This window comes from Lachnoanaerobaculum sp. Marseille-Q4761 (genome assembly GCF_017565785.1).
Taxonomy (GTDB): Bacteria; Bacillota; Clostridia; order Lachnospirales; family Lachnospiraceae; genus Lachnoanaerobaculum.
In genome coordinates this window covers 1,435,851-1,493,521 of record NZ_JAGEKB010000001.1, presented here as the reverse complement: position 1 = coordinate 1,493,521, position 57,671 = coordinate 1,435,851, and the positions used below count along the sequence as shown (strand labels likewise).

General features: G+C 36.0%; 52 protein-coding genes (2 of these 52 cut by a window edge). 3 read left to right on the top strand and 49 right to left on the bottom strand.

The genetic code is table 11. From position 1 onward, the window contains the following. The 41 genes from J4O15_RS06860 to uvrB all read right to left on the bottom strand — a co-directional run. On the bottom strand, window positions 1-83 hold the start of the coding sequence (locus J4O15_RS06860) for a hypothetical protein (RefSeq protein ID WP_208100171.1). Its footprint begins 376 nt before the window's first position; only the first 83 of its 459 coding nucleotides appear in the window; its start codon is at window positions 81-83; its stop codon lies off the left edge, out of view. A 99-nt stretch (window positions 84-182) separates the two neighbouring features. Continuing rightward, entirely contained in the window at window positions 183-755 is a 573-nt protein-coding gene (locus J4O15_RS06855; protein ID WP_208100170.1) for a DUF5104 domain-containing protein, read from the bottom strand. A 172-nt stretch (window positions 756-927) separates the two neighbouring features. Beyond that, window positions 928-1,509 (bottom strand): DUF5104 domain-containing protein, encoded by a 582-nt coding sequence (locus J4O15_RS06850; RefSeq protein WP_009220107.1) that lies wholly within the window; start codon window positions 1,507-1,509, stop codon window positions 928-930. Next, on the bottom strand, window positions 1,506-1,634 hold the full coding sequence (locus J4O15_RS16160) for a hypothetical protein (protein WP_279545590.1): 129 nt from the start codon (window positions 1,632-1,634) through the stop codon (window positions 1,506-1,508). Before J4O15_RS16160 ends, J4O15_RS06850 begins: the two co-directional genes overlap by 4 nt. 51 nt (window positions 1,635-1,685) lie before the next feature. Continuing rightward, window positions 1,686-1,811 (bottom strand): hypothetical protein, encoded by a 126-nt coding sequence (locus tag J4O15_RS16155; protein ID WP_279545588.1) that lies wholly within the window; start codon window positions 1,809-1,811, stop codon window positions 1,686-1,688. Window positions 1,812-1,829: 18 nt separating this feature from the next. Continuing rightward, window positions 1,830-2,402, bottom strand: coding sequence for a DUF5104 domain-containing protein (locus J4O15_RS06840; RefSeq protein ID WP_208100169.1), 573 nt, complete (start codon window positions 2,400-2,402; stop codon window positions 1,830-1,832). An 81-nt stretch (window positions 2,403-2,483) separates the two neighbouring features. Beyond that, the gene (locus tag J4O15_RS06835; RefSeq protein ID WP_208100280.1) at window positions 2,484-3,068 is read right to left on the bottom strand and encodes a DUF5104 domain-containing protein; all 585 of its coding nucleotides are present in this window, start codon (window positions 3,066-3,068) and stop codon (window positions 2,484-2,486) included. After that, on the bottom strand, window positions 3,068-3,253 hold the full coding sequence (locus J4O15_RS06830) for a hypothetical protein (RefSeq protein WP_208100168.1): 186 nt from the start codon (window positions 3,251-3,253) through the stop codon (window positions 3,068-3,070). Before J4O15_RS06830 ends, J4O15_RS06835 begins: the two co-directional genes overlap by 1 nt. A gap of 42 nt (window positions 3,254-3,295) precedes the next feature. Continuing rightward, window positions 3,296-4,666, bottom strand: a complete 1,371-nt coding sequence (locus tag J4O15_RS06825; RefSeq protein ID WP_208100167.1) for a hypothetical protein — start codon at window positions 4,664-4,666, stop codon at window positions 3,296-3,298. Window positions 4,667-4,691: 25 nt separating this feature from the next. Beyond that, on the bottom strand, window positions 4,692-5,129 hold the full coding sequence (locus tag J4O15_RS06820; RefSeq protein WP_208100166.1) for a hypothetical protein: 438 nt from the start codon (window positions 5,127-5,129) through the stop codon (window positions 4,692-4,694). A gap of 155 nt (window positions 5,130-5,284) precedes the next feature. Next, on the bottom strand, window positions 5,285-6,826 hold the full coding sequence (tnpC, locus tag J4O15_RS06815) for an IS66 family transposase (protein WP_208100165.1): 1,542 nt from the start codon (window positions 6,824-6,826) through the stop codon (window positions 5,285-5,287). A 90-nt stretch (window positions 6,827-6,916) separates the two neighbouring features. Then, window positions 6,917-7,318, bottom strand: a complete 402-nt coding sequence (gene tnpB / locus J4O15_RS06810) for an IS66 family insertion sequence element accessory protein TnpB (RefSeq protein ID WP_009219909.1) — start codon at window positions 7,316-7,318, stop codon at window positions 6,917-6,919. Next, entirely contained in the window at window positions 7,267-7,626 is a 360-nt protein-coding gene (tnpA, locus tag J4O15_RS06805) for an IS66 family insertion sequence element accessory protein TnpA (RefSeq protein ID WP_009219910.1), read from the bottom strand. Before tnpA ends, tnpB begins: the two co-directional genes overlap by 52 nt. 265 nt (window positions 7,627-7,891) lie before the next feature. After that, a complete protein-coding gene (locus J4O15_RS06800; protein WP_208100164.1) occupies window positions 7,892-8,473 on the bottom strand; it encodes a DUF5104 domain-containing protein in 582 nt (193 codons plus the stop codon). Beyond that, complete coding sequence (locus tag J4O15_RS06795; RefSeq protein ID WP_208100163.1) at window positions 8,470-8,775, bottom strand: hypothetical protein; 306 nt, start codon at window positions 8,773-8,775, stop codon at window positions 8,470-8,472. The genes J4O15_RS06800 and J4O15_RS06795 overlap by 4 nt, the downstream gene beginning before the upstream one ends. Before the next feature lie 17 nt (window positions 8,776-8,792). Then, the gene (locus J4O15_RS06790) at window positions 8,793-9,365 is read right to left on the bottom strand and encodes a DUF5104 domain-containing protein (protein ID WP_208100162.1); all 573 of its coding nucleotides are present in this window, start codon (window positions 9,363-9,365) and stop codon (window positions 8,793-8,795) included. Continuing rightward, window positions 9,365-14,752, bottom strand: coding sequence for a DUF6531 domain-containing protein (locus J4O15_RS06785; RefSeq protein WP_208100161.1), 5,388 nt, complete (start codon window positions 14,750-14,752; stop codon window positions 9,365-9,367). The genes J4O15_RS06790 and J4O15_RS06785 overlap by 1 nt, the downstream gene beginning before the upstream one ends. Before the next feature lie 9 nt (window positions 14,753-14,761). Next, a complete protein-coding gene (locus tag J4O15_RS06780) occupies window positions 14,762-15,085 on the bottom strand; it encodes a hypothetical protein (RefSeq protein ID WP_208100160.1) in 324 nt (107 codons plus the stop codon). A 24-nt stretch (window positions 15,086-15,109) separates the two neighbouring features. Beyond that, window positions 15,110-19,384 (bottom strand): type VII secretion protein EssC, encoded by a 4,275-nt coding sequence (gene essC / locus J4O15_RS06775; RefSeq protein ID WP_208100159.1) that lies wholly within the window; start codon window positions 19,382-19,384, stop codon window positions 15,110-15,112. Then, the gene (locus J4O15_RS06770) at window positions 19,381-20,469 is read right to left on the bottom strand and encodes a type VII secretion protein EssB/YukC (RefSeq protein ID WP_208100158.1); all 1,089 of its coding nucleotides are present in this window, start codon (window positions 20,467-20,469) and stop codon (window positions 19,381-19,383) included. Before J4O15_RS06770 ends, essC begins: the two co-directional genes overlap by 4 nt. 1 nt (window position 20,470) lies before the next feature. Beyond that, window positions 20,471-20,695: a hypothetical protein gene (locus J4O15_RS06765; protein WP_208100157.1), complete on the bottom strand. Its 225-nt coding sequence runs from the start codon at window positions 20,693-20,695 to the stop codon at window positions 20,471-20,473. Then, window positions 20,685-21,074, bottom strand: a complete 390-nt coding sequence (locus tag J4O15_RS06760) for a hypothetical protein (RefSeq protein ID WP_208100156.1) — start codon at window positions 21,072-21,074, stop codon at window positions 20,685-20,687. Before J4O15_RS06760 ends, J4O15_RS06765 begins: the two co-directional genes overlap by 11 nt. Window positions 21,075-21,325: 251 nt before the next feature. Beyond that, window positions 21,326-21,616: a WXG100 family type VII secretion target gene (locus tag J4O15_RS06755; protein ID WP_007595772.1), complete on the bottom strand. Its 291-nt coding sequence runs from the start codon at window positions 21,614-21,616 to the stop codon at window positions 21,326-21,328. Between the two features lie 171 nt (window positions 21,617-21,787). Continuing rightward, window positions 21,788-23,905 (bottom strand): hypothetical protein, encoded by a 2,118-nt coding sequence (locus tag J4O15_RS06750; protein WP_208100155.1) that lies wholly within the window; start codon window positions 23,903-23,905, stop codon window positions 21,788-21,790. A gap of 48 nt (window positions 23,906-23,953) precedes the next feature. Next, window positions 23,954-24,265, bottom strand: coding sequence for a hypothetical protein (locus J4O15_RS06745; protein ID WP_208100154.1), 312 nt, complete (start codon window positions 24,263-24,265; stop codon window positions 23,954-23,956). Between the two features lie 2 nt (window positions 24,266-24,267). Further along, window positions 24,268-24,570 carry a WXG100 family type VII secretion target gene (locus tag J4O15_RS06740; protein ID WP_208100153.1) on the bottom strand — a complete coding sequence of 101 codons (303 nt, stop codon included), beginning with the start codon at window positions 24,568-24,570 and terminating at the stop codon, window positions 24,268-24,270. Between the two features lie 11 nt (window positions 24,571-24,581). After that, window positions 24,582-24,911, bottom strand: coding sequence for a hypothetical protein (locus J4O15_RS06735; protein ID WP_243761974.1), 330 nt, complete (start codon window positions 24,909-24,911; stop codon window positions 24,582-24,584). Between the two features lies 1 nt (window position 24,912). Beyond that, window positions 24,913-26,691, bottom strand: a complete 1,779-nt coding sequence (locus J4O15_RS06730; protein WP_208100151.1) for an Mbeg1-like protein — start codon at window positions 26,689-26,691, stop codon at window positions 24,913-24,915. After that, the gene (locus J4O15_RS06725; RefSeq protein WP_208100150.1) at window positions 26,681-27,430 is read right to left on the bottom strand and encodes a hypothetical protein; all 750 of its coding nucleotides are present in this window, start codon (window positions 27,428-27,430) and stop codon (window positions 26,681-26,683) included. Before J4O15_RS06725 ends, J4O15_RS06730 begins: the two co-directional genes overlap by 11 nt. A gap of 101 nt (window positions 27,431-27,531) precedes the next feature. Then, window positions 27,532-27,822: a WXG100 family type VII secretion target gene (locus tag J4O15_RS06720; RefSeq protein WP_007595772.1), complete on the bottom strand. Its 291-nt coding sequence runs from the start codon at window positions 27,820-27,822 to the stop codon at window positions 27,532-27,534. A gap of 222 nt (window positions 27,823-28,044) precedes the next feature. Continuing rightward, the gene (locus J4O15_RS06715; protein WP_243761973.1) at window positions 28,045-28,500 is read right to left on the bottom strand and encodes a hypothetical protein; all 456 of its coding nucleotides are present in this window, start codon (window positions 28,498-28,500) and stop codon (window positions 28,045-28,047) included. After that, the gene (locus J4O15_RS06710) at window positions 28,490-29,236 is read right to left on the bottom strand and encodes a hypothetical protein (RefSeq protein ID WP_208100149.1); all 747 of its coding nucleotides are present in this window, start codon (window positions 29,234-29,236) and stop codon (window positions 28,490-28,492) included. Before J4O15_RS06710 ends, J4O15_RS06715 begins: the two co-directional genes overlap by 11 nt. Before the next feature lie 98 nt (window positions 29,237-29,334). Next, window positions 29,335-29,865, bottom strand: coding sequence for a hypothetical protein (locus J4O15_RS06705; protein ID WP_208100148.1), 531 nt, complete (start codon window positions 29,863-29,865; stop codon window positions 29,335-29,337). 82 nt (window positions 29,866-29,947) lie between these two features. Next, entirely contained in the window at window positions 29,948-31,414 is a 1,467-nt protein-coding gene (locus J4O15_RS06700) for a Y-family DNA polymerase (RefSeq protein ID WP_208100147.1), read from the bottom strand. A 1-nt stretch (window position 31,415) separates the two neighbouring features. After that, the gene (locus tag J4O15_RS06695) at window positions 31,416-31,958 is read right to left on the bottom strand and encodes a prolyl-tRNA synthetase associated domain-containing protein (RefSeq protein WP_208100146.1); all 543 of its coding nucleotides are present in this window, start codon (window positions 31,956-31,958) and stop codon (window positions 31,416-31,418) included. A 21-nt stretch (window positions 31,959-31,979) separates the two neighbouring features. Continuing rightward, entirely contained in the window at window positions 31,980-32,723 is a 744-nt protein-coding gene (gene yaaA / locus J4O15_RS06690; RefSeq protein WP_009220090.1) for a peroxide stress protein YaaA, read from the bottom strand. Next, entirely contained in the window at window positions 32,720-33,175 is a 456-nt protein-coding gene (gene bcp, locus J4O15_RS06685; RefSeq protein WP_009220089.1) for a thioredoxin-dependent thiol peroxidase, read from the bottom strand. Before bcp ends, yaaA begins: the two co-directional genes overlap by 4 nt. Before the next feature lie 12 nt (window positions 33,176-33,187). After that, complete coding sequence (gene xylB / locus J4O15_RS06680) at window positions 33,188-34,654, bottom strand: xylulokinase (protein ID WP_208100145.1); 1,467 nt, start codon at window positions 34,652-34,654, stop codon at window positions 33,188-33,190. A 150-nt stretch (window positions 34,655-34,804) separates the two neighbouring features. Next, a complete protein-coding gene (locus J4O15_RS06675) occupies window positions 34,805-35,233 on the bottom strand; it encodes a threonine/serine exporter family protein (protein WP_208100144.1) in 429 nt (142 codons plus the stop codon). A 7-nt stretch (window positions 35,234-35,240) separates the two neighbouring features. Next, a complete protein-coding gene (locus tag J4O15_RS06670; protein WP_009220086.1) occupies window positions 35,241-36,014 on the bottom strand; it encodes a threonine/serine ThrE exporter family protein in 774 nt (257 codons plus the stop codon). 32 nt (window positions 36,015-36,046) lie between these two features. Then, complete coding sequence (gene uvrB, locus J4O15_RS06665) at window positions 36,047-38,014, bottom strand: excinuclease ABC subunit UvrB (protein WP_208100143.1); 1,968 nt, start codon at window positions 38,012-38,014, stop codon at window positions 36,047-36,049. 413 nt (window positions 38,015-38,427) lie between these two features. On the opposite strand from uvrB, the gene J4O15_RS06660 reads away from it, so the two are divergent. The 3 genes from J4O15_RS06660 to J4O15_RS06650 all read left to right on the top strand — a co-directional run bounded on the left by J4O15_RS06660 (window position 38,428) and on the right by J4O15_RS06650 (window position 42,413). Continuing rightward, a complete protein-coding gene (locus tag J4O15_RS06660) occupies window positions 38,428-39,708 on the top strand; it encodes an L-cysteine desulfidase family protein (protein WP_208100142.1) in 1,281 nt (426 codons plus the stop codon). Window positions 39,709-39,728: 20 nt separating this feature from the next. After that, the gene (locus J4O15_RS06655) at window positions 39,729-40,955 is read left to right on the top strand and encodes a dicarboxylate/amino acid:cation symporter (protein ID WP_208100141.1); all 1,227 of its coding nucleotides are present in this window, start codon (window positions 39,729-39,731) and stop codon (window positions 40,953-40,955) included. A 225-nt stretch (window positions 40,956-41,180) separates the two neighbouring features. Continuing rightward, window positions 41,181-42,413, top strand: a complete 1,233-nt coding sequence (locus J4O15_RS06650; protein WP_208100140.1) for a HEAT repeat domain-containing protein — start codon at window positions 41,181-41,183, stop codon at window positions 42,411-42,413. 107 nt (window positions 42,414-42,520) lie between these two features. On the opposite strand, the gene J4O15_RS06645 is transcribed toward J4O15_RS06650, so the two are convergent. The 8 genes from J4O15_RS06645 to J4O15_RS16150 form a co-directional block, all read right to left on the bottom strand. Further along, the gene (locus J4O15_RS06645) at window positions 42,521-43,384 is read right to left on the bottom strand and encodes a DMT family transporter (RefSeq protein WP_208100139.1); all 864 of its coding nucleotides are present in this window, start codon (window positions 43,382-43,384) and stop codon (window positions 42,521-42,523) included. Next, entirely contained in the window at window positions 43,377-44,777 is a 1,401-nt protein-coding gene (locus J4O15_RS06640) for an MATE family efflux transporter (RefSeq protein WP_208100138.1), read from the bottom strand. The genes J4O15_RS06645 and J4O15_RS06640 overlap by 8 nt, the downstream gene beginning before the upstream one ends. A gap of 19 nt (window positions 44,778-44,796) precedes the next feature. Further along, a complete protein-coding gene (locus J4O15_RS06635; RefSeq protein WP_009220078.1) occupies window positions 44,797-45,522 on the bottom strand; it encodes a phosphatase in 726 nt (241 codons plus the stop codon). 1 nt (window position 45,523) lies between these two features. Further along, window positions 45,524-45,748, bottom strand: coding sequence for a hypothetical protein (locus tag J4O15_RS06630; protein ID WP_208100137.1), 225 nt, complete (start codon window positions 45,746-45,748; stop codon window positions 45,524-45,526). Between the two features lie 77 nt (window positions 45,749-45,825). Next, on the bottom strand, window positions 45,826-46,770 hold the full coding sequence (gene tsf, locus J4O15_RS06625) for a translation elongation factor Ts (RefSeq protein WP_208100136.1): 945 nt from the start codon (window positions 46,768-46,770) through the stop codon (window positions 45,826-45,828). 89 nt (window positions 46,771-46,859) lie between these two features. Then, a complete protein-coding gene (gene rpsB / locus J4O15_RS06620; RefSeq protein WP_208100135.1) occupies window positions 46,860-47,636 on the bottom strand; it encodes a 30S ribosomal protein S2 in 777 nt (258 codons plus the stop codon). A 275-nt stretch (window positions 47,637-47,911) separates the two neighbouring features. Next, the gene (locus J4O15_RS06615; RefSeq protein ID WP_208100134.1) at window positions 47,912-52,465 is read right to left on the bottom strand and encodes an FIVAR domain-containing protein; all 4,554 of its coding nucleotides are present in this window, start codon (window positions 52,463-52,465) and stop codon (window positions 47,912-47,914) included. Window positions 52,466-52,551: 86 nt separating this feature from the next. Next, window positions 52,552-57,671, bottom strand: the 3' portion of a protein-coding gene (locus J4O15_RS16150) for an InlB B-repeat-containing protein (protein WP_208100133.1). 1,162 nt of this gene lie beyond the right edge of the window; the window shows 5,120 of its 6,282 coding nt (coding positions 1,163-6,282); its start codon lies off the right edge, out of view; its stop codon occupies window positions 52,552-52,554.

Below are 57,671 nucleotides of genomic sequence, written 5' to 3'. Positions count from 1 at the left end.
TCCTTAAAAAAAGCTATTCTGCTCACCACAATCATACATATTATTGTAAATATTCCCAAGTAAAATGATAATGTATAATTCATTTCCATATTTCCTTTCCGTTAAACTTCTCTTGCAGACTTACCATATTATTTGTGTATTAAGAGGACTCTATACTTTTACTTATTGAAAGATTATAATCATTAGTGACCAAATGCATAAATATCATACCCATCTTTCTCTTTATCTACACCATCTGTACTGAAATACCCATAATCTATAGCAAATATAGATATCCCAATATTATTTTCATGAAAATCATCTACAGGTACTATTACCATAGCAATCTTTAAGCTTGGTCTATGTACTTCTCCCTCCTTAGGGTCTGCAAACTCTATAGTGGTATTAGCATATACCTCTTTATAGATTTTACCCCTATCAGCTCTTGATTGATAATTGTTATCTTCATTAAGCTTATACCTTATTATGGAAGACGGCCATGTTTCATTTTCTCTAATAATTCTATCTATCTGTTCATCAAAATGGTCTATCTTACTCCTTGCATGCTCAGGAAATAAACTCGCTAAGAGTTCTCTATCATTAGTATTAAATGCTTCGACTATCTTTTCTATATACTTATTTACCACTTTTGCTTCACCATATATATAATTATCTTTTTTACCGGAGTCATGTATATATCTTACAGTTTCAACTACTGATGTACATCCTGTAAGCAAACTTAATATTAAAATCCCCATTAAAACTTTAATTTTCATCAGTTTTTATTTCCTCCTTTCCACATTTTATTAAAGTCAACCATTCATACCGTTATTAAATTCTTAAAATATATTTCAATCCTTTATTTAAACTATATATCTGATATTACTTAACATATTATTTCTATATTAACAGAACTCCTATGTCTTTTTCATAGGAGTTCTAAAATACCTACCTGCTGCTTTCTGTGGTCATAACCTCATCAGGATCTACGTAGTCAGCCCAAAACGGATTATCCACCCACAGATAATATCCTCTGTTGCTGTCATCCATAGTAATCTGCCAAATCTCAGGTGAATACATCATAGAGCTGATACCTATCTCATCAGGATCCTCATCATCCTTGGCAACAACCTGAAGGTACATAAAATCTATATTACCACCATCTGTCTTTACAACATAATAAGTCTCAATCCTTTTTATTCCCTTTTCTTTGTCTTCTGTGACTACTGGAAAATTTCTGTCATACTTGACACTCTTTGACTTTCCCTTATACCTCTTTAGCAGTAATGCAATCTTAAAGTCCATATCCTCTATGCTCTCTCTCGCATTCTTTGAGAACAGTGCTTTCAATTCATCAGCATTTTGATTATCCAACGCAGCAATCACTTTATCTTTATATTCTTTCTCCTCAAGCGGCTGCTTATCATTTTTTGTAATCTCACTCTTTGCACCGTCCACTGTATTTTTAACACTTGAGCAAGCTGATATTAAAAAGACTGATGCAATAATAAGGAATATTATTTTCTTCATACTTTTACATGCTCCTTACTTTGTATTTGATTTGAAAGATTGATATCATTATGATCAATAGCTTCCTTCGCAACTGCAATCTCATTTCCAAGATTATCTAACTCATTGTATCCTAAATCTAACAATATTTTCAAATACCAGCATATATATTTAAAACTGTCTCCACTTCTTCCAATTCAGTAGTCATCAACATCCATCATAATATTCACAAGATCCTCTCTAATAGACTGCATTCTTTTCTTAAATCTACCATAATTATCAACTTTCTTTATCATTTCAGTAATATTTGACCTAATCTCCATCAAATTTCCCTCCTATAATCATCGTCCAAATGCATATATATCATACCCATCTTTTTCTTTATCTACATTTTCCTTATTAAAACCTTCATACCCCATTGCAAGTATAGAAATTCCAACATTATTCTCGTGAAAATCATCTACAGGTACTATTACCATAGCAATCTTTAAGCTTGGTCTATGTACTTCTCCCTCCTTAGGGTCTGCAAACTCTATAGTAGTATTAGCATATACCTCTTTATAGATTTTACCCCTATCAGCTCTTGATTGATAATTGTTATCTTCATTAAGCTTATACCTTATTATGGAAGACGGCCATGTTTCATTTTCTCTGATAATTCTATCTATCTGTTCATCAAAATTGTCTATCTTACTCCTTGCATGCTCCGGAAAGAGGCTTGCTAACAACTCCCTATCATTAGCATTAAATGCTTTTACTATCTTTTCTATATACTCATTTGCCACTTTTGCATCACCGTATATATAATTATCTATTTTATCAAAGTTATATATATATCTTGCAGCCTTAACCACCGAGGTACATCCTGTAAGCAAACTTAATATTAAAATGCTTATCAATATTTTAATTTTCATTAATTTTTGTTTCCTCCTTCCCACTTAATTACAGCATCACGATATACAAAATCAAGGCACCAGTTATCATTTATCTTACCTCTATGCCTCATATCCAAATGCGTAAATATCATATCCATCTTTTTCTAAATCTAATTTATCACTTAAAAAATGTAAATTTAAACTATCTATGGCAAATTTTGATATTCCAACATTATTCTCATGAAAATCATCAACCGGTCTAATCAGCATATAAATCTGTATCGGAAAATTATACTCTCCACCATCATCTGCAAATTCTATAGTTGTTGATGCATACACCTTCTTTTGAAGTTTTCCTTTATCTGAAGTTGATTCATAGTCGTTATCTTCATCTAATTTAAATCGTATAATTTTGCCTGAAAACTTATTACTATTATAACCCCTAAATATATTATCTATCTTTTCGTCAAAATTATCTATCTTACTCCTTGCATACTCCGGAAACAAACTTATCAGAAGTTCTCTATCATTCGTATCTAGTGCTTTTACAACTTTTTCTATATACTCATTTGCCACTATTGCATCGCCATATATATAATTATCTATTTTATCAGAGTCATGCAAAGATCTTGCAATATTTACTACCGATGTACATCCTGTAAGCAAACATACTACTAAAAATGCGACAAAAACTTTGAATTTTATCAATTTTTATTTCCACCTTTCCATTTCATTATTGCATTGCGATGCACAAAATCAAGACACCAATTATCATTTATCTTATCTATATTCGTATCATCAAATTCTGCTGTATGTACAAACTGTTTCCACATAATCCTTTCCTCATCAAAGTCAACCATACCTACCATTATTGCCGATATTTTCCGCATCAAAAAGTCATAATATATTCAGCCATACTTGCGCCTTCTACATTAATCTTCTCTTGTTAACGGTTCTTCCCCACTCAAGTCTAATGTAATACAGTTAATATCAACATCATACTCTTCACCTAAAACTTCATAACATCTATATCGCATATTAAATATTTCAACTAATCTTTCACCGAAATTTTCTTCAGTAATAGGATTGTTTTCATCATATCCCACCTCATTTGCAAACTCACCAAAATATCCGCCTTTTGAAAAATTTGTATTAAAATTCCTTATAGCGTCCTTTGTATAATTTACATCTACAGGCCTATGGCGAGTCAATATTTTATATGTTGGGTAAACAGCATAAGCTGTTCCCTCAATTAAATGCATATCCGTATCATATACAACTGTATATGTGGCACAAAGTTCGAAAATATCAGAAGTCGATTCTAAATGATGAAGTCGTCTAATAAATGTCAGTGTCGACAAATATTTCAGTGAAATATGATCTGTTACATCTCGATCGTCCAGGCTTCCAATCATTACACCATATATACGCATATTTAAATTCTTATACCTGCCATATACATTTACATTTCCAAACTTTATAAATGCTTTATACATTGTATAATACAATGAAATATCTCTACTATCACCCTTAACTACCCTTATAATATATTTCTTATTATCTCCGGTATGTGATTTTGCCATTATAAGATTATTATCAAATTGTCCTATACTTGAAAATATTTGAAACAGCTGTATCATATTGTGGTAGTATCTTATATCTGTATCTCTCCGGTCTTCATCCACTATTTTATCTATACCCTCCATATAATCAACCGTATATTTGCTTAAAATTTCAAACGCTTTAATAATCTCTTCTACTTTTTCATTTTTTCTATACAGCTTATCTCCGATATCAATATATCTTTTATAACCAAGTACTCCAAAATCTCTGTCAAAACAATACCCTAATACAGTATTCAATAATTCTGTACCATTATATAAATCGTTTGTCAGACTTCCGGCTATTATAAGGTATTCCATCCTTGTTTTCTTATCATTGCCTAAATCATGTACAAGAATATTTTCTATGACCTGCTTTTCACCTTGTTCATCATATATCTTTTCAAGCTCATTTAGCCTTGACTCACATTCACTATCATCCTTTGCATAATAACTTGCTACTTCCCAAATATCTTTTACATCGCAATCTTTTGGAATCTCTACTAAACTTTCAAGCTCATCTATCTTGCGGTATTTGTTTTCATCCCAATTATATCTTGCACCTTTCCATATTATTTGGTTTGCTATCACATTATAATTGGAAATAAATACCTCATACATACCGGTCAATACATTTACTATACATACAACAAGTATCAGCACTAAAGTAAGCCTTATCCTATTTTTGTACTTTAACTTCATACAAATCACTCCTTTATACTGTAAATCAGTCTATAAATACTCTTGCATTTGAGCATGCCGCTTTTACATCACTATTTATCTTCAGATGATATAACTGTACTCTTCTCAAGTTCTTAAAATTTTTCACAAAATGCCAATTTTCAAGTATTTTCTCTTCCTCATTATCACCCATATATGTGAGTATTATAGTTTCAACATTCTTAAAATGTCGCAAATCAGTGATATCTTTCACATGATAGTCTTTAAAATTTATAGACAGAAAGTTCATTTTCCTCAAAGACCTTTCCCAAATAATACCCCTTATAGGCTTTTCTCGTCTTTTTGCCAAAGACATACGGTCTTTACCCATAGTATCTCTCACAGCTCTCAAAAATTCTTCGTCCTTAAAAAATGCTATTCTTTCCATTAAAAATAAAAGAATAATTATTAATATGCCTAAATAAAATGTTATTGTATAGTCCATATTTCATTTTCCTTCCTGTTTAAAATCACGTGCATTTCAGTCATTATTATATGTTTATTTGTAAGCGCACAATAACATGATGCCTTGTATTCCATCAAAATCCATATGATAATAATATAAAATAAAAGTGCTCAAAATTAAAAGAGCACTTTAAGTTATAGTTTACACTCTTCCTGCACATCCATTGACCAGGGCATTAAATCTTCCAAAAGATCAGTATCAGACTGCCACTCAGTATCAGGCATGTACATGAGGAGATATTCCAGATATGTGTAGGCATTCAATCCATTTGCCTTTGCTGTTTCTACAATACTATAAACAATAGCACTTGCAGACGCGCCTTTTGAGGTGTCTGAAAATAGCCAATTCTTACGACCTACCGTAAATGGACGAATTGCATTTTCAGCAGTATTATTTGAAATAGCACATCTTCCATCAAGTAAATAATTCTCAAGATATGGGCGTTGATTCTTTGCATAGATGATTGCTTTTCCAAGGGCTGAACCTTTCAAAGCTGTTATAGAATCAATCCAACTCCAAAAAGCCTCAAGAACAGGTTTTTCCAGTTCCGGACGCTTATAATATCTTTCTTTGTATGTTAAGTTTTTTAGGCTGTCTTCAATATAAAACAACCTATTACAATAATCCCTTCCGATCTCTGCATGAGTAAGAGGTGCATCCTTTACTTTTTGAGAAGGAATTGCTTCTATAAACTTTCTCCTAAGATGTGCCCAGCATCCGCACCTGGTTATATCAGAAAGTTTATTGTAACCGGAATAACCATCACAATGAACATATCCCCTAAAATCTTTGAGAAATTTCACCGCATGATCACCATTTCTTGAAGGCTGATAGTCATAAATGATAATGGATGGTTTGCCATCATTTCCTGTTTTATATAGCCACATATAAGACTTTGCCTGCGGTGCTTTGCCTTCTTCTTTAAGCACCTGTACCGGGGTTTCATCACAGTGTAGGATATCACGCTCCAACAATCTTTTATGCAGATATTCCACTATTGGTTTTAGATAATCCTCACTACAACGGATTATCCAGTTTGCCATAGTTGAACGTGTTAAAGATATTCCCAATTGCTCCCAGTCTTTTTCCTGTCGATAAAGTGGCATACCATTTACATACTTTTTATACATAACATTGGCTACTGAACTTGGAGAAGCCAATGAATGATTCATAAGTGATGAAGGAGTATGTGCCTTCACTATATAAGGATGAGTTGTGTGTTTACATTTTGGGCATTCGTAAACCAACTGAATGTAACGAACAATTCTAAGTTTTGCAGGAATATACTCTAATTCTTCTCTTACTACCTTTTTACCAAGAACTTTAAGCTTTGTATTACACTGTTCACAGTATTGATCTTCCTCAACAAGACTACATAATACTTCACGAACAGGCAGATCTTTTAGAAGCTCATCCCTTTTTGTTTTGCAATTTTTACGTCTATAGCCTTTAACAGCTGTTTCAATTGGCTCAGATACTCTTGCATCTGCCTCCAGTTCTGCCTCATTGAATAAAGAAAGTTGACCTTCAAACTGCTTTTTAGAAGTCTTCTCACTTGAAGAAGCAAACTTCTCCTTTCGAAGCAATGAAAGCATTTCAGTAAGGTTTTTTATTTGATTTTGAAGGTCTTTTATGATGTTTTCAAGGTGCTCTATATAGGCATCTTTATTTTGCATTTTTGTATATTCCTTACTATTTTGATGATATAATTATACTACAAAAAGTGACACACATCCAGTGAAAATAAGGCTATATAACGATTTCATTTAGCAGAAAGCTCCCTTTTTAGCAGGAAGGATTGATGACTTTTGCTCAATTGCAAGTCCCTCCATCAGCCAGCGAAATTGTTGCCATGAAATTACTTTTAAATCACTTTCATTGCGTGGCCAGCGAAAACTGCCATTCTCCAAACGCTTATATAGCAGTACAAAGCCATCTTTTTCCCAAAGTAGTGCTTTTATGCGATTGCATCTTTTTCCGCAAAAAAGGAACAATGCTGATTGAAAAGGGTCCATTTTAAACTGCTGTAAAATTATAGCGGCAAGTCCGTCAATAGATTTTCGCATATCTGTATATCCACAGGCTATATAGATATTTTTAGCAACACTGATATCGCCTAACATACGCTTTTGAGTGCTGACAACACTGTTTGTATGGTTTGCAGACATGTTCCTTCATAAATTTCGACAGTAGCATTTTGTAAATGAATAATAACTCCGGCATTTGTAGACGGTAAAGGTGAAGTGATTTCTATCTTTTTGAAAGTTGTAGGATTTTCCAAAGATTCTGAGGGGATAGAAATAGTCTCACATAACTGCTCACGAAGACGCTTTAAGTTTCTGTAATATGTTTGCTCACATATACCATTTACTTTACACCAGGCTGCTACAGTCATTTTACTGGACTGACAGTCATTAATAAGTGCTTTCCATTGCTCTTGTTTTAAATGCCTTTTTACTTTTGTTACTTGATCCATAATTACCTCCGACTTGCATTACTATACAGTACTATACTTCACTATAACTAAATAGTACTATACACTTGTTGGTAACTATTATCTCATTATTTATAACTGAATATAAGGCATTATATTATAAGGCGCTTACGTTTATTTTATAAATATTTTTAACATATTTCAATGTTTTTATTAAAAATCAGGTATCGAATATTACCTGCCACATTATTTTTATATATTAAAAGAACCCCTATGCCTTTTCACATAGGGGTTCTAAACAATAATATTACTTTTCACTTTCTGTGGTCATAACCTCATATGGCTGTACAAAGTCAGCCCAAAGCGGATTATCTACCCAAAGATAATGTCCTCTATTGCTGTCATCCATGGTAATCTGCCAAATCTCAGGTGAATACATCATAGAGCTGATACCTATCTCATCAGGATCCTCATCATCCTTGGCAACAACCTGAAGGTACATAAAATCTATATTACCACCATCTGTCTTTACAACATAATAAGTCTCAATCCTTTTTATTCCCTTTTCTTTGTCTTCTGTGACTACCGGAAAATTTCTGTCATACTTGACACTCTTTGACTTTCCCTTGTACCTCTTTAGCAATAATGCAATCTTAAAGTCCATATCTTCGATGCTCTCTCTTGCATTCTTTGAAAACAGTACCTTCAAGTCATCAGCATTTTGATTATCCAACGCAGCAATCACTTTGTCTTTATATTCTTTCTCCTCAGGCGGCTGATTATCATTTTTGGTAACCTCACTCTTTACATCGCTCTCTGTATTTTTGACAATTGTACAGGCAGACAATATAAGTACTGATGCCATTATAAAAAACACTATTTTTTTCATTCTTTTAAATACTCCTTACTTTGTATCTGATTTGAAATATTATAGTCGTTATTATATATATATTTCTTTGACTCAGTAACTTCCTTTCGTAATCTAACCAATTCTTCATATCCTGTGTCCAGCAAAATCTTTAAATACCAGCAAATATATTTAAAACTATCTCCACTTCTTCCACTCCAGTAGTCATCAATATCTGTTATAATATTTACTAAATCTTCCCTACTTGTATTTAATCTATGCTTAAATACATCATAATTATTCTCTGCATTTGCCATGCCTGCAATATTTGATTTAATTTCCATGTTTTTATCTCCTATCATTAGTGTCCAAATGCATATATATCATATCCATCTTTTTCCTTATCTACATCATCTTTATTAAACTCTCCCTCTTCAATTGCAAATATGGATATTCCCACATTATTTTCATTGAAATCATCTACAGTAACAATTTCCATTCCAATGTATAAATTAGATTTTTTATATTCATTCTCTTTTGGATTTGCAAATTCTATGGTAGTATTAGCATATATAACTCTTTGCCTCTTTCCTCTGTCAGAACTTGATTGATAATTGTTATCTTCATTAAGCTTATATCTTATTATAGAACCAGGCCACATTTCATTCTCTCTAATAATATAGTCTATCTTTTCATCAAAACGATCAATCTTACTCCTTGCGTGCTCCGGAAATAAGCTTGCTAAAAGTTCCCTATCATTAGTATTTAAAGCCTTTACTATCTTTTCTATATATTCATTTGCCACTTTTGCATCACCGTATATATAATTATCTATTTTATCAAAGTCATATATATATCTTGCAGTCTTAACTACCGAGGTACATCCCGTAAGCAAACTTAATATTAAAATGCTTATCAATATTTTAATTTTCATTAATTTTTGTTTCCTCCTTCCCACTTAATTACAGCATTACGATGTACAAAATCAAGGCACCAGTTATCATTTATCTTATCTACATTAGGATCATCAAATTCTGCTGTATGTACAAACTGTTTCCACATAATCCTTTCCTCATCAAAGTCAACCATACCTACCATTATAAGATCTTCAGCAATAATATCTTGAAATTCCTTTGCAGGATTAAAGCTTGTAATCCACCACTGGTACTGATCATATGCATCCCAATCCGATACTAATGTTCCGTCTTTCTGAGTCAGGTTCATGTACATCTTCAAATGACTTTTTGTATAACAATTTACATGCCAGTTATTTCCTTTATATATACCTATTTCACTACCGGCACCAAAATTGAAATAGTCTCCCTTCCACATCCAAAGTGTAAATGTATCATCTCCACTTCCAAACTTAAATTTACCCCTATTCATAGATGTAAAAGAATCAAATGCAAAATCATACAAATCGTTATATCCCCACAGTCTTTGCCAGCAATTACTTATTGTATGAATCAGCCCTTTATCATCTCTATAAAAATCAAAGCAATTAAGTAAAATATCAATTCCACCATCTGCCGTTATTTCATTCATAAAATCACTTACTCCTGTGACTTCACTAATATTTCTTAGCCCATTAACTACACCATGAGCTGCTGATGATATACCTTCTTTAATAACATTTGGCACTACATTATTCCAAAGTATATTACCAATATTTGCAACCACATCTACCACAGGCTCCGGCATCAGATTAACAATCAACATAGCTTCCAATATATGTCCAAAATGTGCTGTACATAGGTTGTAAAATAAAAGACGCTTTACAATATCTCCTGCAGTATCTAAAGCTAAATAAAGTGCATTTGCAGCCGGTGATTCTCCTGTACTGTCCACAAATATCAGTGGTGAGTTATAGCAGTAAGTATACTCGTTTTGGGTAAATCCATATCTTATATCTCCCTTGATTTTATCCTTTCCAAGAAATCTTCCAAGGTTTTCATCGTACATTCTTGTAGCTGAAAGATAGTTTCCGCTTATATCATCTACCATGAGACCGGCAAATCCGAAGTTCTTTGGTTTACTTCCAAGCACTTCTCCAAACTCTGAGTACTCAAAAAGCTCATCCCCGTCAAGTATTACACTTCCAAGCTCATCACATATGATATTGGTGCTATTATCATCCTCCACCTCTGATATCAGTTGAATATCCCATACAAAACTTCTCTCATTTCCATCAGTATTTTGCCATAGTATATTATCAGTCTTTTTTCTGATATCAATTACATAGCTTGTAGTATGCGACTCATTTCCATCAGTCTCTGTCTTACCGATTCTGTGACCAAGTCCATCATATTCATATGTAACAATGTTTTTGCCGGATATGACACTGATAAGTTGTCCCAATCCGTTGTACTTGTACTCTGCTTCAAGCTTATCACCCGCAAACTTCTTGATAAGATTTCCTCTCTTGTCATACTCATACCTTTTTTGAATCAAACTGTTATTCTTAGATATAAGCTCTTCTACAAGTTTTCCACCCTTATAGATGTAGTTTGTAGTGACCACTTTTTCTTCAGTATAATCTACTTTAGCAGTTCTGTTTCCAAAGATATCATAGCTGTATTCTCTTAGCATTTTACCGTTCAATTCAACTTTTGTGATTCTTCCAACCTCATCATAAGAATAATTGTAAACCTTTACTCTGCCATTCTTATTGATACTTATACCTGTCTTATTTCCAACCAAGTCATAAGTATAGGTATATTCTATATTAACATTTTTATCACTGCTATATGTTATTTTTGTCGGACTTCCAATATCATTGTACTCATAGCATGTTTTGCTTCCGTCTCTATACTCTCTTGATGCAAGTCTGCCCAAACTGTTATAAGTCAACTTGATATGTTCATTGCCTGAAACGGTTTCTATAAGTCTACCTCTGTTATCATAGTTATAGCTAACCTTTTTACCGTCAGGATATACTATAGCCACAGTTCTTCCAAACTTATCATATTCATAAGTAATACTATGTCCCCTTGTAGTTAAAGCCTTTTTCACCAAGCCTTTATTATCTCTTTCAAAGCTCATAGTTCCAAAGCTTCCTGATACAGCTTTCAAAAATCTATTGCTATCGTACTCATAGTCTATATAATTTCCGTCAGAACATTTCATCGAAGTTAAAAGTCCGGCTTCATTGTACTTTAGCTCTGTTTTAAAACCGTCTTCATCAATATTTTTCACCACTTGTCCAAGACTGTTGTAATCCATAGTTTTATAAGTGCTGTCGGCATTTTCTATTTTAAATATTCTACCCATATTGTTTCTATGATAGCTTCTTGTCAGGCAGTCTTTTTCATTATCTTTTTTGTACTGTCTTATTCCTACGAGATTGTACATTTTGTCATAACTGTACTCACTTACCAGCCCGTCACCGTCGACCACTTTTTCAAGAATATTTCCTACACCATATTTAAAATAGTTTGTATTTCCGATACTGTCTTTAATCGAGGTTATATTTCCTTCACTATCATAGCTATAGGTATTTTCTCTACCGGTATCAGTCCTTATTCCGGATACTCTTCCTAATTCATCATAGTCATAATAGATCTTATTTTCCGTATTGCCCAACAGTCGACTTTCTTCTGTAGGTCTTCCAAGCTTATCATAAGTATATATGTATTTTACATCATCACCTAAAATAACAGCCTTTAATCTGCCGTTCTGATTATATTCATAGCCTAATACATTACCATATATATCAGTATACTCCGATACCCTGTTCATCGAATCATATACAAAGCTCTCACTTACAGTCTCATCTAAAATTTGCTTTGAAACCCTTCCATATTCATCATATTCATATCTGATACTTCCGCTTGGCAGTACTATCTCAATCAGTCTGTCTCCCTCATAAACAAAATCAGACTTCACTCCGTCAGAAAATTCCTTGCTTATACATCTATTTAGCTTATCATATTTATAACTTTCACTTAGACCGGTTGGATAAGTAACACTGACAATATTTCTATTTTCATCATAGGAAAAGCTCTTCATACTTCCATCCGGAGCTGTTATTTTTGTTATATTGCCCCTTTTGTCATATTCAAATTTTCCCACTCCGTCGGCTCTATTTATCTGAGATATTCTTCTAATATTATCATATACGTACTCTGTGGTATTTCTGTTTTTATCTTTTAACCTTACCGGTAAATTTATATTATTGTACTCTACTTCATAGGTTTTCCCGTCAAAATCCTTTAATTCCGACACCTGCCTGTTGGCTGTATACTTATAGGTTCTCTTCTCTCCAAAAGAATTGGTTACCTCTGTGATATCTCCAAGCTCGTTATACTTATAGAATCTCTTTTCTCCATTACTACTTTCAATGCTTACAACTCGATTCAACTCATCATATTTATATCCAACCATTTTAACTGTATCATTTGCAATCTCTGTTACATTTCCACTAGTATCATAGCTTATATTCATAACACTTTTATCCGGAGCTGTTATCTTTAAAGGTCTTGAGTTCTCATTGTAGACGATCTCAAATCTCTCATTCGATGCACTAAATATCTCTACAGGATTTCCCTTTACATCATTGAATTGCTTTAGCCTTTCTTCACCGTTTACTTTTATACCGTTTAAATGCCCTACACCGTCATAGGATAAATCCACTATTATATTCTCCGGCAATTCTACTTTTATAAGCTTTTTATCTGAATTATATTCATATATTGTTTTATTTCCTTTTCGATCTATGTCAAATATACATAGTCCGTCTTTATCAAACTCACGGAGACTGCTGACTCCATTTTCTGTTATTTTTACGGTACGATATCCCTCATCATGGTAATAAACAATTTCCGACTCTCCATTGTTAAATGTTACGCTGTTTTTATCATATTTAAATGCAAGTTCCACTCCGTCAGCAAATCGCTGTGAAGTTATCCTTCCTGCTTTATCATATTTGTTTTCCAGAGTTACCTTACCCTCATAATCAGTAAGCTTAGTTATAAATCCGTTTTCATACTCAAATAAAATACTCCTACCCAATTCATTCTTTATACAGGATAAATTGTCATCCTTGTATAATAAATTTACGCTTCTTCCATTGCCGTCGCAAACTCTGACTACTTTATTATCATCATACAGATATTCAATATACTCATTTGAATTACTTCTTTTACTGATAAGCCTTTCTCCATCATAAGCATAGGTAACAGTGTTTCCTTTTCCATCATCTGTTTCTACCAGCTTGCCTTCTATATCAAAGATATGCTTATCTCCTTCAAAGATTTTAAGTTCATACCTGTTTCCAAGTTTTCTGAGTGTATCTCTATTTTCATTGATATTAATATAGCTTCCGGTTTTATCCTTTATGAATACTTCTCTTCTTCCGTCAGAATATGTTATTTTGGCTTTTGATTCAGTTATATCCATCCTCATGTCAACATCAGAATAAAAGCCTACTCCAAGACTTGCATTATTTCTATCTATCGAATTATATGTAATATTAAATGCAATAGGGGATAAACCTTTTTGAGATAAAAATTCTCCTGAATATACATAGTTACCTGTAGACATATTGATGGGATCTCCACCATATGCACATAATGTAATCTTTTCACCATTTACAGTAAGAATAAGATTACCGGCCTTCTTTTCATATTCATAGTCTTTAAGCCCTTTTGCACCGAGCAGTGATACTATTTGTAAAAGATTATCCGCCTTTAAGTTCTCCCAAGGTGCAGGGCCTTTTATTTTACTGATAGAAGCTGAGATGCTTTCTTCAAAACAGTCCACATAAGACTCATAATCTTCCAAAGCCGATATAAGTCCGTTTAACTTGTCCACTCTGTCATCAATATCAGCTTTTACACTGCTGATATCACCACATACATCTAAATTACTAAAATCAAGTATTGCCAGTTTTTCATCCACAGCTTCAAGTGTATTCTTATATGAATAGTACTCTCCTATCGCATGTTTTATTTGTGTTTTCAGTGATTCTATACAATTATTTCTGCGTACCACATTATCGCTTATCCCAAATGAAGACAATCCGCCAAGTACTCCTTCAAGTCTTATAGCCCTATTATCTATATCACCGGCACCCGGCATTGCCTGAGACTCGATAATATTTATCAATTCTTTCATACTTTCATTATAGCAATTCAAGTTATTGCTCCATGCATCTGAATTTGCCCTAAATTGATTAGCTCCCTCTCCGGTCCAGTAATTTCCCAGCAATTCTGTATACTCAGATTTTACATCATTACCAAGTATTCCCAAATCTTCACTTATTTTCTTTAACTTATTTAGGACTTCCTGTAGCTTAGCCCTCTTTATTTCAAAATTTTCCATATATCCCTCCTAATCCTCATCTCTATGATGATAATCATAGTCCTCATCTATCATATCTTCCAATTCATCATTCAAATATTCTTCTTCATCTCTTAGCCGATCAATAATATTTGATGTATGCATCTCTATCTCTTTATGCATCTGAATTTCAGTTTCTGTAATACTGCCAATATTATAAGGTGTCATATACATAAAATTGTCTTTTGCTACACCTAAGAGGTCACTTTTTATAGTCGAGTCTATTCCCCTCAAACCCTCCATTTTTATAATTGCACCTCTAATCCTTCTAATATCCGTTCTACATCTTCTAATGTCTCCACATCTACAGTCCATATTTCTCCCTTCACCACAATAATTTTAAATTAAAGGTATTCTTACCTTTTTAATATCTCCACCTTTGAATACAAAACCGGTTCCTATAACAAACTTGTAATTTCTGATTACAGGCATACGAATAAACGACTGCTCATCAGGTATTCCAAGTACCACACCGGAATTTATATCCTTCAATTTCTTTGTCAAATCATCAAACCCACGAAGTTCATTTGGAGTCACAGCTTCAACTATGGAAATACCATAGTCCAGTAACTTCGGAATAAGTTTTTCCAAGTCGGACCTTATGTCTTTACACAGGTTGATAAATCTTTCTATATCGTCTATCACTATCACTACCTGTGTAAGTTCCATACAAAACTCTCTTAAACTCTTATCATGCTTCACTCTTTCATACTCATTTACTCTTAGGTTTACCTCATCCTCAAGTAGCTTATAAAATATACCTGCATCAGCTTCATTATTGAAGTAAAATTTAGCCATATCCTTATACTCTCTACCAAGTTCACTTCCAACACTATCACAAATATATACCTCAGCTTCTTTCAACTGTTCCAAGATAAGTTTAAGTACATTAGTCTTTCCTGTACCCTCCTTACCTACTATCATGTGAATATTTCCGGATAATTCCAAGCATTGCGTTTCTATCTCATCTGTGTCCAAGCCTATGCCCGGTTTGTCTATACTATCAGACCATACCATATCAGCAGTTACAGTCTCCGGCATCACCTTTATTCCTTCCGGCTTATTGCCAAGATTTGCCAAGCTCAACTCTTCTATAATTGCATCTATATTCTCTGTGTAATTTTCAAGTTCTACCGGAGTGTAGCATTGCATTATATTTACCTCATCAAGCTTTATAAGTGCCCTTCCCTTTATTTCAGGCAATTGATACTTACTCCTTCCCACTATCCCAAGAACATCGGTTTTATCAAATAGATAGCCTGCTATTTTATTCTTGAAATTGTTCAAAATAGAATACCTTATTGCACCCTGTCTTGTTGCGGACACAGCCATATATATTCCAATTCCTGCACCGTCCCTGCTGAGCTTATTTATAAATCCTTCCAAATCTATACTTAGTTCTTTCACTACATCATAATTATCAATAAATATAATTATTGCAGGCAGCTTTTCCGTAGATTTCTCATTATAATTGGAAAAACTTATAGCATTCCTTTTTGCAAAGAGTCTTTTTCTAAGCTTTATCTCATCTTCCAACAGTTTAACAAGTTTAGCCAGCTTCTCTTCATCTTCAAAGCTTATATAATCCGCTGTCTGTGGCAGAGCTTTCAACTGAATAAGACTTGAATTTCCAAAATCTAAAATATAGTAGTGCAAATTTTCTGTTCTGTTTTTTAATGCCAATGACATAGCAATATTTGTTAAGAAGACAGACTTGCCGACGCCTTGTGAACCGAATATCACAATATTTCCGTCTACTAAAAAGTTATGAGAAAACTCCGTTTGACTTTGATTTTCAGGCATATCTACTACACCTATATCCGCACTCATATCCGAATATACAACCTGATTTTTTATCATATCAATGTTTATATGCGGATTTATCATTACTTCAGGCAATGGCGGTAACCATGTTCTGTCAATAAACACATGCTCTTCCTCTTGATAGATGCTTTTAATATAATCAACCACTGCCGCAAGCTGTGTTGTTGTGGCTTTATTTTCCACAATATTTCTATCATCACTTATAAGCTCTTTTTGACCTAATTCATTTATTATATAAATTCTCTTATCAAACCCTTCACCCTCTGTTTCTTCATCAAAATATGCACCGCTGAATGCCGACTGAAACAGCTCATAAACCTCATTATTTCCTACTTGAAGATAAGCCCGTCCGGGATTGGTTATCTGTGCGGCATCCGGAGTTTTTATTACTTCTTTACTGTCCGCAGCGTCTTGGACTTTCAATGCCAGCTTAAACTTTGAGTTACTCCAAATCTGATCATCCACAATACCCGACGGTTTTTGAGTTGCCAATATAAGATGAACCCCCAAACTTCTACCTATTCTGGATGCCGATACAAGCTCTGCCATAAACTCAGGCTGTTCATGCTTCAATTCAGCAAACTCATCTGAAATAAGCAAAAGATGTGGCAATGGAATGATTACTTTCCCTGCTTTATACAGCTTTGTATATTCATTTATATTATTTACTCCCGCCTCATTAAATACTCTTTGTCTTCTTCCCAATTCACTTTTTATCGAAACCAATGCACGCATACTTTCACTGCCGTCCAAGTTTGTAATAGTACCAAGTAAATGCGGTAAGTCCTTAAACAGATTTGCCATTCCTCCACCCTTATAGTCTATAAGCAAAAATCCTATATCTTCCGGTGAAAAGTTTACTGACAAAGATAAAATCAAAGTCTGTAATATTTCAGATTTTCCTGATCCTGTAGTACCTGCTACAAGTCCATGTGGTCCATGCGCCTTTTCATGCAAATTTAAAAACACTATATCATCCTTTGCCCTAACACCTATAGGTGTTGCCATAGACTTATAAACAGCGGCACTTTTCCATCTTTCTTTTATATTCAGATCATCCAATATATTGATATTAAACATCTCAAAGAAGCTTATACTTTCCGGTATTTGGCTAAACACTCCTTTGACATGCTTAAGTGCTGCAAGTCTCCTTGCCTGCTTTTCCATATCGATATTTTTCATATCATATAGCTTTATATCCTTATCCATAAGGAAATTTTGGTTTAAAACGATCTTTGCATACTCATTTCCATCTACCTTAATAACAGTTTTGATATAATCAGGCAAACTTTCCTGCTTCCTTGCACTGTATATAAGAGAAAATCCAAGCTTTTCTCCATTCATCTGCAAATACTCCATTACACTGTGATTGACAACAAATGACGGTTCATCCAGTATAAGTACAAAATGCGGTAAGAATCTAGTTTCCTTTCTTTCCTCCTCTGTTTTCATCTTTCTTTCTTTTAAAATAGTTGTCAGTGATGCCAAAATCAGCTCTGCATGATTTCCTGTGGAGATCAATGTACTTACATTCACACCATGTAGCCTAAAATGTGGATACCAGAACAGATCTGAAAACTGTTTCATTCCATCATCATTTGTTATGAGGATAATCTCCATATCATGATAACTGTGAAAGAAGCACAATTCACTTACTATTGCCTTTTGTATTTCATAGATATATTTTCTATCACCTATCAAACCCAAATGTGTCTTTTTAAGATCTATAATATATGGAAGATTTTCTATTGTGGAAAAAGCTTTACCTAACTCTTGCATTTCCTCATACAAAGTCTCACCTGCATTATCCATACTTTCTTCATACTTTATCTTAAAAGATGGGCTCATATCTGAAGTTCCTACTGAAATATTCAAAAAATCCGCATCATTGCTGTCTCTTTCATAAATCCTGTTTGAATATTTATCACATAGTGATTCTATACATTTTATATCAGGATAGTTGAACATTAGAGATTCTATTTGTTTTTTTCTTAATCCTGATAAGATTCCTCTTCTATTCAGTAAGTATTTATTATAATTATTTACCCTTTCTTCTTCCTGTTCTTTCCTATCCTTAGCACTTTGTATTCCTGTAACTATAGATACTATAATTGTAGCAACCATCATTCCGGCAGACATTAATATAAATATACCTCTTTTTAAAAGTATACCCACTCCAACCGTAATAGCTAATGTCAGAAACGGTGCTGCAATTCTTTTAAATATAGCGTTTCTGTCTTTGGCAGGCTTACTCGGTGGTTTCTTTACTTCTACAGATTCAGTTGGTATTTCCATATATATTCTCGGCGACCTTCTATATTCCATCCCCAACTTTCTATATGGATTTATATTCAAAGACTGTATTAACTTTGTTTCTAATATATTCCCCGTTATAGATATATGGTCACTGTAATAATCAATTTTTATTCCCGAAATAAATATAATGTCACCATCATGAATAGTATTTTTTTCAAAAATACATAATGCTCCATTTACATACGCTTTCCCATATATCGTTCTTAAAATACCTTCTTCAATAACAATCAGAATCTTTTCTCTATCCTCCAAAACAATATCACAAAAGCTGTCCGTACCGATCTTTAACATCTTTTGACTGTATTTATAATCTGTTGTTTTTTCTGAATCCAGTAAAGTAAATCCGATATTCTTGTAACCTTTATTAAGACCATAGTTAATTGCAAGCTCATTCGCACCGTTTTCTGTAATATCATCTTTATGATATGAAATCTCAATACATTTTTTATCATTATAAAGAATCAGGGTATTCATTCTTGTTTAGGTTCCTCCATTGATTCGCTCAATTCTTTTATTTTTTTATCAAGATCATTTATAGCATCTACTTTTTCTTCTCCTGTTATAGTAACATCTGATTTTAAATAAGCACTATGCTTAATATAAGTGAAAAGTAAAAATTCATTGTTACCGATTTTCTTTGCTATATCCTCCGCAACTGCAAAATCACATCTTCCCAGTGCTATCCAAAAATCAAGTATATTTATATCGATATTTATATCCGTATACTCAAGCAAATTGTCTCTTTGCTCAGTTGTCAAACCTTCCGTAAATATATAAGATCTTGCCAATATATACTTTACGTCCTTAGAAAGCTTTTCTATCTTTATATCCTGTAAGGTATCTTCAACTTTTATGTAGTCAGAACTTATATAACTTCCATACGCACTTATTATCTTATCCCTATATGGCAATCTTACATATTGTAAAAAAATACCATATACGAGTATAGCCGCTCCAATAATCATAGTAATCGGTATCAAGTACTTCATTTTTTTATATTCGGATTTTTTTACAAGAATCTTTGTTTCAGTATTTACCTTTTTCTCTTTCAAATACCTTTCAAGCAATTCATCCTTCAAACTTTTCACATCTTCTGTTTTTTTCAAAAAGCTCTTTTCCGGCAACTTTACACTTCCCGCGATATATTGTTCAAATGTATACTTTTTATAGAGAATATATGCTGTCAATGCTTTATATGATGCATAAAAGTCAGAATTCCCAAACTCACTTTTCTTATCTCTTACAAGTACTTTGGGCACAAGATTTATATCAAATACAAGATTTGAGGGTGCAATACTGAAGGTATATTCCTCTGTCAACTCTTCCATATCAGCTATATTCACTAAAAGTCTGTATTTATCTTCCTTGCTAAGATTATTTAAAGAATCAAAACTGTATATTCCATCACTACAAAATCTAAAAATACATTCATCATCTGTTTCTTCTATTTCACAATCCAGTAAATGCTTATTCTTATTTGCTAAAAGAAATCTTATCTCTTTTTCAATATTCAAATCTATATTTTTTACTCTGATTTCTATATCTCTATCCTCTGCCATATCATCTCCTCACTGCTACCAGTCTGTCTCCATTTTTTATTTTCTCTTCTTCCAATGTTTTATATGCACTCACCATTCTTTCTTGCATACATGAAAGATAATAGTCCGGTAAAAACTCTTTTTCTGTCGTAAAAATATTTTCTATAATATCATTTATACATTGCTTGCAGTTCATACTCAAATCCACTTTAGTTTCATCTATCTGTAGTGTAAAATCAATGTGCATATTTTTTCCTCTTTCCGGTCTTTAATGCAAAAAGCAGCCCCAAAATCCCCATAAATACCAGGAACAATACAGCGGCTACAGGGCTTAATTTTTTTTCATCAGTATATGTCAAATTATAATATTTTGTTTTTGAAGTAAAAATATTCAGTTCACTCATCTTTAATCTTACAAGCTCATCAGGCGACTTTTCATCACTTACAGTAAATGTCAAATTATCTATAATCTCACTATACTTCCTATTCTTCTCATTCTCTCTAAATTCAAATTTCAGTCTGCTCTCCTTTGTCAAAATATCAATACCTGGATATTGATCAGTCAAAGCTACTCCGCTACTTTGATCTCTTACCTTTAAAACATCTGTATCTAAGTCCAGTTGCATAAATTTTCTCCTCCTATATCAATTATTTTATCATCCGTTGCTTTTATTAAAAAGCTCCGACAATATATAAGTTCTTCATCTATTGCCTTACACTATCATTTTTTTCATATCTCTCCTTTATTCCCCGGCTATACCGACACATAAAAACCCATTATTTTTAAATATGCAAAAAGCCCATGCATTTATATCTTAATAAACTAAAATAATTTAACTTATCAATAACATAAATGCATGGGCTATAGAACTACTACTTACTTAAACTTACTCGCAATCTCCTCATCCAGTGCCTGAGTTGCATCTGCTACATCATCACATTGCTTTGCAATATCAAGTATCAACTGATCCATTTGATTGAATGACGGTTGTAATGATTCGAACTGAGCTGCAAAGCTTTCACTTGCTGCTCCTTCCCACTCACCCTGCAATGTGTTTATCAGATTTCTCATGGTACTTATTACTCTTGAGTATTCTGACTCCGCATTTCTAAACTCGCCTGCTCTTGCATGCATCTGCTCCGGGGTAATCCTAATCTGTCCTGCCATAATGACCTCCTATATTTGATTTTGTTGAAACTATTTTAGCACATTTTTAAATATTTTTCAATAAAAATATTTAAATTAATATTTTTTATGTACTATATTAATAATTTATTATATAATATAACATCATTTTATACATACTACTTTGTGTCTATTTACCTATTATACATAAATCTAATCCTCCTTTTCAGCCTTATTAAATAAAGTATTTAACGCCATTGCAACCAGTAAAATGAAGCTGATTCCTCCAATGGATATTGCTCCTTTTAGATACCTTTTATCCATAATATTCGTCTTTTTTGTTCTCGGATTATACATATAGTCACTTTTTACTTCTATATTACTATCCTCATTCGGTGATATCTCTATAGGACTTGATATAAAATTATAGGCTTCTTTATTTCCTATACTTCCAATCCTTGTATATGATAACTTATCCGAAAAGTCTTTCATTAACCCTGTATTTTCACTCTTTGTGCTTTCTTTTTTGCTTCTTAGCTCATTAACTACATCTATAACATTCTTCATAGTAGCTTCATTAGCATTGTATATACTTTCATCATACAGTCTCATATTCTCATCAGTTATTCTTAGAATATCATATACCTGCTTTTCATCATCCATTTGCTTCTTTTCAAACTCTGACAGTGCAAGTCCCGTACTTCTTTCCATATCATTTGTAGCCCTTTGAATATAGCTGTCATTTAGATGCTCATAAGGATTATAATCCTCCAGTAATCCCAAATATCTTGATTGCTCCTCATTGAGATTTGATGTTTTTTCATTTATTTCCATCGCTAAATCCGATACGGCATTTTCTATTACATCCTCTATCTCATTTCTGAAAATATCCTTAAGCTGCTCTATTGGAAAATTTAGTCCTGTTTTTATAGTATTAAAGTCATTATTTGCAGATGTATTTAAACTGCTTAGATATGATTCCGAGCCTATAAACGGATTCATCGATACTTCAAAACTTAAAAAAGTATTTGGCATCATTGTATTAATTGCATTGGACATTGTTGCTGTATTGATATCACTACTCAATATAGCATCCGATGCTGTAGCCAACTTTGAAAGCAAATGGTCTCTTTCTTCATTCTCCATCACAAGCTCATGTACTATCACATCTTCTATATAATGCCTCATTCTCTCCATTCCACTTCTTTGGATATTTTGATACTCTTCCTCAAATGCTCTTCTATAGCTGTTTGCCAATGTATGGTTTATCTCCAGAATCAAACGGTTTCTAATTGCATTTGATTCTGATGCCAAATGTATATTTGCTTCCTGCTGTATAATATTTTTTGTCTGTTCATTTTGTCTTTTAAATATTTCATCAAACATAATAAATGATGAATTTAATCTCTCATTGTGTTCTGTAATTGATTTTTCGATATCGTTCAGACCATTTGAATATATGCTTTTCCCGGAAATATCCTTTAATGGTGTCATTTCCTCAAAAAACTTTTGAAATTTGATTGTTCCTTTTTTTGCCTCTTCACTCTCTTTTTTTATATTATCAAAGTCTCTTTCATTTTCATTCTTAGCTTCTTTCAACTCTCTTGAAAATAAATCAACTATATTTTCATTTTCCACTTCATATTTGCTTATATCTATTTTTAAAGGCTTATAATCTATATTATTTTCTTTGACATTTTCATATCTCCCAAGCAAACTCTCCGGTGATATATTATTGATATTATCCAAGTCTATACTGTCATTTTTTAATATTATTTTAGTATTGTCCTGTGCTCTGTGATACTCTTCCAATATTGCACTTACATAAATAAATGTAATATTCTCACTTACAACTGATGCAAATGAATTTATATCATTTACAATACTGGCTAATGATGAATCATTATTATCTGCATTCACGGTGTATTTTATTGTTGCTTTCTCCGGCTCGTTATTTATACTTTCCACCGCCTTTGAAAATGTAGCAGGGATTACTATATACGCACCGTATTCACCTGACTTAAGTCCATTTCTTGCATCATCCAAACTCGTCATATGAAAATGTTCATTTGGTAAAGTTATAATCTTACCTGCATAATATGCTTTCTTCTCTCTTAAGTTTACTCCCTCATCCAGGTTTACAACTGCTATATCAGTTGTCGATACTACTTTGTACGAGTTTTGTTTCTCATTAATCTGATAATAGCTTCCTGTATTGCTGTTTACCTGTGTTTTTATATCCATAAATGAACCCAAAACTACACCTGTACATAACATAAATATACACATAACAGCTATTATCAATTTCGTTGACTTTAGTATGTTTTTCATATATCCTCCTCAAATATAATATCCGACTTGAAAAAGACATTTTGCTATCTATTCCATATCATCCGTTATATTTTTTTCTTGCTTAAATAAATCAGCCGAATCTTTTAGCAAATCATCTATTATATTTTTATAAACATCTATCTCTTTTTCCACAGTGTATGCCGATTCCAACCATTTATTAAGGGCAGTCTCAAAACCTTCTCTTCCTGTACCACCCCATTCAGTCTCACTTGTTGCCCTCATCTTTGTAGCAATATACTTTACCTCTTTTTGTACCTTCTCCAAATTTTCCACATATCTTTTTACTGTTTCGTACATCAACTCATTTTTTAGATAAAGGTCTGTATCTTTATTATCCATTTCTACCTCTTCCTTTTTATTACATTAGCCAGTTTATCATCATGATCCTTAGTCTTTTTTGCAGCTTCTCTTCCTTTTTTTATCAAGTCTTCTAAATCTTTTCTAAGTTTTATCATGTGACTATGCAGTATAAGATAATTCTGTGCAAAAGCATCCTTACTGCTTCCTGACATACTCTCACACAAAGTTCTATTCTGTTCCCTTATCTCTGACATGAGATCTTCGATGCTACAGTTTGCATTCTCTATAGCATTGAGCAAGAGATCTATATTTGAATATCTCCAAACTATTTGTAATTTCTTCATACTTAACCTCCTTAGTCATCATCATGTGCATGAAACCATTCATCTTCTCTTTCCATTCTCGATATCTTATTTTCAAGATTTGATAAACTGTTGTTTATGTGACTCTTATATTTTCTGATATTATCCTCTTGCATAGTAACAGTATTCTCAATTCTCTGTTTAGCGCTGTTATACTCATCTTCTAATAAGAAAATTGCCATACCCATGGTATTTATTATATCCCCATACCTGTTTCTAATTTCATTGTAACGATTCTCAGTATCACATATTCTGTCCAGCATATCACGCATTACTTCCCTATCATGCTCCGCAGCGGCTATATCATCACATCTACACGCCATATCACTTTCCTCCATACATACCGGCTACAAACTTAGCCTCCATAATCTCGCACGAATTGTAGTAGTTTACGACTCTTTCTTTGAATATTTTTCTTGTTTTATTGTTTTTTTCTATAGAGTCCTTTATATCCGTCCATTCTCTAACACTTACTCTCCAAAAACTCAATCTCCTTAAACTGTCTGCGATATCTTCCATTTCCGGCAGTATCCTACCCTCCACCAAGTCATTCATTTCATCAAGTATATTCACAAGTTCTTTTGTTTTGGCATAGTTTATTGCTACAGTTCCAAGGTCGGAGGTGCCGTATGCATCATATTTTTCATATCCTACCATTTCACCATTTCCATATATATCTATGTTGCTATATTCAGCATAATCCTTCAAATATTTATTTAAATTGTCTTTTATCCACTCTCGTAAATCATCTACTCTGTCCGAAATAAATTTTTCTATTAATTCAGGGGCTTTATCTCCATAGTCAAGACTGTCATATGCCTTTTCTAAGTCTTTTATCCATATATTTTTATCACCAAATTCATCCACTATATATCTTACGAGATCTTCTCCCTCTTTTTCAGTTAACGTCTCACCGATTATATTACCTAATATCGTAATACCGTTTTCAAAGCTGTCAATAACATCCGCAATATCCATAGCTGTTTCACCAAAATTTATCCAACCATTCGGATTCACTGAGGTAACCCTTTCACCTGCATACAAATATTGTAGAGGACACATACCGGTAATAGCCGCGTCTTCCCTATCTTTTTGATTTAGCTTCATAAGTTTTTCACTTACTTTTGCTATAAACTTTCCGAATGCACCCTGCTCAGATACCTGCGCTATCTTTCCGGTTTTTACATCTATCATAGCTGTAGGCAAATGATTCCATAATAAATCGAATATAGTTTCAAGTTTTATTTCAGGAATAAAATATATCTTATTCTCTTCCTTTATTACAGATACGCCTAAACCATTTACATAGTCATTATTTGCATGAAATCCATACATCTTATCTTGAATCTCAGCAAATTTCTCCTGTCCAAGAGTCTTTTTCATATACCTTACAAACTCAGGTGAAAAGCCTTGACCGTCTCCACTTATACATCTGTCTATCACATCCGAATATACCATTGTAACAAGTGTAGCCTCATTACCACCTTTAGAGTGCCCTGTTACATATACATTGTCATATCTTTCAAAAACTCCACTCTTTTTTAATGTTTCCATATAATCCAATGCTTCTTCCTGCATTGGTGATGTATATTTTTTTAACTCAGTATCCGCTTTTATCTCTGTTAGAGCTATACCTAGATTAAAAACCCCTGTATACAAATCCTCAACAAACGCTTTTGCATTATCAATCCACGATTTTCTTGGCGTTCCTCTAAAAGATATATATACCTGATCATTTCTTTCAAATGTACAAGCTTGCATCCCCTCAGGATCATGATCTTTTTGCTTATCACCATCATTATCCTTCCAACTCATATTTGAAATTCTCGCTTCACCCAGTTCAGGTCTGTCTTTTAGGATTGCCTCTATTGCCGGGAGATTTTCAGCTATGGCTTTTTGAGCAGCTTCTATTTTTTCCTTTTCTTCCTTTTTTAGACTATCTTTTATTTTTTCCCAGTATTGTTCTTTCTTTACTGTATTATTGACTATATTAGTTATGCTATCATTATTATATATATCTAGACTATCCAATGGTAAATACTGTATAATATCGTACAATGCTTTTTCCTGTAATTCTTCATCTGTAGGTCTTTCACTTGCCATAATCCTTGTCTCCTTCCAATATATCTATCTCATCATCAAAACCTGTTTTATATGCCTTATCATAAAAGCTTGATATTCTATAATAAAACTTTAGTGTATTAAATGTATAATCTTTTAAGCCTTCTTCAAAATTATATAAGTCTTCTTTTGTAATATATGTAACTAATAATCTATTTGTCTGCAAATCCTTTTCAACAAATATATCACATGTCTCTTTAAGATCCTTTTCTCTATTGTCAGCATTTTTATCTGTGAATATACATGTAGTATAGTCGCTATTACTTACATATGTCATCAAGTCTGTATCTTTATTAAAGCTATCATCCAGTGAAAAACCATACGGATGAGTATACACTTTACAATCCCCATATATAGGTTTTACAAGCTCATATATATATTTCTCAAGTTCTTCTTTCTTTAGGTATCCTACATAATTATCACTAAAGTAAGTTAACCCATTTTTACTATAAACTTCTACTACTGCGTGCCACTCAGGATTTGCCTTTGGATGAACATATATGCTGTCCTCAACTATATACTCCCCTTCAAACTTCTCCCCATATTTTTGCTGCATGTAATATTCTACTGCATTCATGTAATCTTCTCTTGTCAGCATCAAAATTCTTACCCCCCTTTTTACCAGCATATCTCTAAGGAATACAAGTCCCACTATAAAAACTATTATTAAAAGAATACCTCTTATTGCTTCTTCGTTTTGGCTTATTTTTCTTTTTTTCATTCTAATCCCTTAAATTTAAAAATACCCATGTATTCATATATCTTAATAAACTAAATGATAACTTATCGATAACATAAATACATGGGCTACAAAACTAACTTCTACTTAAACTTACTTGCAATCTCCTCATCCAATGCCTGAGTTGCATCAGCCACGTCATCACATTGCTTTGCAATATCAAGTATCAACTGATCCATTTGATTGAATGAAGGCTGTAATGATTCGAACTGAGCCGCAAAGCTTTCACTTGCTGCTCCTTCCCACTCACCCTGCAATGTGTTTATCAGATTTCTCATAGTGCTTATTACTCTTGAGTACTCTGACTCCGCATTTCTAAACTCGCCTGCTCTTGCATGCATTTGCTCCGGGGTAATCCTAATCTGTCCTGCCATAGAAGCGTCCTCCTTGTTTATTTTTTAAACAGTTTCATTTTAATATAGTTTTGAAATTATTTCAATAAAAATATTTATTACATGCTTTCTTTCACAGTTTTTACAACCATATTTATATATTATTACTGTATACTATGTTAATATTTTATTTTCTACTTCTGTTACCATATCTGTATCTGCTTTTATCTCTATCCAAGCTATACCTAGGTTAGCAGCAATTGCTTATGGATCTAAATCCTCAACAAACGCTTTTGTATTATCAATCCACGATTTTCTTGGCGTTCCTCTAAAAGATATATATACCTGATCATCTCTTTCAAATGTACAAGCTTGCATTCCTTCAGGATCATGTTCCGGATTACCATCACCATCAGTATCTTCCCAACTCATATTTGAAATTCTCGCTTTACCCAGTTCAGGCCTGTCTTTTAGGATTGCCTCTATTGCTGGGAGATTGTCGACTATAGCTTTTTGAGCAGATTCTATTTTTTCCTTTTCTTCTTTTTTTAGACTATCTTTTATTTTGTCCCATTCTTTTTCCTTCATTGCAGTTTGATTAACTATATCAATTATATTATATTTATCTTTTATACCTAATTTGTCCAATGGTAAATACTGTACAATATCGTACAATGCCTTTTCTTGTAAGTCTTTATCTGTAGGTCTTTCACTTGCCATAATCCTTGTCTCCTTCCAATATATCTATATCATCCAGCCATGTTTTATCCACTCTATCGTATAACCTGGAAATTCTATAGTAATAATCGCACTTATTAAATATGTAATCCATTCTATACTCTTCAAATTTATCAAGATCCTCTTTTGTTACATATAGAACATATAATTTATTGCTTTGCAAATTCTTATCTAAAAAAGTATCACATACCTTTCTAAAATCTTTTTCTATATTCTTAGACTTTTTATCTGTTAATATACGTATAGTATAGTCACTATTACTTACATATGTCATTATATCTGTATCTTTGTTAAAGCTATCATCAAGCGAAAAGCCCCATGGCTGAGTGTATACTTTACACTCTCCATATATAGGCTTTACAAGCTCACATATATACTTCTCAAGTTCCTCCTTCTTTAGGTAGCCCACATAATTATCATGAAAATATGTCATAACACCTTCACTCTCGAAGTCCACTACCACATGCCACTCAGGTTTTGACTTTGGATGTATATACACACTATCTTCATATACATATTCACCCTCAAACTTCTCTCCATACTTTTTTTGCATGTAATACTCCGCTGCATTTATATAATCTAACTCTGTTAGCATCAAAATATTCACCCTTCTTTTTACCAATATATCTCTAAGAAATATCACACCTACTATAAAAACTACTATTAAAAGAATACCTCTTATTGCTTCTTCATTCTGACTTAGTCTTCTTTTTTTCATTCTGTACCTTTAAATTTAAAAATACCCATGCATTCATATATCTTAATAAACTAAATAATAACTTATCGATAACATAAATACATGGGCTGTTCTTTTCCCTATTCTTCCTTAATAAAACCGTAGTAAGAGGCGGTTTTCATATTTGCAATATCTAGCACTGTTTCGTCTTCCAACATGAATCCCATATAGGGTATAATATTAGGCTTTGATACCTGCTCCTTACCTTCAAGCATAAATGTAGTATTCTTGGTATAGATACATATAAAATCCTCCACGGTATATATATCGCTTCTGTTTATAACTTCCATCAATTCACTTTTGGTAACATAATACGAAGAGAGTTCCTTTTCTATAAAATCCATAGCAGCTTCGCCTCTGTATAATTTATATACTCCGCCATAGTAATTGTCATCTTTTTCATCCCTGTCCTGATACCAGAAAAAACTGTGATCTTCATTAAAAATCCAATATGAATCGTCATCAACTGAAGTCCATGCAGTTCCCGTCAAAGCATCCTTTTCCTGCTTTTTATCCTGATTGCCCTCTTTTGAAGCCTTTGCCCCTGTACAGCCGCTTAGGAACAATAACATACATATAACAATCGTCAAAACAATCTTTAATTTTTTCATAAAGTCACTCCTTTTACAAAATTTTCAAATAACACGATAATTTTTACTTGTATTATATATTATTTTGTGCATTTATTAAAGTCTATTCTTTATGTCCGCCTATCTGCCTGTTTCTATCAAGTGCAGTGCCCTCTTTTTTAAGATTCAGCCCCTTAAATATTGCATTTTTTCCGAACTTTCTTTTTAACTTCAATACGGCTTTCATTCTTTTATTTTCTTTGTCTTCCGATTTTAACTCGCTTTCCAAAAGATTTCCCGTATAATTTACCTTGTCATTTCTGCTTATATCACTTGCTACTATTACAAGCCTCCTAAACAATAATATAGGATTTGCCAATCTTTCAAAAAGCTCCTCGCTCTTATTGCAGATTTCTGAAGTTGAGCTTGTATATGATGAGAGATTTATTGATCCATGTACACTTTCAGGCTTGGTTCTTCCATAAAAATCTACCTTTATATTGCCGGTATATTTTTTTGCCACCTCGGGATCTAAGAGACTATCCACATCATATCCGAGGCTTAAAGTAACCTGTCTTGTAACAGTCTCTTTTTCAAGTAGTGAAAATGAAAGTCTCTCAGCCATTTCTATAACAATGGTTCTGACTTCATCATAATTATAAGCTCTTAATAAAACCTGCCCTTCACTTATACTTTTTTTCTCAGGTGTATAGGACTTTATATCCTTAATATCCGTACTGTCTATTCCCCATGCATGTTCTATCAAAAAGCTTGCATTTTTCCCAAACAACTTATACAAAAGATCTATTCCCTCATTGACTCTGTTCTTTTTTAAGCTCTCCAGGGCAATATCCCCCATAGTGTATATACCGTATTTTGCAAGACTCTTACTATACCCTCTTCCGATTCTCCAAAAATCCGTAATCGGTGTATGTGGCCAAAGCTTTTCTCTATATGATTTTACAGAAAGTTCTCCTATCCTGACACCATGTTCATTCGGCTTTGCTTTCTTTGCCATAATGTCCATGGCTATCTTTGACAGGTACATATTTTCACCTATACCTGCACTTGCTATTATTCCCGTAGTATCAAAAACATCCTTTACCATCTTTTCAACAAACTCTACCGCATTGTCCTCGATATAGCCTGTGATATCTATAAATACCTCATCCACGGAATATACATATATATCATCCGGTGAAACATATTTCATATATACGCTAAGAATCTTTGCACTGTACTCCACATATTTTTTCATTCTCGGAGTGGCTATAAGTACATCCATTTCAAGCCTTGCGTTATTTTTAAGTTCTGAAAGAAAATATGATTTCCCCTCAGATTTTCCGGTAAGCTTTTGCCTCCTGAGATTGACCTCGTCAAGTCTTTTTATTACTTCAAAAAGCCTTACTCTCCCCGGTATTCCAAATGTCTTTAATGCCGGACTTACTGCCAGACAGATTGTCTTTGAGGTTCTGCTCTCATCCGCCACCACCAAGTTTACATCCATGGGATCCAGATTTCTTTCCCTGCATTCCACGGATGCATAAAAGGATTTTAAGTCAATCGCAACAAATGTTTTTTTACTCTTCATTCTAATTATCTATTATTTTTGCTTCTTTCCCCAAAGCCGGTATTATTTTATTTAAAAAGTCCTTCGTACTTATTTTCAGTGTGGATGTATTTTCACATGGATGGCATCTGATAAAATCAGCCTTTATTACATCACTGTCTATTACGAGATCCACTCTGTTGTCCTTATCATTTAAAAGCCCCAGTACACTTACAGAGCCCGGTGTCACATCCAAAAACTCCTTAAGATAATTTTCCTTTGCAAAGGAAAGTCTCGACATATCAAGCTTTTTTGAAATATCCCTTGTCACATATTTTTTATCTCCGGGCATCATAAAGAGGAAAAATCTGGTTTCCTGCCTGTTACATAGAACTATATTCTTACAAATCTTTACTCCCAGTGCACCTTCTATCTCCCTGCATTTATCCATATCCGAAGCTTCATCATGATCCACCACTTCATATTCTATTCCTATGCTGTCCAAAAAATCATAGCATCTTTTTTCATTATCCTGCCTTTTTTCTATATCGACAGGTCTTCCCTTATAGGGTTTTGAAATATACATAAAAACCTTCCAAATATCGTTCTATTCTAATATAAATACATATTTTTTATTATTTGACAGCTCTTTATCAAACTTGAATCCGAGTCTGTCAAACTCTTTTATTTTTTCCTCATCCTGAATATTGTTTGATGCGATAAAATTTACCATCTCTCCCCTTGCCATCTTTGCCAAAGTCGCTTTTTGCACTGTTTTTCCTTCTTTTCTCTCCGCAAAAATACAGCTGATAAATTTATCTTCTTTTGAGAGATAACTTTCTACAGTCTTTGAGTATTCTTTTGAAGCCAGATTTATAACTACATCATCTTTTTCAAAAAGCTTTTTATATATCTTATCGCCCCAAAACTCATATAAATTCTTATGTTCTCCTACAAAAAACTTTGCCTGCATCTCAAGTCTGTACGGGCTTACACCGTCAAATGCCCTAAGTATCCCAAAGAATCCTGAAAGTATATACAGATTTTCTCTGATATACTCAATTGCAGAAGCTTCCATTACATTCACAGCCATATATTGATATTGTATACCTTGGTAAGAAAATATTGCAGGGGTGAGACTCCCCTGCAAATTCATATCTTTAAATCTTTCAAAATTTTCATCCGCAATTTTTTCATTGCATTTCCAGATTTCTTTTAATTCCTCATAAGTCTTTTTTCTTATTTCCTTTAAAAGATTCTCACTGTAGTCAATATATGTCGGTATACTGCTGCCAATATAGCTGTCCGTATTTTCTATCATGGTCTTGGCAGGTGATACTATTATTTTCATTCCACTATCTCCAGCATCTCTCCCGGATTTTTGGCTGCTTTTACCTTATCCATCGCCTCTATAATGATCCCTTTTTCATCTATAAGATATGTGGTTCTCACCACTCCCATAGAGGTCTTTCCATAAAGTTTTTTCTCATGCCATACATCATAAGCCTGTATAACATCAAGCTCGGGATTTGAAAGCAGTGTAAACGGCAATGAATACTTATCTTTAAACTTCTTATGTGATGCCACACTGTCCTTGCTTACACCTATTACCTCTACTCCCTTTTCACTAAACTGCGGGTAAAGTTCTCCGAAACCGCATGCCTGACTTGTACATCCCGGTGTATTATCCTTTGGATAAAAATACAGTATCAGCTTCTTGCCCTCATAGTCTGAAAGGTTTCTAATTGTTCCGTTCTCATCCGGAAGTGAAAACTCCGGTGCTTTTGTTCCTATTTGTAACATAAATCTCCATCCTTATAAAATCTCTTTAAATATTCCCTTTAATGCAGGGTATATCTTTTTAAACTTCTGATATCTTTCCTCGTATTTTAATACAAGCTCTTCTTCGGGCTTTATTTTTTCTTTTATTTTTATTATAGCTTTTGTGGCTGTTTCAACATTATCATATTCCCCGCAACCTACTGCCGCAAGTATGGCGGCTCCAAATCCCGGACCTTCTTCGCTTACAGGTACTTCCACCTCTACATTCATGATATTTGCCACAAGTTTTTTCCAAAGTGGGCTCTTTGCACCTCCACCGCATATCATGGTTTTCTTTATCTTTATGCCGAGACTTCTTGCCACCTCCAAGGAATCTCTAAGAGCAAAGGTCACACCTTCAAGTATTGCAAGTGTCATATCCTCTCTTCTTGTGTCCATGCCCATTCCGATAAAGCTGCCTCTGGCAAAAGGATCATTATGGGGTGAGCGCTCTCCCATAAGGTATGGTAAAAAGAAAACCTTGTTTTCTCCAAGATTATCTATATCTTGTTGCTCTCCCGAAAAATCCTCCGTTTTTAATATATCCTCCATCCACCATTTATTACATGAAGCTGCACTGAGCATACATCCCATCAGATGGTAATTGCCGTCGGCATGGTCAAAGGAATGAAGCGCATTATATTTATCCACTCCGAAGTTTTTGCTTGAGATAAATATAGTTCCCGAAGTTCCCAGAGAAATATTGCAGGCACCTTCTCCCACTGTAGCTGTACCTATAGCCGCCGCGGCATTATCACCGGCGCCTGCTATTATTTTTATATCTTCATTAAGCCCGAGTTCTTTTGCAAGCTCCGGCTTTATATTTCCCACCACCTCATAGCTTTCATAAAGCTTTGGAAGCATATCCTCGGAGATAGAACAGATTTTTATCATTTCCTGTGACCATTTTTTATTTTTTACATCCAAAAGAAGCATGCCGGAAGCATCTGAATAATCTGTGCAAAAACTTCCGCTTAACATATAGCTGATATAGTCCTTTGGAAGCATTATTTTAGATATTTTTTCAAAAATTTCCGGTTCATTATTTTTCACCCAAAGTATCTTAGGAGCGGTAAAGCCGGCAAATGCAATATTTGCTGTAAGCTCTGAAAGCTTTTCCTTGCCGATAACATTATTTAAATAGTCGGTTTCCTTAGTACTTCTGCCGTCATTCCAAAGTATTGCAGGTCTTAATACATTGTCATCTTTATCTAAAATTACAAGTCCGTGCATCTGTCCGCCAAAGCTGATACCCGCTATTTTTTCGGCTGCTCCTGCTGCGAGTTCCTTTAAGCCTTCCTTTACCGCCCAAAACCAGTCTGTAGGATTTTGCTCCGACCAGCCTGAATGAGGGAAATATAGCGGATATTCCTTAGATACGGATTTTACAAGTTCACCCCTACTATCCATCATCACAAGCTTTAGGGCTGAAGTTCCCAAATCAACACCGATATAATACATACTTACCTCCTAGTTTCAATAATTCTAAGCTTATTTACAGTCTTTTTATTACTTATTACATTAAGGTTATAAAGTTTGCTTGTCAATTCTATTCTTGCTGTTTTTTCTGATAAAATTGCTATTGATATTTAATAATTTTTGCACAACTGCCTATGAGCCGTTTCTTTTTGGCAGATGCAATTTAAACACCGAATCTACAAAAAATATCGCAAGTGCTATCGAACCTGAAATTTTTAAGGTTTCATTCATATAGGTGCTTAAATATGAAGATTCTTTTATAAATGCATAAGCACATCTGTATATTGAGCCTCCGGGAACTATCGGCAAAATACCGGGAATCAAAAAATTACTTACCGGTGCCTTCAAAACTCTTGCCAGTATATGTGACATGGTTGCAATACAAAGTGCGGATACCAACGCGGCTATCTCCACTCTATATGCAAAAATATCTACGATAAGGTATACCGCCCAGCCGACCATACCTGTAAATCCTGCCTGTACCATATATTTTTTTGGCAGCTCTATCATTATGCAAAAAGCCACCACTGCAATAAATGCACCAATTATTTTAAAAAACATATTCGCCTCACAAAATAACATATGCAAGTGCCACCCCTACAGCTACCGCAAAGGCTACCACTCCGGTTTCAAGCCCTCTGCTGACACCTGCCGTATAATCTCCGTTTAATGTATCCCTCATAGCAGTGGTAAATATTACTCCGGGAACTATGGGCATGATTCCGCCTATTATCACCAAATCAAGGTTTATGCCGGGAAGCAGAAACCGCTGAAATCCGATTGCAGTCAGAGTCATTGCAAATGTGGAAATCATATTTAAAAAGAAAGAATTAAAGCCGAAAGGTACAAGTACCCACTGTGTAACAGCCATAGCAAGACCTCCGACTCCCGCTACCACGCAGTCGGTAAAATCTCCTCCAAGCATCATAGTAAAAAACAGTGCAACTCCCACAAATGAAAGTCCGTATAACACTCCCCTAAACTGCCTCACATCTTTTATACGCTTTATTTCTTTATATGCCGTATATATATCTGTTTTACCGGAACTGAGCGCTCTGGATACATTATTTACAAGATATATCCTATTGATATTTGTGGTTCTTTCCGGCACTCTCTTTGACATTGTGATAAGCCCTTCATCACTGTCAAGAGTCAATGTAATGCCTGTAGCCAAAACGAAGGCGGTATGTGAATCACATTTTGAATAATCCAAAATCCTGTTCATAGTATCTTCTACTCGACTGATTTCCGCCCCGGCAATGAGCATGGTTTCACCGGCGAGCATTGCCGTCTCCGCCACCACCCTCTCAAGGCTTTTTGACATATTTTTTTCTTCTGCCACTTCCTCTTTCTCCATTGCATTATTTTTAAAGTTTATAAGTTTGCACGCAACTCACTTATTTTATCACGCAAAAGTGCTGCATTTTCAAAATCCAATTCCGCAGCCGCTCTGAACATCTTTTTCTCAAGTTCTTTTATAAGCTTATTTATTTCCGCCTTGTCCATGGACTCTACATCCTTATCAATAGTTGAAACGCTCTCAGCCGCCTTTGATATGGCTATCAAATCTCTGACAGCCTTCTTTATTGTGGTAGGAGTGATTCCATGCTCCCTGTTATAGGCTTCCTGAATTCCCCTTCTTCTATATGTTTCATCAATAGCGGCTTTCATGGAGTCGGTCATATTGTCGGCATACATTATTACATGCCCGTCTGCATTTCTTGCCGCCCTTCCTATTGTCTGTATCAGCGAGGTCTCACTTCTAAGAAAGCCCTCTTTATCGGCATCCAGTATTGCAACTAAAGTTATCTCAGGTATATCAAGACCTTCCCTTAAAAGATTGATACCTACAAGCACATCAAATTTATCAAGTCTCATATCTCTGATAATCTCGGCTCTCTCCAAAGTATCAATATCAGAATGTAAATATCTTACCCTTATACCAACCTCCTTCATATACTCGGTCAAATCTTCCGCCATTCTTTTTGTAAGAGTTGTGATAAGGATTTTGTTCTTTTTTTCTATCTCTTTATTCACCTCAGATATAAGGTCGTCTATTTGACCTTCCACCGGTCTTACACTGATAGGAGGATCCAAAAGCCCTGTAGGTCTTATGATTTGTTCGGTTCTAAGCATCTCATGCTCGTTTTCATATACACTTGGGGTGGCGGATACAAAGAGCATTTGATCTATCTTTGACTCAAACTCGCTAAATTCCAACGGTCTGTTATCAAGTGCCGAAGGCAGTCTGAAACCGTAGTTTACCAGAGTTGTTTTTCTTGATCTGTCGCCGGCATACATTCCTCTTACCTGTGGGATGGTAATATGTGACTCATCTACAATTATAAGAAAATCATCTTTAAAATAGTCTATCAATGTATATGGAGGCTCTCCCGGTGCTGAACCTGTCAGATGTCTTGAATAGTTTTCTATTCCCGAGCAAAATCCCGTTTCTCTCATCATTTCCACATCAAAATGTGTTCTTTCATCTATTCTTTGTGCCTCTATAAGCTTATCTTCCGATTTAAAAAACTTTACCCTCTCATCACATTCTTCAAGGATATGTTCTGTAGCAATCTTCATTTTTTCAGGTGCTACAACATAGTGAGATGCCGGAAAAATAACCGCATGTGCAAGCTCTGCCAGAATATTACCTGTGAGCGTGTCAATTTCAAGTATCTTCTCCACTTCATCTCCGAAAAACTCAAATCTGAGTGCTGTGGATGTGGATGCCGCCGGGAAAACCTCCAGTACATCTCCTCTCACACGAAATGTACCACGGTGAAAGTCCATATCATTTCTGTCATATTGCATATCTATCAGCTTTCTTATGACATCATCTCTGTCTCTTTCCATACCCGGTCGCAAAGAAACCACCATCTCCTGATAATCAATGGGGCTTCCCAGACCGTATATACAGGACACTGAAGCCACTATTATAACATCCTTTCTTTCTGAAAGTGATGCTGTAGCCGAATGCCTGAGTTTATCTATCTCATCATTTATTGCAGAGTCTTTTTCTATATATGTATCTGTAGAGGGAACATACGCTTCGGGCTGATAATAATCATAGTACGAAACAAAATACTCTACGGCATTTTCAGGAAAAAACTCCTTAAACTCACCATATAACTGTGCAGCCAAGGTCTTATTATGTGCTATTATAAGTGTGGGTTTTTGCAGTCTTTGAATAACATTTGCCATTGTAAATGTCTTACCGGAGCCTGTAGCCCCAAGCAATGTCTGAAACTGATTCCCTTCTTTAAAACCGTTTACCAAAGCCTCTATTGCCTGAGGCTGGTCTCCTGTAGGCGAAAACTCTGAATGTAATTTAAATTCCATTATTTTAACCTTTCTCTATCGGCAAATCGCCAAGCTACAAAAATTATAGCATGTGAGAAAATAAAAGTACAGCATAAAAGAACATTTGTTCGAAATATATTGCAGCCAAAAATACGAATTTTATACAATGCTTGATATGTTTTCATATTCGCTTGCAACCTGAAGTTTTGCCGCCTGCTTTTTTAAAAGATCTAAAAAACTCTCCATAATTTCCCCTTTTTTATATGTTTGATACAGGATTTATATTATATCATGATATCTGTTATATTAAATTTCATATTTATTTTTCTTAAATTATATATTTATTTTTTTAAGATTTACATTTTACACACAAACCTACTATACTATAGATATATAACTTTTGCCATCACAATATTGAATATAATAAGCTGATCGGAGGTGTATTTTATTTAATGAATAAAGATGATATCAGGTACATAAGCTATGTGGAAATATTAAGAGAAGAGCTTGTACCTGCCATGGGATGTACCGAACCTATTGCACTGGCCTATGCCGCAGCAAAGGCAAGAGATGTTCTTAACAAACTGCCAAAGAGCGTGGTCGTTGAGGCAAGCAGCAGTATAATCAAAAATGTGAAAAGTGTTATTGTTCCAAATACCGGATATTTAAAAGGCATACCTGCGGCTGTTGCAGCCGGTATAGTTGCCGGAGATGCAACAAGAAAACTTGAAGTCATATCAAATGTGGACGAGGGTAAAAAGACCGAGATTGCAAATTTTTTGCATAATATAAAAATTGATGTTTTTCCGCTTGATCCGGGTTATGTATTTGACCTTATTATTACGCTTTTTTCCGATGATGATTATGTAAAAATCCGTATTACAAATCAACATACAAATATAGTGCTTATTGAGAAGAGTAATGATATAATATTCGAGGCAAAAATAGAAAATAATGCTACATCCGGCAGTGCTTACAGAGAACTTCTTACCATGGAAGGTATATGGGATTTTATCAATTCTCTGGATGTATCGGATGTCAAGGATATTTTGGACAGACAGATATTTTATAATACATCCATATCCGAGGAAGGTCTTTTAGGCAATTACGGAGCAAATATAGGTTCCGTTTTACTTGATACCTATGGAAATGATATCAAGGTCAGAGCAAAGGCAAAGGCTGCCGCAGGCTCCGATGCCAGAATGAACGGCTGTGAACTTCCTGTTGTTATAAACTCGGGCAGCGGCAATCAGGGCATTACCTGCTCAATACCTGTTATAGAATATGCCAAGGAACTGAAAACCTCCAAGGAAAGACTGTATCGTGCACTGGCACTTTCAAATCTCACTTCCATACATCAAAAGCATGGTATCGGTACTCTTTCCTCATACTGCGGTGCTGTAAGTGCAGGAGCAGGTGCAGGTGCAGGAATTGCCTATCTCACAGAGGGAAGTTTTGAAGCTGTCGAACATACCGTTGTCAATACACTTGCCATAGTATCGGGTATTGTATGTGACGGTGCCAAAGCCTCATGCGCCGCAAAGATAGCTTCCTCAGTGGATGCCGCTATAATGGGACTCAGCATGTATAAGGACGGACAGGCATTCCATGGCGGTGACGGTATTGCAATGAATAATATAGAAGAAACCATCAAGGGAATCTCAAAGATTGGCAAGGACGGAATGAGAGAAACAAATAATGAAATCATAAAACTTATGGTAGAAAACCATTAAATCTTTAGGAGGATTTTGATATGAAAAAGAATGGTATTTTAAACAGCCTGCCTTTCAGGCTGTTGCTTGCACTTGTAATAGGAATTGCTGTAGGCCTTTTCCTGAATAAGAGTGATACAAGCGCACTATCTGTTGCACTGCTCAATATAATAGTGACTGTCAAGTATATTGTAGGGCAATTTATAGGTTTTTGTATTCCGCTTATTATAATAGGATTTATAGCACCTTCCATTACAAGGCTTGGCAGTAATGCATCAAGGATACTTATAGTGGCTCTTATAATAGCCTATGTGTCCTCTATTGGTGCGGCTTTCTTTGCTACAGCATCAGGATTTTTAATACTTCCTCATATGAGCATTACTCCTGATGTGGAAGGACTTAAGGATTTGCCTCAGCTTGTATTCCAGCTCTCCATACCTGCAATAATGCCGGTTATGAGCGCCCTTTTCTTCTCAGTGATGGTAGGACTGGCTGCCGCATGGAATAGAAGCGAGCTTATTACAGGAGTTTTGGAGGAGTTCCAAAAAGTTGTACTCAGTATAGTAACAAGATTTGTAATACCTGTACTTCCTGTACTTATAGGTACCACCTTTGCCACACTTGCCTATGAGGGAAGTATTACAAAGCAGTTACCTGTGTTCCTTGTAATTATTATTATGGTAATGATCGGTCATTATATCTGGCTTGCACTCCTTTATCTGATTGCCGGAGCTTATGCAGGAGCAAATCCTTTGGATATTTTAAAGCATTACGGACCTGCATACATGACTGCGGTAGGTACCATGTCAAGTGCCGCTACACTTTCAGTTGCTCTGGAATGTGCTAAGAAATCAGAACCTACACTTCGTGATGATATGGTAAATTTCGGTATTCCTTTATTTGCAAATATCCATCTTTGCGGTTCTGTAATGACTGAGACATTCTTTGTAATGGTTGTTTCAAAAATGCTTTACGGTGAATTCCCTTCTCCTGCAAAAATGATTTTATTCTGTTTGCTTTTAGGAGTATTTGCAATAGGCGCACCGGGAGTTCCGGGAGGTACCGTAATGGCTTCACTCGGTCTTATAACAGGTGTACTTATGTTTGATGAGACCGGAACAGCTCTTATGCTTACAATCTTTGCACTTCAGGATTCATTCGGTACAGCTTGTAATGTAACAGGCGACGGTGCTCTGACACTTATCCTTACCGGGTATGCAAAAAAGAATAAGATAGAGCCCCAAAAGCTTGGAAATATATTGGAGTAAAATAAATTATTTGAGTAAACAAAAAAATGGCTATCACTTATAGAACCGTATTCATAAAGTGATAACCATTTTTTTATATATTTCATACGAAGTTATTGCCTATACTTTATTATTATAGTATATATTAAGTATATCAAACTGATTATTAATTATATGAACTCTAACCGGATAAATTTACTTTTACCGAACATCATATAATTTTCTTGTGTACGAAAGGAAAATGTTATGAGAAAAAATAAATACTTGCTGCATATTATAATTGCGCTTACCATTACAGCCTCTGTAGGTATTACAGCCTGTAAAAGTTCAACTGATGAGACAAAGATAAGTGCCGATGATCCAACTTCCTCTGTAGTAGAAGAAAATAAAGAATTGGAATCCCAAAAAAACACAATGGATCTTGACTATAAGAGTTTGACGGTAGAAGATCTGACAAAAAACTTAATCGGTAAGAATGAGCTTACAGATGAAGAATTTTTAGAGTTGGTATCAACTTACAGATATGTCCCCATTACTGAAGATTTAAATCTTGAAGACGGAAGTGTTACACAACAGGCATTTTCGTTGTTAGACGATAAGAATGTCAAGTATACTGCAAGCCAAAATGTACTAAAAACCTTGATAAAAAGTGAATATCCTCAACTTAGGGGTATTGCATGTGAGCTGATGGATGAATTTAACGGAGCAAAAGAAGAAAACATAGATTTGGTGAAAGAAATCCTAAAGACAGAAACAGAGCCATATGTACTTAGAAGAGCTGTCAGTGTAGTAGCATATAAAGCCGGAGAGGATCCCGAAATTGCAAAGTTCCTTCTTGATATGGCTAAAAATGAGAATCCCGGAGTAAGAGAAAGAGCAGCCTATTGGTTATGCATCGGTTCTAATAAGGACATAGAAGGAGCGCAAGATCTGGTTTTTGAACTTATGCAGGATGATAATAAAGAAGTTATGAGAACTGCATGTGAAAAAAGCGGAGTATTTAGAGATAATACAAAAATCACGGAATATTTAAAAACAATACTTCTTGATGACAGTAAATACGAACTTCATGGTATCTGTGGAAAAGCTCTTATAGACATGTGGCTTAATCCTACTTATATGAACGGTCATAATGAAACTGCTTATAATGCAACTGTTGAATATATTGAAAAGACATCAAGAAATGAAAATATACCTGAGTTTACAGTGCTTAATTATATGAGTGGAATATCTGATACAGGTTTTGAAGAATGGAAAGTACAAAATCCGTACTACAATAAGGATAAAATAATAGCTGCAATGATTGAAATTATTAAGGATCCTAATGCAAATAGTTTGGCACGTGCTTCTGCTATTGAAGTAATACATGCTCATGGAAAAAAAGAAGCTCTGGCATCTATAAAATCTGTAATTGAAGCTTTGACGGACAAAGATGCCTCACTTATAAAGGATGTTTTTTCTAAAGAGCTTACAAAATAAATCATAAAATGCGACAAGAGTAAATAAAACTCAAGTCGCATTTTTTAACTTTATATTTTAACAACTTTATTGAAATAAGTAAAAATATCTTAGTGTAATATAAATCTCTAATTCCCTTTATTATTGTACATCCACTTCAGTACCGCCATAGATATAATAATTGTATATCCTATAAAGCTTAATCTGTCCGGAATCTGACCTACAAATATAAATCCTAAAAGTGCTGAATATATAACCTGTGTATAGTCATATACCGAGATTTCCTTTGCCGGAGCATATGTATAGGCTTTTGTAATGCAAACCTGTCCCACCATTGCAGAACATCCCGAACCCATAAGCATTATAAACTGTATAGGGCTTGGAATGATAAAATCTATAGCCATAAGCGGTACACAGAATATACTTGAAAAAACCGAGAATGAAAATACTATGAACATTCCCTTCACACCTTTACCGGTCATCTTTCTCACTAAAGCATATGCAATACCTGCCATAAGTCCGCCCATGACTCCTATCATAGCTACTACAAATGCAAAATTTGCACTTGGCTTTATTACAAATATCGCACCTATAAATGCTACTACCGTAGTTAGAATATCCATCATAACCGGTTTTTCTTGTAAAATTATAAAGCTTATCAGTATTGCAAAAAAAGGACTAAGTTTATTCAATATGGATGCATCTGCTATATTCATATGGTCAATTGCATAGAAGTTACAGATAACACCGATAAATCCACAGGTTGACCTGATAAATAATAAAATCCAATTTTTTCTTCCTATATTTTCCCAATTATAACCGTTTTTTATAAGCATAAAGAATGCTACAAAGGCTGCAATAAGATTTCTGAAAAACACCTTTTCAAATGTGGGCAGTTCTCCCGCCATTCGCACAAAGAGTCCCATCAGGGAAAAACCGAATGCAGCTCCAAGTATGTACAATATTCCTATTTTTTTATTATATTTATTCATAATGAAATTTTTCTCTTATCTCTTTTTTTCTAAATACTTCTCTTAATACATTTATGCAATATAAAAATCCGGGTATAAGAAACATATCCGCAGCTATCCATGCCAGGGGTGATGCCATACATGCCGCCACAAAGCCAAGATGTGGAACTGCCACAAAACCTATAAATCCTCTGACAAACATCTCACATACTCCGGACAATATGGCAAACATAGGAAATCCCATACCTTGAATGGAGTTTCTCCATACATTAACAAAGATAAGTGCAAAATAAAAGCCCGAATTCCACAAAAGGAATATCCTTGCCTTTTCTATTACATCAGTCTTTGTTGCATCAATGAAAAACTTGGGCAATTCTCCGCCGATAAATATTATTAAAACAAATACTGTTGCGGAATATATTATTCCTATTATTGTAGCTACTCTTACGCCTTCCTTTACTCTTTCAAGCTTTCCTGCACCTACATTCTGTCCGCAATAAGTAGCCATGGTCGCTCCAAGAGCATCTGTTACAGCCACACAAAAGCTGCTTATCTTACTGCCTGCCGTTACCGCAGCTACAGCCACAGCTCCCAGTCCGTTTACGGCAGCCTGCAATATTACAGAGCCTATGGCGGTGATTGAATACTGCAATCCCATAGGGATGCCCATGGACAATAATATCTTTATATGCCTTGCAGATACTCTACCCTCTCCCGATTTAAGCTTTAATATATGAAACCTTTTAACCATAAATATTACACATAGTATCCCGGATACCAGCTGTGATATAACTGTTGCATAGGCAGGTCCTGCCACTCCAAGTCCCATAAACTGTATTGATACAATATCCAGCACTATATTAAGCAATGCCGCCACTATAAGAAAATATAGCGGAGTCTTTGAGTCTCCCAATGCTCTTATAATACTTGCCGTCAAGTTATAAAGATACATTACAGGAATGCCTGCAAATATAACAATAATATATATATATGCTTCATCCAGAATTTCTGCGGGTGTATTTGTCACTACAAGTATTAACCTTGTAAGCAGACATACTATTGAAGTAAGAACTACTGAGAAAAATATTCCCATATATACCGCATTCATAGTGAATCTTCTCATCTCACTATAGTCTTTTGCACCGAATTTTTGTGCTATAGGTATGGAAAATCCTGCCGTATTTCCAATAACAAAGCCGTTTACCATGAAAAAGATGGCACCTGTGGAACCCACAGCTGCCAATGAATTAACACCCAGATACTTACCTACCATTACCGCATCCACCATACTGTAGAACTGCTGGAATAATGTTCCTATAAGCATGGGTATAGCAAATGCCAATATAAGTTTTAAAGGTTTTCCACAGGTCATATCTGTGATTCCCTGTGATTTCTTTTGTATATTTTCTTCCATAATTACCTCAAAACAGCATTTACATTTCGTCAATACTTTTATTTAAAACCATCCTAAGATTATCTATACTGTTATTCAGTATAAGTTCTTTTGGGAAATCCATTTCAGTCAACAATGTATCACAGTTTCCAAAATCACCCACATCATCCGCATAATGACTGTCTGTATTACATATTATATATGTTCCGTATTTTCTTGCAGCCTCAAGCATCTTTATGGCATTCTCTCTTCCATGAAGTCTTGCGGACTTAGGATTCAATGATGAATTGTTAAGTTCAAGGACAATGCCCTTTTTTTTGGCTTCCTTTGCCAGTTCATCATGATCCATAGGATATCTTCCGTCATCCGGATGCCCTATAATCTTTACATATGGATTTGACATGGCACCAAAATATGCATCCATATTCTCCTGTAGGCTTCCCGGCTCTATACAGATGGTATGCATACTGGCTATAACATAATCAAGTCGATTCAAAATATTATTATCAATATCTAAATTTCCCTTGAAATCAATTATATTTGCCTCTACACCCCTAAGTATCAATACCCCTTTATATCTTCTGGGTATTACCTTAAAATTCATGAAATATATATTTTTACATGAACCGGGTACCGCTTCACTATGATCTGAAAAACCATATGCCAGAAGCCCTTTAACAGCCGCCTCTTCCATATTTTCCTTCAATGTAGAGTAAGCATGACCGCTGGCAATGGTATGCGTATGCAAATCAAATAAAAATTTCATATCAGTTCTTAAAAAGATCTCCTAACTTATCTATTGCATTTTCTGCACCGATACCGGCAATCTTAGTCTTTACACCTGCAATAACATTGTCGAGCTGACCGTCAGGTATATCAATACCTGTAAGGCTTTCTATTGTTTTCTCAGGATCCTTAGCCAGATTTGCTAAAAGTGCAGGATCTGCCTTTGCCTTATTTACTATATCTGTTACTATTTTTGTGATATCCATATTTTCTCCTTTCTCTATAACGAAAGCCAAGATTATATATTGTATCTTGGCTTAGGTAAATCAATTATATTATTTAATTAGTTGCCTGACATCTGCTTTGCAACTTCTTCTGCAAAGTTCTCACTCTTCTTTTCAAGACCTTCACCTGTCTCAAATCTGACAAATCTCTTGATTGAAATATTAGCATTGTTTGCCTTAGCAACCTCTGCAATGTAAGCAGCTACAGACTGCTTTCCGTCTGCCGCCTTTACATAAGCCTGGTCAAGAAGGCAGATCTCCTTAAGTTCTTTCTTAATTCTTCCCTCGATCATTCCCATTATAACCTTCTCAGGCTTTGAAGCTTCCTTAGGATCATTCTTGATTTGAGCTAAAAGAATCTCTCTCTCTTTTGCAAGATAATCAGCATCAACTTCCTTATCTGAAGTATACTTTGGATGAAGTGCCGCAACCTGCATTGCAACATTCTTTGCCATCTCTTTGATTTCATCATTTACAACATCTGTTACAACGTCTACAAGTACACCGATCTTTCCGCCGCCATGGATGTATGAAACTACGCAACCGTCATTTTCTTCAACCTTCTCAAATCTTCTGATTGACATGTTCTCACCGATAACAGAGATCATGCTTGAAAGCTTCTGACCTACTGTAAGGCTCTCATCAAGCTCCCACTTCTCCTCGAGGAAAGTTTCCACATCAGCTGCACCTGTCTTTAATGCCTGTGCTGCAACCTCTGCAACATAAGTTCTGAACTTCTCATTCTTTGCAACGAAGTCTGTCTCGGCATTTACCTCAACTACAACCGCTCTCTTTGCGTCATCACTGACACAAACATCTACCACACCTTCAGCCGCTATACGACCGGCTTTCTTCTGTGCTCCTGCAAGTCCCTTCTCACGAAGAAAATCAACAGCTGCATCCATATCTCCATCAGTTGCAGCGAGGGCCTTCTTACAGTCCATCATTCCTGCACCTGTCATCTCTCTTAATTCTTTTACCATTGCTGCTGTTACTGCTGCCATTGTAAAACCTCCTAAACATTTATAATATGACAAGTTGCAAAGCGGTAAACCCTCTTTGCAACCTGCCTGTAAGTCAATTATTTTTAATATTAAAACTGTCTTTCGTCCAATGCTTCCTTATCAGGAGCGAATGTCTCACCCTCAAGAGCATCATCGGCAACATCCTCTGATGTTGAAAGGATTTCACCCTGATTTGCCTCGATAACAGCATCTGCCATCTTAGCTACGATAAGCTTTACGGCACGTATTGCATCATCATTTCCCGGAATAAGATAATCAAGCTCATCAGGATCACAGTTTGTATCACAAATACCGATAAGCGGAATACCTAAAGTATGTGCCTCCTGAACACAGATTCTCTCCTTCTTCGGATCTATAATAAATATTGCGTCCGGAACATCCTTCATATCCTTGATACCGCCAAGGTTCTTCTCAAGCTTTTCCCATTCCTTCTTTAACTGGATAACTTCCTTTTTGGGAAGTAAATCAAATGTACCGTCTTCGCTCATCTCTTCCAACTGACGAAGTCTCTTGATTCTTGACTGAATTGTCTTAAAGTTTGTAAGCATTCCACCAAGCCATCTCTCATTAACATAGTACATTCCGCAACGCTCCGCCTCTTCCTTGATAGCATCCTGTGCCTGCTTCTTTGTACCTACAAAAAGAATCTTTCCGCCATCCTTAGCTATATCCGACATAGCATTGTATGCTGTATCAACCATACCTACACTCTGCTGAAGGTCGATAATATGGATACCGTTTCTCTCTGTGTAGATATATGGAGCCATCTTAGGGTTCCATCTTCTTGTCTGATGTCCAAAGTGAACACCTGCCTCAAGTAATTGCTTCATTGAAATAACACTCATTGTTTTTCTCCTTTGGTTTTTCTTCCAACGGGCTTAAGAAAAGGACCTATGGCACCACCTTCCTTATTCACCCGATGTGCTTATTTAGCTATAAAATTTTATCATATAATTTATTCTAATTCAATAGAAAGATATAATAAATAACATAAGTTTTTTAAGCCTAAGTTTTTTAAGTTTTTTATTTTAAAACAGAGTCTTTCCTATATTAAAAAAGGGAGCTGTTTACAGCTCCCCAAAAACCTTGATTATAAAATCAACATGATATCATTCAATAATTAAGGTGTTTCTCTTATCCACTCACCATTGGCATCCACATCATATCCGTCCGGTGTCTTCATATTTGCATACATTGCTCCCATAGGCTTACCGTTTGATGAATCCTGACTTAAGTAATAATACTTGCTTCCGATATTGATCCATCCTGTACGCATAACTCCTGATATCTGATCCAGATAGTACCAGTTGGTTCCATCATTGATCCAGCCCTTTACCAGACTTCCAAAGCTGCCGTTATGGGTGGTTGACAAATAATACCATCCCGATTCTGTGTTTATCCATCCGGAATACATAACTCCGTCGGTGTTGAAATAATAGGTTTCAGTCTTTGTTTGACCATTGTGGAGATAAATTATATCAGCCCAAACACCTTTAAGCTTATCACCGCTTTTAAGGTTAAACTCCCAATTGTTTCCAACCTGCTTCCAGCTTCCGTCTACATTATCCATATAGGCTTGTGCTCTGGCAGGACTCATTATAATTCTTGAGTTTCCGGAAGTTTGTCCGCCTTTTCCACTGCTTCTGCCGCCTCCTGAAGAACCGCCTCCGCCGGAGCCGCCTCTTCCGCCGCCGCCGGAACCTCCGGAGCCACCTTTATTATTGTTATTGTTTTGAGGTTTTTGCGGAACGTATCCGTTTATCTCCTGTATTACGGCATTTAATGCAGCCTTTGCCGCATTCATTTCAGCTACTGTTGGTGACGGGTTGGTTTTGTTGAATACCGAAACCGCATCTGCAAGTGCTGATGTAAGAAGGTTTCTATGCTCTTCTTTTAAAGCTGAATTGTTTAACATACCGTTGGCAGTGTTTATAGCATCGCCAAGTTCACTTCTTGCCTGTGTCCAATCCGGTGCAAGCTCATAGAATGCATATAAAGTTAAATTCGAGTTTATAGATTCAGTATTTATATCAAATGCCTGATAATCTCCCTCGCTTCTTGAATAACCCTTAAATGCATATTTTCCATTATCAAGATTTGATGTGAAATCAAGTCCCAATGCGGTAAATGTCGTATTATCTACCAGCTTACTTCCCTTTCTGATACGGATTGAAGCATTATTTGAAGGAGTTCTGCTGTCCACCAACTTAAAGTTTACAGGCTTGCTGTATGAAAGCACAAAACTCTCTCCTATATTTGCATCAAAGGAGAATATTCCGTTAAATCCGTCAGAATTTAAATCAGGCTGTGTTGGAACTTCAGAAGCGCTTCCACTTGCTTCATCAACTCTGTAAAGTGCATAACCGATCATTCCCATATCCGCCGGTGCAAGTGTTGTATATATCTGTACAGGTCCGTAGTTTTCATTCTCTGTAGGAACAGGTTTATTAACACCGTTTACATTTCTCTTTAATCCTACATTTAACTGCCATAGGGTATCTGTATTATCACCTCTTTGTGATTCTACAATACCGAACACATTTGCAGATACACTCTTCTTGTCAAGACGAATAATATACTCAACAGTCTTACCTGCACTCAGTGCATCAAAATCACTTCCCGCACTTGTAGCATTTGTATTAAAGCTGTTTTTTGCCTGCTTTAATGACTCTGTTGTTATTCCGAATGCTCCTGTCTCAGGTGCAAACTTTACAGCAACTGAAGGGGTTGCCGGAACAGGTTCTGCATACACTGCCTCAAGCACAACATTTGAATTTACAGTAATTGTCTGTGAACGGTTGTTTCCGTTAAATCCGTTTACATTTCCGCTTATAAGTTGCCATCTTACAAAGGCATTTCCGTTTGTATCAGTTGAGTTTGTACTGATACTTACCTGATCTCCTGCCTTAACATCGCTTATCAGCTGCTGATTATTTACAGCTACAGAAGCTCCGCCGCTTGTATGACCGCTTATTCTTCCCTCACCTTCAATTTTAACTGTAAGAGGAAGTGTGCTTGATGTAGTTCCTGATGATACCGATATTGTTTTTCCATATCCTGCTGCAGCATTTGCCTGAGGTGTCTGACTTCCTCCCACCGGCTTTGATACAACACTGTATGTTTTATCCGGTGAAAGTCCGCTGAATGTAACACTTCCTGATGAAGGACTTACCCAACCGTCAGCACTGCCTGCCTGTGCCACAACATCTCCGTTCTCATCTACAAGTGCATATACTGCTGATGAAGATGCCGGATTTACAGTGATTGTTGCACTGTTTCCGCTTATATTTACACTGTATCCGCTTCCCACTGAAGGTACTATTGCTACCGCAGGCTGACTTTGGTTTGCACCGGGTACAAATGGTGATCCCACTGACTGAGGCTGTCCTGCCACAACTTCATATACACTGTATTTTTGTCCCGGAACCAGATTTTCTATTGCACCGTTTTGCAAAGTTATTCCGCTTTTTACAGCTACAACTGTTCCGTTTTCATCAACTACCACATAATCTCTTAATGTGTTGACATTTTCAACCTTTATTTTACCGTTTCCGTTTGCATCAACAGACGGATTAAGATGAGGTATTGCATATATATGATCCTCATTTAACAGCGGATCAAGCATGAACATAGCCGTATAAGTATCTGCCGACTGTACTGTGTCACCTGCACTAAATCCTGCTGTAGTTCCTACAAGATTTCCTGACAGATTATACCATCCTGCAAATACATATCCTGCATTTGCCGTAGGTGTAGGTGCAATGCTGCTAAGAGCGGTTCCGTTTAACTTCTCTGTTTGAGACGGAGCTCCTGCTATACTTCCATTACTTCCGGCTCTAAAGCGAACAGTTGACCATGCATTCGGATCCTTTACATACTTAAATATAAGCTTTGTAGTCTGACCACCTGTTAATGTCAGCATATCCGTCATCTCAAGCTTATTCGGATTTGTAGTGGATACTCCGTTTCCTGATGCATTGGCATAGTACCAACCGTCTTCAACATATCCTGTATTTGCAGTTCCTACAGTTGTAACGGAAGCCACAATGTCAGATAGTGCATGAGTTCCTGCCAAGAACTGAGGCGGTGTTGTAATTCCTCCAAGGCTTCCGCCTGTTGTAGAGGAAAGTGTAACTGTTGCCATATCTGCAAGATTCGGTGAGTAGTACACTGTAATTGTATCTCCACCCTCCTTAGGATCATAGGTTATACTTCCCGGTGTGCTTCCTGACGGAGGAGTCGGAGTGAATAAATTAAACTGTGCCGTATCATAGTCGATATAGGAATAGGTGTAATGATCTACTACAGGTAAAACTATATCGCTATATGTTGTTCCCGCCGGATGTGTCAGTGTTACATCATTAATTGTAGGGAAATTAGGATCTGTTGCCCCTACAGTTGAACGATATTTTACAGTTACATTAGTCGGGAATGCCGCATTTTCAGTATATTTATACTTAATTGTTACACCCTGATTAGGCATCTTATTGATTTTAAAAGGTGTTGTAGCATTTACAGAAGCATGATTTGAAGTAAAAGGTGAACCTGTTGTATCAAGTCCCCTTACCTTATAATAAGTATTACTTCCAATAGTTACCGCTCCCGAGTCATTATTTCCGGTCACAATCTCATAGCCTAAATAATTATATTTGTGCTGTACAACTCCGTAAATATCGGTTGCTGAAGGGATATTTGCTAAAAGTGGAACTGTTATTCCTGCTCCTGCATTATCACTTTCTGCCGGGAAATTACCCACATTATTATTATTTCCTGAAAGTATGATAGGGGTTTCAATTCCGCCGTTATCAGCCACATACTCAACTTTAACTCTGAAAGTCTTTGATGTATCGGGCTCATAATTAAACCTTACTTCCACATTACGGTTTGGCATCACTCCTGTAAATCCGTTACCCGGAGTATTTACAAGAATCTTAGCATTTCCTATAGGCGTATTGTCCGCACTGTTGGTTTTACTCTCACCTATCTCAACTCCGTTTGTAGATAAAAGCTTATATCCAGGAACTTCAATAGCAGTTCTTTCAACCGAGTTTCCCGGTTGTAATCCTGTGGTCTGCTCATAAAACTTCCATGTGTTTCCACCGCCAAGATCTCTTAAAGCTACCGTTTTTAAGTCAAATGTAGTTGAACCGCTCCAAAGAGCCTTATAAATTACATAACTGTAATAAGGATATGCCGGCTCCATGGATGTCCTGGTCTCCTCATTTCCGCCTGTAGCATCATTTACCACAATCCTTTTCCAGCCCTGAAAACTGTAACCGTTCCAAGTAGGTATAGTACCGCCGGCACCTCCCCATGGAAGATCCGGTTTGTTTCCGCCTGAAAATGCTATGGATCCATAGTTGCCGCCATTAAACGGTGCTGAAGCACTTAGAAGACTTCCGGCTGTTCCCGAAAACTCATAATAGCCGTCTGTTTGAGTACTGCCTGACCATCCGGTATAGGTGGATTTATTAAGTCCCGGTCCCTCTCCCGTATCAAACACTATCTTACTTGCAGCTCCATGTGCCGCGCTCGCAGACGCACCGAATTTTCCATGCACAGTATTATAATAATCGCTGCTTTCATTTGCCAGGACATTTGTAGGCATTATGGACAAAGCGGTAAGTGCTGCAAGGACTGAAGCAAAATATCTTTTAATTTTTCTTTGTTTCATTTTTTCTCCCATAGTCGTGGCGGTTTCCCGCCACGACACATTCTTTATCTCACTCTAATGAATGGAGGTTCCATCCAAAGTAATCCTTAGTTTATAAATGCTCCGTTTGAGTCAACTTTATAACCGTCCGGTGTTGTTTCGGATTGATACATCTCTCCTGTACTTCTGCCCTCTCCAAGACGTGCAAAGTAATACCATTTACCGTCTACAAGCTTCCATCCGGTTGCCATAATTCCAAGGGTAGGATCAAGATAATACCATTTACCGTTATCATCCTTAAACCAACCTTCATGCATTTCAGCCTTGGCATCAAAACGATACCAACCTGTCATACTTGTGTTACCTGTATCATATACAAGCCAAGCCCACATTGAAACTAAAGGTATACCACCATTCATCTTAAACTGCCACTTTCCGTTGGCGTTCTTTGACCAGTTTCCGTTAACTCCGACATGGTAATCATTCTTTGTTCTGGAAAGGATTGGATCTGCTTTTGTTCCGCTTCCCTTTCCGCCGCCTCCTGAGGTTCCTCCTCCACTTCTGGCTGTAGAACGCTCTGAACGCTTTGTATTGTGATCAACTCTGGTTACAGTTCCGTTATTATAATCACCATATCTTATATCAAGCACTTCTTCATAAGGCTTTATCTGCTCCTTGAAAGTGTCAATAGCAGCATTTATCTCTGTAAGACTTGGTCTTTTGCCGCTATCCAGGAACTCGGCAATCTGCTTAATAAATACATTAAGTTCACTTGCTTCCTTCTTCTTTAAGAAATAAGAATCTGAATATGAAAGTGCTTTTTTAAGCAAGTCATTAAGTAAATCTCTTGCCCTGTCCACATCTTCCTTATTACTCTTATAGAATGAGAAAACTGTAGTCTTTCTTGTAAGTGGAGCACTCTCATCAAATGCCTTGTATGCAGTAAGTGACTTACTCCAGCCAAGCTTTGTATATTCATATCCTGTGCTCTCTTCAGAGTACTTTTCCACAAGTGCCGGAAGTGCGGCATACTGTGGATAATCTACAGGTGCATCTCCCTTTCTTACCTTAAATCTCTCAGTGAGATTCTCATAAGTGTATTTAAATGTAAGTTTATATGCTTTAGAGTATGCAAGCACATATCTCTTAAACGGATTACTTCTGAAATGGAACAAACCTCCTGTACTTTCAGGATCCTCAGACATTGCAACTTCAGTTAAAACAATGTTTCCTGATCCGTCTCTTCCTATTTCATACAGCTTATAATCAAGCATATCCACATCATTTCTGTCAAGCTGGATATAGGTGTCAAACTCTACACCGCTTGCATAACTCATATCTCTATCAACTTTTCTTCCGTTTACATATCTTTCAATATCGATATTAAGTGACCATGCACCTGTATATGCCGACTCATGAAGATTAAACGGACTCTCAGTCTTTATAAGAGCATTTTCAGCTGAAGTGGGTTTGCCCTTCTTATAAACAATCTTATACATAACATCTGCATTGTTTACATTCTTTAATGAGATATCCTCAGGTGTTGTAAGCAGATTTGAAAGATTATCAATATCCTCAGGATTTAATGCAACTTCTCCTTCACTTCCGCCTCTAAGTTCATCTACAACGGTTGCATTACTTGGTGAAGCAACTCCTGCATAATATGCCGTTAAGAGCACATTGGTTGAAGGCATGGTAAATGTAAAGTTCCTGTCTGTAATCTTGCCGGTTACTCCGGGTATTGATCCTACAGTTACCTTCCAATATAAGAATCCGCTTGCAGGTGCATCAAGTACAACACTTTCTCCTGCATGTGCATCCTCAAATCTTGATGTGCTTACCGCATTACCTGCCACACTTGCTACACTTCCTCTTTGTGTTTCCACAATAAACTTAGGTATCTCAAGACCTCCGCTCGGATCGGTAACTATTACCGTTCCGTCAGCTCTTTGATCCTGAGGTGTAAGTGATGAACCTCTGGGTCTTGCCACAACGGTGTAGGTTGCATTGTATCTAAGTTTTGAGAACTTAGCAATTGCCGGATTGCTTCCGGTAGGTGTTTGCCATCCGTCAGCCCTTGTTTCAGGTGTTATCACAACATTTCCGTTCTCATCAAGCACAGCATAATCCGAATTAGGATCTGCCGGATTTACTATAAGTGTGGTGTAAGCTTCATCTTCCTCGTCAAAGTCTACCTTATAGTTGTTTTCAAGAGCAGGTATTAAAACCTCTGTAGGTCCTGCCGCTCCTCCGACTGTAGATATATTGTCACCTGCATTTGCTATAACAGGTGATATAACCTCATATACATGATAGCGATGTTCAGGATAAAGATCTTCAAAGATATTTCTTCCTGTAGCATTTCCGTTCTGGGTTGCAACTATTGTACCGTCAGTTTCAGTAACAATATAGCTGTATCCCTGTGCAGTATCATATACTGTTATTCTTCCTCTTCCGCTGTCCTGATTTATGCTTCCGACAGCATCCGGAAGTCCTGCATTTGTTCCGAAAGCACTTGGATCCGGAACGAATTTAAATGTATAGGTATTTCCGAGAGTTATACCTGAGCCTGCACTCATGGCAGAATTTCCGTCATACCACTTATCATTTATAAAGTTCGCTACCGGTGTAACCGCAGGAGTTATTACATCCGACCAATGCTTATCCTTTGTCAGATGCATTGATGTCGGCTGACCTGCATTAATACTTCCGTTAGGTCCTGCCGCAAAGTAAATATCTCCCCACCACTGCGGATCCTCCGCAAAAGATGCTGTAAGTGTTACCGGTCCGCTGAATTGCTCCGTATTTGCAACTAAGGTTTCACCATTATTTCTGATTCCGTCACCATTACTGTCGATGAACCAGCCTTCAAATACATAATACTGATCGCCTGCCGCATTGGGAACTAAATTCTTTTCCACGATTTTTTCAAAGGTGTAAGCATTAGCCGCACCGTCAGCACTTCCGTCATTTATAAGAACTGAAGCCTTATAGCCGCTGCCTGCCGCCATTACATCTGTTGAAACATAAAGCGGATTTGAAGGATCATTATTCGGCTGATTTGTGATGCTTCCGTTAGCACCTGCCACATATGTTATATCAGCCCATTTTGAACTTACTCTATTGTACTTATAGCCAATCTGCAACTCTCCCGCAGGCATTACCACATCATAATCATGTGTAGTAGGATTAAAGTTTCCGCTTCCTGCCGGATCTTCAGTTGTAGAATTAAAGCTGTATCCGTACAATGCTCTGTAATTCTCTGTAAAAGGTGTTCCTACAGGTATTGAATCTGTCTTTTCAGGAATTATATCCCTAAGCAGTTCATCTGTAGTGTCCATATCCTTATAGCTTACACTGTATGGAACCGCTGAACCGTTTGTTGTTAAAACATATACAAGAGTAACCTGCTGGTTAGGCATCTTTCCTGTAAAGTTATAATCACTGTCAAATCCATACTCTGTCATTGCAGTCACAAAATTGTCGGTAGCAGTTGCCGGGCTCGGTGTAAGACCGTCCACAACCTGTGCATCCGATATGTCATATCCCATAAACTGCTGAGGTGTAAAGCTTACATTTTCCTCAGGGAAGTAAAGAGCATTTCCACCTGTACTGTCAGATGTAGGTACAATCGGTCCTGTCACCGACCCCACTCTGTAATATACCTTAAACGGAGATCTGTCCGCAGGATTTGTACTTACATTATAACCATATCTTACAGTTGCATCCTGTAAAGGCATTGTGCCTGTATATGTTCCATGCACATCAAAGCTTCCCGGAAGGCTTGAAGGTACCTTATCAGATACCGCCGCACTCCACTCATAACCTCTTACAGTCTTTTTAGATATTGTAAAAGGCAGTGTGAAAGCATGTCCGGATGAAGTAATACTTCCGAAGGTTATACTGTGATCATAGTTTGTATACTGTGCAGTAAGGTCAAATACCTGAGATGTGTCAGGTGCCCACTGAGCATAGTAAACATCAGCCTCACCTGCTCTTACAGTAGCCTTATATGCTCCTGCTATCTGAGTAAGCGCCGTTCCGCTTCCGTCAGCCGCAGAGTTCCATCCGCTTAATACATATCCGAATTTTGCAGGATTCGGAGCTGCAATCTGTGCTCCGGCATTTCCTGTCTGAGGTGCCGTTGATGCCGGTATACCTCCATTTCCGTTAAATGCCACTGTTCCCGTATTCGGTCTGTACTTATAGGTTATCTGAAGTTCTTCAGCAGGAACAATTCCTGTAAAGGCTCCGTCCGTTGCAAAAGGTGATGCAGGATAGGTCGGATAAGTCTCTGAAGCATCCACATCCAATGTATAAGTTGTAGTACCTGCTACAAATGTAGCCGGAGGTGCAGCTAATGTCACCAACTCACCTACAGGCTTTTTCTGGTCTGCAATGGTAGGTGCACCTGTTATTACAGCACCGTTATTATCCCTTATTATAGTCTTTATGGTCTGTTCATTTGCCTTTAATACAACCTTTTCCTGAGTTGCATCATCTGTATCCTTTATAATACCTGCCGCATCACTGTCCTTTACAAATTTGTCAAGGAAAGGTGCAGGTGATACAATACCTCCCGGATAACTTCCGGACGGCTCTGCGATAACTACAGGTGCCGTGTCTGTAGGTAGTGTCTGTGTGGTAACACCGATCTCTGAACCTCTTATGGCATCATTAACTGTAACAACCTTTCCGCTTCCAAGATATACATTGGCCTTTGAAGGCAGTGTTCCCGGAGGCGCGGATGTAGGTGCCGCCTTTGTATTTCCCTGTATTTTTACAAGACCTGATACAGTCATAGAAGCTGAGCCTGTAATCTTAACAGCACCTTCAATATCTGAAGTGCCTGCATTGTTTTCAACAGTCATCGGGTTTACAGGTTCATCCGACTTACCCTTAAGATTTATAGTACCGCCGCTGATATCAAGTGCTCCTCCTGTAGAACCGGTAAGTTTCACACCGTTATTTAAGTTGACAGTTCCGTTATTTGAAATAAGCAACGCCTCATTTCCTCTTCCGTCACCGTCCAGCACTATATTATCAAAGTTAACGGCAAGACCTGTTTGATTCTTAAAGATGGCTCCCTCAAATCCCGGAGCTCTCTTTATGCTGACAGGATCATCCGCACCGCTACCGCCTCCATAAGTTCTTGAATGAGCATCAAATGCAATATCTGTACTTGAAATAGTGAGCTTTGTATTGGTACTTAAGCTTGAAGGTATCT

What these genes read in the sequence shown, in the direction of transcription:
- J4O15_RS06855 (WP_208100170.1), bottom strand. Translation starts at nt 755, where the DNA reads ATGAAAATTAAAGTTTTAATGGGGATTTTAATATTAAGTTTGCTTACA.
- J4O15_RS06850 (WP_009220107.1), bottom strand. Translation starts at nt 1,509, where the DNA reads ATGAAGAAAATAATATTCCTTATTATTGCATCAGTCTTTTTAATATCA.
- J4O15_RS16155 (WP_279545588.1), bottom strand. Translation starts at nt 1,811, where the DNA reads ATGGAGATTAGGTCAAATATTACTGAAATGATAAAGAAAGTTGATAAT.
- J4O15_RS06840 (WP_208100169.1), bottom strand. Translation starts at nt 2,402, where the DNA reads ATGAAAATTAAAATATTGATAAGCATTTTAATATTAAGTTTGCTTACA.
- J4O15_RS06830 (WP_208100168.1), bottom strand. Translation starts at nt 3,253, where the DNA reads ATGCGGAAAATATCGGCAATAATGGTAGGTATGGTTGACTTTGATGAG.
- J4O15_RS06825 (WP_208100167.1), bottom strand. Translation starts at nt 4,666, where the DNA reads ATGAAGTTAAAGTACAAAAATAGGATAAGGCTTACTTTAGTGCTGATA.
- J4O15_RS06820 (WP_208100166.1), bottom strand. Translation starts at nt 5,129, where the DNA reads ATGGACTATACAATAACATTTTATTTAGGCATATTAATAATTATTCTT.
- tnpC (WP_208100165.1), bottom strand. Translation starts at nt 6,826, where the DNA reads ATGCAAAATAAAGATGCCTATATAGAGCACCTTGAAAACATCATAAAA.
- tnpB (WP_009219909.1), bottom strand. Translation starts at nt 7,318, where the DNA reads ATGTCTGCAAACCATACAAACAGTGTTGTCAGCACTCAAAAGCGTATG.
- tnpA (WP_009219910.1), bottom strand. Translation starts at nt 7,626, where the DNA reads ATGGATCAAGTAACAAAAGTAAAAAGGCATTTAAAACAAGAGCAATGG.
- J4O15_RS06800 (WP_208100164.1), bottom strand. Translation starts at nt 8,473, where the DNA reads ATGAAAAAAATAGTGTTTTTTATAATGGCATCAGTACTTATATTGTCT.
- J4O15_RS06795 (WP_208100163.1), bottom strand. Translation starts at nt 8,775, where the DNA reads ATGGAAATTAAATCAAATATTGCAGGCATGGCAAATGCAGAGAATAAT.
- J4O15_RS06790 (WP_208100162.1), bottom strand. Translation starts at nt 9,365, where the DNA reads ATGAAAATTAAAATATTGATAAGCATTTTAATATTAAGTTTGCTTACG.
- J4O15_RS06785 (WP_208100161.1), bottom strand. Translation starts at nt 14,752, where the DNA reads ATGGAAAATTTTGAAATAAAGAGGGCTAAGCTACAGGAAGTCCTAAAT.
- J4O15_RS06780 (WP_208100160.1), bottom strand. Translation starts at nt 15,085, where the DNA reads ATGGACTGTAGATGTGGAGACATTAGAAGATGTAGAACGGATATTAGA.
- essC (WP_208100159.1), bottom strand. Translation starts at nt 19,384, where the DNA reads ATGAATACCCTGATTCTTTATAATGATAAAAAATGTATTGAGATTTCA.
- J4O15_RS06770 (WP_208100158.1), bottom strand. Translation starts at nt 20,469, where the DNA reads ATGGCAGAGGATAGAGATATAGAAATCAGAGTAAAAAATATAGATTTG.
- J4O15_RS06765 (WP_208100157.1), bottom strand. Translation starts at nt 20,695, where the DNA reads ATGCACATTGATTTTACACTACAGATAGATGAAACTAAAGTGGATTTG.
- J4O15_RS06760 (WP_208100156.1), bottom strand. Translation starts at nt 21,074, where the DNA reads ATGCAACTGGACTTAGATACAGATGTTTTAAAGGTAAGAGATCAAAGT.
- J4O15_RS06755 (WP_007595772.1), bottom strand. Translation starts at nt 21,616, where the DNA reads ATGGCAGGACAGATTAGGATTACCCCGGAGCAGATGCATGCAAGAGCA.
- J4O15_RS06750 (WP_208100155.1), bottom strand. Translation starts at nt 23,905, where the DNA reads ATGAAAAACATACTAAAGTCAACGAAATTGATAATAGCTGTTATGTGT.
- J4O15_RS06745 (WP_208100154.1), bottom strand. Translation starts at nt 24,265, where the DNA reads ATGGATAATAAAGATACAGACCTTTATCTAAAAAATGAGTTGATGTAC.
- J4O15_RS06740 (WP_208100153.1), bottom strand. Translation starts at nt 24,570, where the DNA reads ATGAAGAAATTACAAATAGTTTGGAGATATTCAAATATAGATCTCTTG.
- J4O15_RS06735 (WP_243761974.1), bottom strand. Translation starts at nt 24,911, where the DNA reads ATGGCGTGTAGATGTGATGATATAGCCGCTGCGGAGCATGATAGGGAA.
- J4O15_RS06730 (WP_208100151.1), bottom strand. Translation starts at nt 26,691, where the DNA reads ATGGCAAGTGAAAGACCTACAGATGAAGAATTACAGGAAAAAGCATTG.
- J4O15_RS06725 (WP_208100150.1), bottom strand. Translation starts at nt 27,430, where the DNA reads ATGAAAAAAAGAAAAATAAGCCAAAACGAAGAAGCAATAAGAGGTATT.
- J4O15_RS06720 (WP_007595772.1), bottom strand. Translation starts at nt 27,822, where the DNA reads ATGGCAGGACAGATTAGGATTACCCCGGAGCAAATGCATGCAAGAGCA.
- J4O15_RS06715 (WP_243761973.1), bottom strand. Translation starts at nt 28,500, where the DNA reads ATGGCAAGTGAAAGACCTACAGATAAAGACTTACAAGAAAAGGCATTG.
- J4O15_RS06710 (WP_208100149.1), bottom strand. Translation starts at nt 29,236, where the DNA reads ATGAAAAAAAGAAGACTAAGTCAGAATGAAGAAGCAATAAGAGGTATT.
- J4O15_RS06705 (WP_208100148.1), bottom strand. Translation starts at nt 29,865, where the DNA reads ATGAAAAAATTAAAGATTGTTTTGACGATTGTTATATGTATGTTATTG.
- J4O15_RS06700 (WP_208100147.1), bottom strand. Translation starts at nt 31,414, where the DNA reads ATGAAGAGTAAAAAAACATTTGTTGCGATTGACTTAAAATCCTTTTAT.
- J4O15_RS06695 (WP_208100146.1), bottom strand. Translation starts at nt 31,958, where the DNA reads ATGTATATTTCAAAACCCTATAAGGGAAGACCTGTCGATATAGAAAAA.
- yaaA (WP_009220090.1), bottom strand. Translation starts at nt 32,723, where the DNA reads ATGAAAATAATAGTATCACCTGCCAAGACCATGATAGAAAATACGGAC.
- bcp (WP_009220089.1), bottom strand. Translation starts at nt 33,175, where the DNA reads ATGTTACAAATAGGAACAAAAGCACCGGAGTTTTCACTTCCGGATGAG.
- xylB (WP_208100145.1), bottom strand. Translation starts at nt 34,654, where the DNA reads ATGTATTATATCGGTGTTGATTTGGGAACTTCAGCCCTAAAGCTTGTG.
- J4O15_RS06675 (WP_208100144.1), bottom strand. Translation starts at nt 35,233, where the DNA reads ATGTTTTTTAAAATAATTGGTGCATTTATTGCAGTGGTGGCTTTTTGC.
- uvrB (WP_208100143.1), bottom strand. Translation starts at nt 38,014, where the DNA reads ATGGAATTTAAATTACATTCAGAGTTTTCGCCTACAGGAGACCAGCCT.
- J4O15_RS06660 (WP_208100142.1), top strand. Translation starts at nt 38,428, where the DNA reads ATGAATAAAGATGATATCAGGTACATAAGCTATGTGGAAATATTAAGA.
- J4O15_RS06655 (WP_208100141.1), top strand. Translation starts at nt 39,729, where the DNA reads ATGAAAAAGAATGGTATTTTAAACAGCCTGCCTTTCAGGCTGTTGCTT.
- J4O15_RS06650 (WP_208100140.1), top strand. Translation starts at nt 41,181, where the DNA reads ATGAGAAAAAATAAATACTTGCTGCATATTATAATTGCGCTTACCATT.
- J4O15_RS06645 (WP_208100139.1), bottom strand. Translation starts at nt 43,384, where the DNA reads ATGAATAAATATAATAAAAAAATAGGAATATTGTACATACTTGGAGCT.
- J4O15_RS06640 (WP_208100138.1), bottom strand. Translation starts at nt 44,777, where the DNA reads ATGGAAGAAAATATACAAAAGAAATCACAGGGAATCACAGATATGACC.
- J4O15_RS06635 (WP_009220078.1), bottom strand. Translation starts at nt 45,522, where the DNA reads ATGAAATTTTTATTTGATTTGCATACGCATACCATTGCCAGCGGTCAT.
- J4O15_RS06630 (WP_208100137.1), bottom strand. Translation starts at nt 45,748, where the DNA reads ATGGATATCACAAAAATAGTAACAGATATAGTAAATAAGGCAAAGGCA.
- tsf (WP_208100136.1), bottom strand. Translation starts at nt 46,770, where the DNA reads ATGGCAGCAGTAACAGCAGCAATGGTAAAAGAATTAAGAGAGATGACA.
- rpsB (WP_208100135.1), bottom strand. Translation starts at nt 47,636, where the DNA reads ATGAGTGTTATTTCAATGAAGCAATTACTTGAGGCAGGTGTTCACTTT.
- J4O15_RS06615 (WP_208100134.1), bottom strand. Translation starts at nt 52,465, where the DNA reads ATGAAACAAAGAAAAATTAAAAGATATTTTGCTTCAGTCCTTGCAGCA.